The organism is Curtobacterium flaccumfaciens UCD-AKU (assembly GCF_000349565.1).
Classification (GTDB): Bacteria; Actinomycetota; Actinomycetes; order Actinomycetales; family Microbacteriaceae; genus Curtobacterium; species Curtobacterium poinsettiae.
The window spans coordinates 57,672-109,595 of the sequence record NZ_KB714620.1 but is presented as its reverse complement, the minus strand read 5'-3'; the positions used below and the strand labels follow the sequence as shown (position 1 = coordinate 109,595).

The window sequence follows — 51,924 nt, the reverse complement described above, 5'->3', positions numbered from 1 at the left end:
GGCACCGCGCCTCCCGTCCGCAGGGTCGACAGACCCGTGTCAGACCCCTTCGAGCTCCTCGGGAACACTCGCTTCGGTACCCGGGATGCCGAGGTCGGAGGCCCGCTTGTCGGCCATCGCCAGCAGGCGACGGATGCGACCCGCGATGGCGTCCTTGGTCATGGGCGGGTCCGCGTGCTGGCCGAGCTCGTCGAGCGAGGCGTCGCGGTGCTGCAGGCGCAGCGTGCCGGCGTACTGCAGGTGGTCGGGGACGTCCTCGCCGAGGATCTCGAGCGCGCGCTCGACCCGGGCGCAGGCGGCCACGGCGGCCTGCGCGGAACGGCGCAGGTTCGCGTCGTCGAAGTTGACCAGGCGGTTCGCGGTCGCACGGACCTCGCGGCGCTGGCGCATCTCCTCCCAGTCGGCGGTGGTGCGTGCGGCGCCCATGACGGTCAGCATCTGACCGATGGCCTCACCGTCGCGGATGACGACGCGGTGGACCCCGCGGACCTCGCGGCCCTTGGCGGCGACACCGAGACGCGACGCGGCACCGACGAGGGCCATCGCGGCCTCGTTGCCGGGGCAGGTGACCTCGAGCGCAGCGGCCCGACCGGGGTCGGTCAGGGTGCCGGAGGCGAGGAACGCACCACGCCAGATGGCGGCGAGGTCCTCGCGGTTGCCCGTGGTCAGGCGGTTCGGCAGCCCGCGGACGGGTCGACGACGGGCGTCCATCAGGCCGGTCTGGCGAGCGAGGGTCTCCCCCGCCTCGAGCACGCGGACCAGGTAGCGGGTCCCGCGACGGGAGGATGCGGACGACCCCACCGACGCCTCGCTGCGCACGCCGTACAGCTCGGCGAGGTCCTTGCGGACCCGGTGCACGATGATCCGGGTGTCGAGCTCGACCTCGACCGCGATGCGGCCCGAGATGACGTGCAGACCACCGGCGAACCGGAGGATCGTGGCCAGTTCGGCGGCGCGGACCGTGTTGCGGTTCACGGCGACCCTGGCCAGTTCGTCCTTGACCTCGGCAGTCAACGGCACAGCATCATTCCTAACTTCATTCATTGGTTCCCGCAGATCCGGCGGCACGGGCGTGGGAGCGGCCGGAGGGACGGTCACTCCCGGCCGAGATCTCGGTTCTTCACACGCACGGCGACGCCTGGCATCCCGCGGAGGAGGTTCGCCAACTCGGCGACGATGGCGACCGAGCGGTGCTTCCCGCCGGTACAGCCGATGGCGATCGTAGCGTGTCTTTTGTTCTCGCGCTGGTACCCCTCGAAGACCGGCTCGAGCACGGAGGCGTAGCGGTCGACGAACGGACGGGCTCCGGCCTGGCCGAGCACGTAGTCCGATACCGGCTGGTCGAGGCCGGTGTGGGGCCGCAGTTCCGGCACCCAGTAGGGGTTCGGCAGGAACCGGACGTCCGCCACCATGTCGGCGTCGGCGGGCAGTCCGTACTTGAATCCGAAGCTCATCAGCGTGACCTGGAGTCCCACGAAGTGCTCGTCGGCGAACTGTTCGATGACGGTGTTCGCGAGCTGGTGGATGTTGAGGTCGGAGGTGTCGATCACCACGTCGGACGCCTCACGCAGGCCGGCGAGACGCGCGCGTTCGCGGGCGATGCCGTCGAGCAGGGTGTCCTCGCCCTGGAGTGGGTGGGGTCGGCGCACCTGCTCGAACCGTCGGACCAGCACGGCGTCGGTCGCCTCGAGGAACAGCACCCGGACCCGCGCGGACGTGCTCGAGCGGACCTGCTCGACCGCGTGCTCGGGGTCGGTGAAGAACCGCCCGCCCCGGACGTCGACCACCGTGGCGATCTTCGGGATCTTCTCGCCCGCACGGTCGGCGAGCTCGGTCAGCGGGGCCAGCATCTGCGTGGGCAGGTTGTCGACGACGTACCAGCCCAGGTCTTCCAGGGCCTTGCCGACCGTGGACCGCCCGGCCCCGGACATGCCGGTGACGATGAGGATGTCGTGCTGCGACGCGTGTGTGGTCGCGGTGGCGCTGTCGGTCATCTGGGAGTGGGCTCCGTCGTGGCGGCCCGGGCGCGTCGCCCGGGGAGGTCTCGGCTGCCGGACCAGGCTACCGCCCGGTGACGGACGGGAGGCGCGGGGTTCGTCACGACGGTCGCTGCGGACCGTCGCTGGTCACCTCGGGGACCCGCACCGGGCCTCCGGGGTGGGTAACGGTCTGCTGGGTGGCTGCGTCCTCGGTCACGGTGTCCGCGATCGCGTCGGCGTCCGGCTCGGGGGCGCTGGACGCGCTCGTGGCCGGTGCGCTCGTCGGCGTCTGGGCCAGCTTCGAGACGACCGCGGCAGCCGTCGCCGGACCGATCCCGTTCACCTCGCCGATGTCCTCGGCCGTGGCTTCACGCAGCCGGGCGACCGATCCGAAGTGCTTCAGCAGGGCGTTCACGCGACTCGGTCCGAGACCGGGGATCTCGGACAGCCGTGAGCGCACGTCGCGCTTGCGCTTGCTGCGCTGGTGGGTGATCGCGAACCGGTGCGCCTCGTCACGGATCCGCTGGATCAGGAACAGCGCCTCGGAGTTGCGGGGCAGGATCACCGGGAAGTCGTCGTCCGGCAGCCAGAGTTCCTCGAGCCGCTTGGCGATGCCGACCAGGGCGATGTCGTGCACGCCGGCTTCGTCCATCGCGCGCTTCGCGGCCTGCACCTGGGGCTGGCCGCCGTCGACGATCAGCAGCTGCGGACGGTAGGCGAACCGCTTCGTCGGCTTCGACCCCTCGACGACCTCGTCCGTCGTGACGTCGGGGACGTCCGGCAGCTCGGCGTCCTCGTCCAGCCGGGCCAGGCGCCGCGACAGCACCTGGTGCATGCTGTCGGTGTCGTCGGTGGTCTCGGCGATCGAGTACCGGCGGTACTGGTCCTTGCGCGGCAGACCGTCCTCGAACACCACCATCGAGGCGACGACGTTCGTGCCCTGCAGGTGCGAGATGTCGTAGCACTCCATGCGGAGCGGCGCCTCGGCCATGCCGAGGGCGTCCTGGATGTCGGCGAGTGCTGCGGCCCGGGTGGTGTAGTCGGCGGAGCGCTTGGTCTTGTAGAGCATGAGCGCCTGCCCGGCGTTCTGCGCAGCCGTCCGGGCGAGACCCGCACGGTCGCCGCGCTGGGCGGTGCTGAGCTTCGTGCCACGCCCGTTCCGGCGCTTGCTGAGCCACTCCTGGAGCGCGTCGGCGTCCTCTGGCAGCTCGGGGACGACGACTTCGCGCGGGGGCTCGTCCGTGACGTAGACGCCCTGCACGATCTGCTCGACGAGGTCGCCGGTGGCGATGTCGAGCTCCTTGTCGACCACCCAGCCGCGGACACCGCGGATGCGGCCGCCCCGGACCGAGAACAACTGCACAGCGGCGGCGAGCTCGTCTTCCGCGATGCCGAACAGGTCGAGGTCGACCGAGTCACGGAGCACCACGGCGGACTTCTCGAGCACAGCTTCGAGCGCCTCGACCTGGTCGCGGAACTTCGCGGCCTGCTCGTACTGCATCGCGTCGGCGGAGGCGCCCATGCGCTGCCGGAGTTCGGTGATGACCCGACGGTCGTAGGAGTTCATGAAGCGCACGAACTCCTCGACGAGCGCCCGGTGCTCTTCGATCGTGACCTTCTGCGAGCACGGGCCACCGCACTTGCCGATCTGCCCCGGGAAGCACGGGCGGCCGGTCTGCATCGCCTTCTTGTACGAGGAGTCCGAGCACGTCCGGATCGGGAACACCTTGATCATCAGGTCGATGGTGTCGTGCACGGCCCAGATCTTCGGGTACGGACCGAAGTACTTCGCCCCCTTGATCTTGCGGTTGCGCGTCACCATCACCCGCGGCGCTTCGTCACCCAGGGTGACCGCCATGTACGGGTACGACTTGTCGTCGCGGAACTTGACGTTGAAGGGCGGGTCGAACTCCTTGATCCAGGTGTACTCGAGCTGGAGCGCCTCGATCTCGGAACCGACCGTCGTCCACTCGACGCTGCGGGCCGTCAGGACCATCCGCCGGGTGCGCTCGTGCAGCGTCGGGAGCGGGGCGAAGTAGTTGCTCAGCCGGGCGCGGAGGTTCTTCGCCTTGCCGACGTAGAGCACCCGGCCGGCCTCGTCACGCCATCGGTAGACCCCCGGGTCGGTCGGGATCTCCCCCGCCTTCGGACGCCACGGGACGGTGTCCGCCACCTACCGAGCACCCGCCTTCTGCTTGCTCGTCTGCTTGGTCGTGCCCGACTGCTTGCCGCCCTGCTGCGTGCCGCCCTGCTGCTTCTGGGTTGCCTGGCGTGCACCGACGGCCTGCTGCTTGCCGACCCGGGCGTCCTGCGCGTCGAAGATCTCGCGCAGGAAGACACCGGTGTGGCTCTCCGGCACGGTCGCCACGTGCTCCGGGGTGCCCGTCGCCAGGACCGTGCCGCCACCGGAGCCGCCCTCGGGCCCCATGTCGATCAGCCAGTCGGCGGACTTGATGACGTCGAGGTTGTGCTCGATGGTGATGACGGTGTTGCCCTTGTCGACCAGGCTCTGCAGCACGAGGAGGAGCTTGCGGACGTCCTCGAAGTGCAGACCGGTCGTCGGCTCGTCGAGCACGTACACGGTGCGACCGTTCGAGCGACGCTGCAGCTCGGTGGCGAGCTTGACGCGCTGCGCCTCGCCGCCGGAGAGCGTGGTCGCGCTCTGGCCGAGGCGCACGTAGCCGAGGCCCACGTCGACGAGGGTCGCCATGTAGCGGTGGATCGCGGAGATCGGCTCGAAGAACTCGGCCGCCTCGCTGATCGGCATGTCGAGGACCTCGGAGATGTTCTTGCCCTTGTAGTGCACCTGGAGCGTCTCGCGGTTGTAGCGCGCACCACCGCAGACCTCGCACGCGACGTAGACGTCGGGCAGGAAGTTCATCTCGATCTTGATCGTGCCGTCACCGGCGCAGTTCTCGCAGCGACCGCCCTTGACGTTGAAGCTGAATCGACCGGGCTGGTAGCCGCGGGTCTTCGCTTCCTGCGTCTCGGCGAACAGCTGCCGGATGCGGTCGAACACGCCCGTGTAGGTCGCCGGGTTCGACCGCGGCGTGCGGCCGATCGGTGCCTGGTCGACGTGCACGACCTTGTCGAGCTGGTCGAGGCCCTTCACCCGCGTGTGCTTGCCCGCGATGTGCCGCGCACCGTTGAGCTGGTTGGCGAGCACCTTGTACAGGATGTCGTTCACCAGCGTCGACTTGCCGGAACCGCTGACACCCGTGACCGCGGTGAAGACACCGAGGGGGAAGTCCGCGTCGATCGTCTTCAGGTTGTTCGCCCGAGCGCCCTGCACCGTGATGGCGCGCTTGAGGTTGACCTTGCGACGCTCGGCGGGCACCTCGATCGCACGGCGGCCGGCGAGGTAGTCACCCGTGATCGACTCGCGGTTCTCGATGATGCCCTCGTACGAACCGGAGTGCACCACATTGCCGCCGTTGACGCCGGCGCCGGGGCCGATGTCGACGACCCAGTCGGCCGTGCGGATCGTGTCTTCGTCGTGCTCGACGACGATGAGCGTGTTGCCGAGGTCCTTGAGCTTGACCAGGGTGTCGATGAGTCGACGGTTGTCACGCTGGTGCAGGCCGATGCTCGGCTCGTCGAGCACGTAGAGCACGCCCGTCAGGCCGGAGCCGATCTGCGTCGCCAGACGGATGCGCTGTGCCTCGCCACCGGAGAGGCCACCGGCACCACGCGCCAGGGTGAGGTAGTTCAGACCGACCTCGAGCAGGAACTCGAGACGCGCGCGGATCTCACGCAGCACCGCCGCGGCGATGTGCGCTTCGCGGTCGGTCAGCGTCAGCTCGTCCATGAACGAGTACGCGTTGTCGAGCGACATGTCGGTGACGTCCGCGATGCTGCGGTCGTTCACCGTCACCGCGAGCACCTCGGGCTTGAGGCGGGTTCCCTCGCACACCGGGCACGGGACCTCGCGCAGGTAGCCCTGGAAGCGCTGCCGCTGCGAGTCCGACTCGGCCTCGGCGAACTTGCGCTCGATGTAGGGCATGACGCCTTCGAAGCCACTCGTGTACCGCATCTCGCGGCCGAAGCGGTTGCGCCAGGAGACCGAGACCTGGAAGTCCTTGCCGGTCAGGATCGACGCCTGGACCGCGGGGTCGAGCTGGTTCCACGGGGTGTCGAGCGAGAAGCCGAGCTCCTTGCCGAGGCCGCCGAGCAGCTTCTCGAAGTAGGAGTACAGCCCGCTGGTGCCGGTCCAGGGCAGCAGGACGCCGTCACGCAACGATGCCTCGGGGTCGCCGAGCACCAGGTCGGGGTCGACCGACATGCGCGTGCCGAGGCCGGAGCACTCGGGGCAGGCACCGAACGGGGCGTTGAACGAGAACGTCCGCGGCTCGATCTCGGTGAGCGCCAGGGGGTGGTTGTTCGGGCAGGAGAGGTTCTCGGAGTAGGTCCGGACCGCCCCGGGTCCCTCGTGGTCCACCAGGTCGATGCCGACGGTGCCGTCGGTCAGCCGCAGCGCGGTCTCGAGCGAGTCGGTGAGCCGCCCGAGGATGTCGTCGCTCGACACCAGGCGGTCGACGATGACCGAGATGTCGTGCTTGACCTGCTTCTTGAGCTTGGGCGGGTCGCTGAGCTGGATGCGCTCCCCGTCGACGATCGCACGGGCGTAGCCGGACGCTGCGAGCTCCTGGAAGAGGTCGACGAACTCGCCCTTCTTCTTGGAGATGACGGGTGCGAGGACCTGGAACCGGGTACCGGTCTCGAACTGCATGAGCTGGTCGGCGATCTGCTGGACGGTCTGCTTGCTGATCACCTCGCCGCACGTCGGGCAGTGCGGTACCCCGATGCGCGCCCAGAGCAGACGCATGTAGTCGTAGACCTCGGTGATCGTACCGACCGTCGACCGGGGGTTGCGGTTGGTCGACTTCTGGTCGATCGACACCGCCGGCGAGAGCCCCTCGATGAAGTCGACGTCGGGGCGGTCGACCTGGCCGAGGAACTGGCGCGCGTAGGCGGACAGCGACTCGACGTAGCGGCGCTGCCCCTCGGCGAAGATCGTGTCGAAGGCGAGCGAGGACTTGCCCGAGCCGGACAGGCCGGTGAACACGACGAGCGAGTCGCGGGGGATCTCGAGGTCGACGTCACGGAGGTTGTGCACGCGAGCACCGCGCACGCTGAGCGTGGAGGTGCTGTGCGGTGCGTTCCCGCCGGGGAGGTGGAGGTCAGCGGGCTCGCCGAAGGCGTTCCGGCCCGACGTCGAGGTACCGGGGTCAGAGGTGATGGTCATCGTCGTCGAGTCTACGAAGCGGCACCGACATTCGGCCGGGAAGCAGGGTCAGACGAATGCGTCGAGAGCGAACGCGACCCCGGAAGCGCGCGCACTCGCGGTCCAGAGCTGCGCGGCGACCGTGCGGTCGTGCGCCCGGGGTTCCGCCGCGACCACCGTCGATGCACCGCGGAGCTGTCCCCAGCCGGCCGGACCCCAGTACTCCCCCGAGCGCACGTCCGCACCGACCGCGGCGTGCACGAGCGGCTCGGCACCGACGTCCTTGCCCTGGGCGACGAGGCGCGCAGCCGGGCGGATCCACTCGGGTTCCGGGCGGACCGGACTGATGTCCGGTCGGACCGGCGACAGCCGGTCGAGTGACAGACCGGGGTGCGCCACGACGCTCGACACGGGCGACCCCGAATCGGCCAGCCGCTCGGCGAGCTCGAACCCGAACAGCATCACGGCGAGCTTGCTCCGGGCGTACTGGCGATGGTTGGAGTAGCGGCCGACGCCGAGGGGGTCCGTCGGGTCGAGCTGTGCGAACCGGTGCGCGATCGAGCCGAGGTGCACGATCCGGCCGGCGCGTCGTTCGAGCAGGGGCAGCACGAGGCCGGTCCAGGCGAAGTGGCCCAGGTGGTTCGTGCCGATCTGCAGTTCGGTTCCCTGCGCGGTGCTCCGCTGTGTGGACGCGCCGACGACGCCCGCGTTGTTCACGACCGCGTCGACGCCGTCGGGTTCCAGCTGTGCGAGCTCCGCGGCGGCTGCACGCACCGAGTCGAGGTCTGCCAGGTCGAGGTGGACGTGGGCGAGCGACGCACCGTCGACGTGTCGCCGGATGCTGCGCTCGGCGGCCGCAGCCCGACCGCGGTCGCGCGTGGCCAGCACCACCCGGTGTCCGGCCGCGGCCAGTTGTTCGGCGGCGTGGTAGCCGAGGCCGGCACTCGCACCGGTGATGACGACCGTGCGGGCAGCGTCAGCTGACATGCCCGGCCGACTCCATCTGGCGCAGGGCCTTCTTCAGGTCCTGCACCTCGTCGCGCAGTCGGGCTGCGAGCTCGAACTTCAGCTCGGCCGCCGCCTGCAGCATCTGGTCGTTGAGGTCGGCGATGGTGGCCCCGAGCTGCGTTGCGCCCTCGCCCGCGATGCCCCCGCGCTTGAGGTTCGGCGTCGGCGAACGACGGCCGTCCGTACCGGGGCGGCCCTGCAGGAGCGCCTTCGTGTCGTCGTTCTCGCGCTGCAGGACCTCGGTGATGTCGGCGATCTTCTTGCGCAGTGGCTGCGGGTCGATCCCGCGCTCCAGGTTGTACGCCACCTGCTTCTCGCGACGGCGGTCGGTCTCCTCGATCGCGATCTTCATCGAGTCGGTCATCTTGTCGGCGTACATGAGCACCTGGCCCGACACGTTGCGGGCGGCACGACCGATCGTCTGGATGAGCGACGTCGATGAACGGAGGAAGCCTTCCTTGTCGGCGTCGAGGATGGCGACGAGCGACACCTCGGGCAGGTCGAGGCCCTCACGCAGCAGGTTGATGCCGACGAGCACGTCGTACACGCCCTGCCGCAGCTCGGTGAGCAGTTCGACACGCTTCAGGGTGTCGACGTCGGAGTGCAGGTACCGGACCCGCACGCCCGCGTTGCCGAGGAAGTCGGTGAGTTCTTCGGCCATGCGCTTGGTGAGCGTCGTGACGAGGACGCGTTCGTCCTTCTCGACACGCTGCTTGATCTCCTCGAGCAGGTCGTCGATCTGGCCGTCGCTCGGCTTCACCACGATCTCGGGGTCGATGAGGCCGGTCGGGCGGATGATCTGCTCGACCACGCTGTCGGTGACCCCGAGCTCGTAACGGCCGGGGGTGGCCGACAGGTAGACCTTCTGGCCGACGCGCTCCAGGAACTCCTCCCACTTCAGCGGGCGGTTGTCCATCGCGCTCGGCAGACGGAACCCGTGCTCGACGAGGGTGCGCTTGCGCGAGGCGTCGCCTTCGTACATCGCACCGATCTGCGGCACGGTGACGTGCGACTCGTCGATGACGATGAGGAAGTCGTCCGGGAAGTAGTCGATGAGGCAGTGCGGTGCCTCACCCGGGCCGCGGCCGTCCATGTGCCGCGAGTAGTTCTCGATGCCGGAGCAGAACCCGATCTGCTCCATCATCTCGATGTCGAACGTCGTTCGCATGCGGAGCCGCTGGGCCTCGAGCAGCTTGCCCTGGCCCTCGAGCTCGGCGAGCCGTTCCGCGAGTTCTTCCTTGATGGACACGATCGCCCGGTGCATCACGTCGGTGTCGGCGACGTAGTGCGACGCGGGGAAGATCGAGACGGCGGGCAGGTCGTCGATGACGTTGCCCGTCAGCGGGTGCAGCGAGGAGAGCGCTTCGATCTCGTCACCGAACATCTCGATGCGGATGGCGTGCTCTTCGTACATCGGGATGATCTCGATGGTGTCGCCGCGCACCCGGAAGGTCCCGCGCGCGAAGTCGACGTCGTTGCGCTGGTACTGCATGGCGACGAACTTGCGCACGAGCTGGTCACGGGAGATCGTCTGGCCGACGTGGAGTGCGACCGAGGCGTTCATGTACTGCTCGGGGGTGCCGAGGCCGTAGATGCACGAGACGGTGGAGACCACGACGGTGTCGCGCCGGCTGAGCAACGAGTTCGTCGTGGAGTGCCGGAGTCGTTCGACCTCGGCGTTGACCGAGGAGTCCTTCTCGATGAACGTGTCCGTCTGCGGGACGTACGCCTCGGGCTGGTAGTAGTCGTAGTAGGAGACGAAGTACTCGACCGCGTTGTTCGGCATCAGACTGCGGAACTCGTTGGCGAGCTGCGCCGCGAGGGTCTTGTTGTGCGCGAGCACGAGCGTCGGCCGCTGCACCTGCTCGATGAGCCACGCGGTCGTCGCCGACTTGCCCGTACCGGTCGCGCCCAGCAGCACGACGTCGGTCTCACCGGCGTTGATCCGCCCGGCGAGTTCCGCGATGGCCGCGGGCTGGTCGCCACTCGGCGAGTACTCGCTGATGACCTCGAACGGACGCACCGCTCGGGTCGGTTCGATCGCAACACCCATGAGGACAACGCTAGTCGGCACCCCTGACACCGGAGGACGTTGCTCGCCCTCGGCGTACTGTCCCCTCCGACGGCGCAGGACCGGACCGCCCTCCGGGGTGCGCACGGCTCATCCCGTGATCCGGGCCCACACCTCGTCGGCGGAGCGGATCGTCCGCTCGAGGGTCCCGGTCGCGTCGACGACGTGGTCGGCGAGGGCGAGGCGGTCCTCGTCACTCGCCTGGGCTGCGACCCGGCGCTCGGCCTCCTCACGGGGCATCCCGCGGTGTTCGACGAGTCGCTCGATGCGCTGCGCCGCGGGGGCGTCCACCACCACGACCGCCTCGAACCGGAGCGGACGGGACCCCCGAGCCTCGGCCAGGAGCGGCACGTCGTAGACCACCACGGCGTCGGGGTCAGCGGACTCGGCTCCGTCGAACGCCTGCTGCGCGAGCCGCCACACCTCGGGGTGCGTGATGGCTTCGAGGTCCTTCCGCGCCGCGGGGTCCGCGAAGACGATCGATCCGAGTGCGGGCCGGTCGAGCGAGCCGTCGGCGGCGATGACCGACGCGCCGAACCGCTCGGCGACCTGTGCCAGGCCCGGGCTTCCCGGTGCCACCGCGTCCCGCGCCAGGCGATCGGCGTCGACGATGACGGCCCCGTGCTCGGCCCAGCGTCGGGAGACGGTCGACTTGCCCGCGGCGATGCCGCCCGTGAGTCCGATGATGTGCACGGCAACAGGGTAACGACCCGGAAGCCCGGAAACGCCGGAAGCCCGGCACCCTGTCAGGGGTGCCGGGCTTCCGGTCGGGACGAACCGCTCGATCAGTTGTTGGTCGAGCTGAGCTTCTCGCGGAGTGCAGCGAGCGACGCGTCGTCGGCCAGGGGGCTTGCGCCACCCGTCTCGCCGGCGAACGACGAGGACGACGACGACGAGGAAGCCGTCGCCGGGAGGTCGAAGCCACCCTGCGCCTCGTCGGCGATGGTCTTCGCGACCTGCGCCTTGTGGGCTTCCCAACGACCCTGGGCGGCCGCGTACTGGCCCTCCCACTCGGTGCGCTGCGTGTCGTAGCCCTCGAGCCACTCGTTGGTCTCCGGGTCGAAGCCCTCGGGGTACTTGTAGTCACCCTTGTCGTCGTACTCGGTCGGCATGCCGTAGAGCGCCGGGTCGAACTCGTCGCTCTCCGGGTCCACGCCCTCGTTCGCCTGCTTGAGGCTGAGCGAGATGCGGCGACGGTCGAGGTCGATGTCGATGATCTTGACGAAGACCTCGTCGTTGACCGAGACGACCTGCTCGGCGAGCTCGACGTGCTTGTTCGAGAGCTCCGAGATGTGCACGAGGCCCTCGATGCCGTCGGCAACACGGACGAAGGCACCGAACGGGACGAGCTTCGTGACCTTGCCCGGTGCGATCTGGCCGATCGCGTGGGTGCGGGCGAAGACCTGCCACGGGTCCTCCTGCGTCGCCTTGAGCGAGAGCGACACGCGCTCACGGTCCAGGTCGACCTCGAGGATCTCGACGGTGACTTCCTGACCGACCTCGACGACCTCGCTGGCGTGCTCGATGTGCTTCCAGCTGAGCTCGGAGACGTGGACGAGACCGTCGACGCCACCGAGGTCCACGAACGCACCGAAGTTGACGATCGAGGACACGATGCCCTTGCGGACCTGGCCCTTGTGGAGGTTGTTGAGGAACGTGGTCCGGGACTCGGACTGCGTCTGCTCGAGGAGCGCACGGCGCGACAGGACCACGTTGTTGCGGTTCTTGTCGAGCTCGAGGATCTTGGCCTCGATCTCCTGGCCGAGGTACGGCGTGAGGTCGCGGACACGACGGAGCTCGATGAGCGAGGCGGGGAGGAAGCCACGGAGGCCGATGTCGACGATGAGGCCGCCCTTGACGACCTCGATGACCGTCCCGGTCACGACGCCGTCGGACTCCTTGATCTTCTCGACGTCGCCCCACGCACGCTCGTACTGCGCACGCTTCTTCGACAGGATGAGGCGGCCTTCCTTGTCCTCCTTCTGGAGAACCAGGGCCTCGACCTCGTCGCCGACCTCGACGACCTCGTTGGGGTCGACGTCGTGCTTGATCGAGAGCTCGCGCGAGGGGATGACACCCTCGGTCTTGTAACCGACGTCGAGGAGGACCTCGTCGCGGTCGATCTTCACGACGGTGCCGGAGATGAGATCACCGTCGTTGAAGAACTTCAGGGTCTTCTCGACCTCGGCCAGGAAGTCATCAGCCGAACCGATGTCGTTGATGGCGACCTGCTTAGGAGCCTTGGTCGTAGTGGTTGTCATGTAGAGATTGCTCCGAACGGACATGAGTCGGGCCATGGCGTGCGGGGACTCGGCCCCCGTGGTGCACCGCCGTGGCGATTGATTGAGTGGCGCGGATTGCGCCGCACAAGTCTAACCGCACCGGCCGAAGCCTCACAACCGGGCGGGTCGACGGCGCGTCACCCGACCAGGGCGGTGCGCAGGGTGTCGAGACCGATGCTGCCGAGCGAGAGCGCACGGTGGTGGAACGCCTTCAGGTCGAAGTCGGCTCCCTCACGCGCGGCGACCTCGTCGCGGATGGACTCCCACACGCGCTGGCCGACCTTGTAGGACGGTGCCTGCCCCGGCCACCCGAAGTAGCGGGCCACCTCGAACCGGACGAACGCCGGGTCCATGTTGACGTTCTGCCCCATGAAGTCGAGCGCGTACTCCCACGTCCAACCGCCGCCGTCGGGGTTCGTCTTCTGCAGGTGCACGCCGATGTCCAGGACGACGCGGGCGGCACGCATCCGCTGGCCGTCGAGCATGCCGAGTCGGTCGCCGTCGTCGTCGAGGAACCCGAGCTGTTCCATCAGCCGCTCCGCGTAGAGCGCCCAGCCCTCGACGTGCCCCGAGGAGCCCGACAGCTGCCGGCGCCAGGTGTTCAGCTCGCCGCGGTTGTAGACGCCCTGGCTGATCTGCAGGTGGTGGCCCGGGACGCCCTCGTGGTAGACCGTCGTCTTCTCACGCCAGGTGCCGAACTCGGTGACGCCCTCGGGCACGGACCACCACATGCGACCGGCACGGGAGAAGTCGTCGGAGGGACCGCTGTAGTAGATCCCGCCCTCTTGCGTGGGAGCGATCCGGCACTCCAGGCGACGGATCGGGTCCGGGATGTCGAAGTACGTCCCCGCCATCGCGGCGATCGACGCGTCGCTCGTCTTCTGCATCCACCGCTGCAGGGCGTCGGTCCCGTGCAGGATCCGTGACGGGTCGGTGTCGAGCACCTCGATCGCGCGGGCGACGCTCGCACCGGACTCGATGCGGTCGGCGATGCGCTCCTGTTCGTCCCGCATGCGGGCGAGTTCCTCGAGGCCCCACTCGTACGTCTCGTCGAGGTCGACGACCGCACCGAGGAACCGGCGGGAGTGCAGCTCGTAGGCTTCGCGACCGACGGCGTCGACCGGGGTGGCCAGCGGCAGCAGCTCGTGCTCCAGGAACTGTCCGAACGAGCGGTAGGCCGCCGCCGCGACCTCGGCACCGCGGCGCAGGTCGGCTCGGAGCGCCTCCGGCACGGGGACGTCGCCCTCGAACGCGGCGGAGTCGGCCAGCTGACGGAACATCCCGCCGTCGGCGCCGGTGCGCGCCGCCTGCTCGGCGATGAGCGCGACCTGGCGCTTCGCCGGGGTGACGTCTTCACGCGTGCCCTCGAGCAGTGTCTCGCGGATGCCCTCGAGCGCATCCGGCAGCGCCTGCAGCCGACTCGCGATGTCCTGCCAGTCCGACTCGGTCGCGGTCGGCATCAGGTCGATGATCTCGCGCACCGACTGTGCCGGGCTCGCGATGACGTTCAGGTCGCGGAGGTGCAGCTTGCGCTCGTAGGACTCGACGGTGAGGTCCAGCTCGGCACCGAGGTCGGCCTTGGTCACCTGGTCCACGGAGTCGACGGCCGGAGCGGCGTCGAGTGCACGCTTGGTGCCGCGGGCGGCCTCGGCCAGCGCGGCGGCGCCGGCGGGCGAGGTGTCGCCGTACTCCCCCGTGCGCCCCGGCACCCCGATGTACGTGGCGGTCGTCGGGTCGAGATCGACGAGTGTGGTGACCCAGTCCTCGGCGACACGGTCGACGGCGGACGGCTGGCGGACAGGACGGTCATCGGTCATGCCCTCGACCCTACCCAGGTGGACCACGGCGGACGGCCGCTGCGGATCGACGGACAGGAGGCGCGGTGCCAGCTGGCACCGCGCCTCCTGTCCGTCGACCGTCACCACCAGGGCCGGCGGCCCCGCGTCAGTGCGCGGCGTCCTCCCAGTTGCGGCCGACGCCGACGGACACGTCGAGCGGCACCGTCAGCTCGGCGGCGTTGCCCATCCGGGTGCGCAGGATCTCCTCGACGCGCTCCTGCTCGCCCGGAGCGACCTCGAGGATGAGCTCGTCGTGCACCTGGAGCAGCAGGTGGGACTCCAGCTCGTCGTCGCGCAGGTCGTCGGCGACCCCGAGCATCGCGATCTTGATGATGTCGGCGGCGGAACCCTGGATCGGTGCGTTCAGCGCGGCCCGCTCGGCGTTCTCGCGCAGCACCCGGTTCGGGCTCTTCAGGTCGGGGAACGGACGACGGCGACCGAAGATCGTCTCGGTGTAGCCGTCCTCACGCGCCTGCTCGACGACGTTGCGCAGGTAGTCGCGTACGGCGCCGAAGCGGGAGAAGTACTCGGTCATGAGCGTGCGGGCCTCGGACTGCTCGATGCGCAGCTGCTTCGACAACCCGAACGCGCTCAGCCCGTACGCCAGGCCGTAGGACATGGCCTTGACCTTCGTGCGCATCTCGTTGGAGACCTCGGACGGGTCGACACCGAAGACCCGGGCGCCGACGAAGCGGTGCAGGTCCTCGCCCTCGTTGAAGGCCTGGATCAGCCCGGGGTCGCCGGAGAGGTGCGCCATGATCCGCATCTCGATCTGCGAGTAGTCGGCGGTGACGAGCGTCGTGTACGGCTCGGCGACCGCGAACGCCGAGCGGATCCGGCGACCGACGGCGGTCTTCACGGGGATGTTCTGCAGGTTCGGGTCGGTCGACGACACCCGGCCGGTGCTCGTGCCGGTCTGCTCGTACCGGGTGTGGATGCGCCCGTCGACCACGGCGGCGTCGAGGGTGTCGACGATCTGCCGGAGCTTCGTGGCGTCGCGGTGCTGCAGCAGGAGCCCGAGGAACGGGTGCGGGTGCTGTTCCTGCAGGTCGGCCAGGCTCGCGGCGTCGGTCGAGAACCCGGTCTTGGTCTTGCGGGTCTTCGGCATCGCGAGCTCGGTGAACAGGACTTCCTGCAGCTGCTTCGGCGACCCGAGGTTGACCTCGTGCCCGATCTCGGCGAACGCCTGCTGCGCCAGCTCGGCGGCGCGCTCCCCCAGCTCCTTCGACAGGCCCGTGAGCACCGGACGGTCCATGCCGACGCCGATGGTCTCCATGCCCGCGAGCACCGAGACGAGCGGCAGCTCGATGTCGTCGAGCACCTGCAGCGAGGACGCGTCGATCCGGGCACGCAGGGCCGTGGTGACGCGGAGCACGAACCAGGCGTGCACCCCGACGTTGACCGGGTCGGTCTCGGGGACGAGCTGGTTCGGGTCGGCCGTCGGCAGTTCTTCGCCGAGCTCCTGGTAGACGAGGTCGGACAGCGGCTCCCCCTGCTTGCCGGGCTGTGCGAGCCACCCCATGATCCGGGCGTCGCCGGCGACGCCGTTCACCACGAAGCCGGCGGTGCCGAGGGCCTTGATCGCGGCCTTGGCGTCGTGGAAGTGCTTCGGTGCGTCGGACGCGAACCAGGCCGAGAGCTGCTCGTAGTCCTGGGCACCGCTGCCACCCGGCACGAGCACGGCGTCGTCGTGGGTCGCGATGCCGATGGCGCTGAGGCGTCCGTCGATGACCTCGACCGCGACGCCGTAGCCGTTCGCCGCCTCGGTCGCGTTCCGGCGTTCGAGCCAGTAGCCGAGCTCTTCGTCGATCAGGGTCTTGACGGGCGGCGGGGTCGGCGCACCGTCGTCGACGGTGCCCTCGGCCGAGGGTTCTGCGGGCTCGCCCGACCCGGCGACCTTGAACACGCGGTCGAGCAGCGTGCGGAACTGCAGCTTGGCGAAGAGCTCGCGCACCGCGTTCTCGTCGACGGGACGGAGTGCGACGTCGGCCGGACCGACGGGCAGTTCGACGTCGGTCACCAGGCGGTTGAGCCGGCGGTTCCGCACGGCACGGTCCCGCTGCTCACGCAGGTTGTTGCCGACGACGCCCTTGATCTCGTCGGCGTGCTCGAGGACACCGTCGAGCGACCCGTACTGGGTGACCCACTTGACCGCGGTCTTCTCGCCGACCTTGTCGATGCCGATCAGGTTGTCGCTGGTCTCGCCGACGAGGGCCGCGATGTCCGGGTACTGGTGCGGCTCGATGCCGTACCGCTCGTAGACCTTGTCGCGGTCGTAGCGGGTGAGTTCGGAGACACCGCGGACCGACGGGTACAGCAGCGTCACGTCGTCGTTGACGAGCTGGATCGAGTCGCGGTCGCCCGAGACCACGTAGACCTTGTACCCCTGGTCGGAGCCCTGCTTGGAGAGGGTCGCGAGGATGTCGTCGGCCTCGTAGTCCTCTTTCGTGACGGTGGTGATGCCCATCGCCTCGAGCGCCTGCTGCAGCAGCGGGATCTGGCCCTTGAACTCGGCCGGTGTCTCGGAGCGGGTGCCCTTGTACTCGGCGTACTCACGCGTGCGGAACGAGAACCGGGAGATGTCGAACGCCACCGCCAGGTGGGTGGGCTTCTCGCGCTGCAGGAGCATCAGCAGCATCGAGATGAAGCCGTGGATCGCGTTGGTGTGCTGCCCCTCGCGGTTCACGAAGCTGTCGACCGGCAGCGCGTAGAAGGCCCGGAAGGCGAGCGAGTGGCCGTCGATGACCATGAGGGTAGGCTTTGCGGAGTCCGACACCCGGACAGCCTACCGACGCCCGCTGACACGGAAGGTCGACGCAGACCGTGACCGACGACACCACCTCGACCACGATCGACCCCCGCCTCGATGACCGCGGCACGGGCGAGCTGGCCGAGAAGATGGGCATGGTCATCACCGAGCTCTCGGCGGAGCGAGCGGTCGGTTCGATCCCCGTCGAGGGCAACCGCCAGCCGGTCGGCCTGCTGCACGGCGGTGCCTACGTCGTCCTCGCGGAGAGCCTCGGGTCGATGGCCGCGAACGTGCACGCCGGGCCCGGCCGCTACGCCGTCGGCATCGAGCTCAGCGCCTCGCACTCCCGGAGTGCCACGAGCGGCCTGGTCACGGGCACGTGCACCGCCATCCACCTGGGCGGCACGCTCACCACCCACGAGATCGTCCTGACCGACGACCAGGGTCGCCGCTGCTCCACCGTCCGGATCACGAACATGATCCGCGAGCGTCGCTGACCGACGGGCCGACCGGCCGCTCAGTCCTCGGGCGGCCGCTGCAGCAGCAGGCGGGCGTCGCCGAAGCCGAGCCGCCGGTAGAGCCGCTCGCCGTCCACGCTCGAGTGCACCGACGTCCGCTCCGCGCCGAGTTCGTCCGCGACCTCGAGCAGGGCCGTGACGAGCCGTCCGGCGACGCCGGAACCGCGCAGCTCCGGGTGCACGTAGACCGTCTGCAGCTCGGCGGCGAACCGGTCGCCGTCCACGTTCGGCGCCGGCGGCCGCGGGTGCACCGCCAACCACGCCATGCCGAGCACGACGCCGTCCCGCTCGGCGACGACGCACCGGTGCGACTCCCGGTGCCGGGCAGCGAACTCCGTCATCGCCCTGCGGTACTCCTCCGGCGTCTGCGCCGGTGAGCGGCCGCCCTCGTCCACGCTCCACCGCCACCGCAGGTCGGCCACCGCCGGCATGTCGTCAGGCCGGGAGGCCCGGATCACCACGTCGTCCATGCCTCCAGCCTGCCAGGTGGTCGCGCCCCATGCCCCGCCCTCGGACGCAGGAACGCCGCCGACCCCAGGGGGTCCGACGGCGTTCCGTGAGCGACGGTGCTGTGCTGCGGCGTCCGCTACTTCTTGGCGCTGAGCTGCTCGATGATCGCCTTGGCGACGTCGTGCATGGTCAGGCGGCGGTCCATCGAGGCCTTCTGGATCCAGCGGAACGCCTCGGGCTCGGTGAGGCCCATCTTCTCGTTCAGCAGGCCCTTGGCACGGTCGACGAGCTTGCGGGTCTCGAAGCGCTCGACGAGGTCGGCGACCTCGGCTTCGAGCGTGATGATCTGCTGGTACCGCGAGAGGGCGATCTCGATCGCGGGGAGCAGGTCGTTCGGGGTGAAGGGCTTGACCACGTAGGCCAGCGCGCCGGCCTCGGTGGCACGCTCGACCAGGTCCTTCTGGCTGAACGCGGTCAGCAGGACGACGGGAGCGATGTGGTTCTTGGACAGCTTCTCGGCTGCGGAGATGCCGTCGAGCTGGGGCATCTTGACGTCCATCACGACGAGGTCGGGACGCAGGTCGGTCGCGAGCTGGACGGCGGTCTCGCCGTCTCCGGCTTCACCGACGACGTCGAACCCGTTGTCGCGGAGGATCTCCACGATGTCGAGGCGGATGAGCGACTCGTCCTCGGCGACGACGACGCGACGGGGTGCTGGTGCTGTTGCTTCTGTGTCACTCACGGACGAAAGCCTACTAGACGACGGAACTGCCGCATCCCAGACCACGCAGATCGATCAGACGGATGGGCAGCTTGGTACGAGTGGCGGGACGCGGGTCCGAACTGCCCCGCACGCCGTGAGCAATTTCGTACGAGTGGCGGGACTTGAACCCGCACGCCGTGAGGCAGAGCATTTTGAGTGCCCCGTGTCTGCCGATTCCACCACACTCGCGAGGACTCCAGGCTAGCAGGACGCGCGCACCACCCCGGTCGCCGCCGGGAGCGACAACTCGAACACGGCGCCGCCCAGCGTGCCTTCCTCGCCGTACCGCAGCCCGCCGCCGTGCGCCTCGGCGATGCCCCGTGCGATGGGGAGCCCGAGCCCCGCTCCGCCCGAGCGGGCGTCCCGTGCGGCCTCGAGCCGGACCAACCGGTCGAACACCCGCTCACGGTGTTCCAGGGGGATCCCCGGCCCGTCGTCCTCGACCCGTACCACGGGGCCGGGTCCGCGGTCGTCGAGGCTGACGACGACCCGTCCCGTCGCACCGCCCGCACGTGCCGCGTTGTCGACGAGGTTGCCGAGGACCTGGGCGATCCGCTCGGCGTCGACGTCGGCCTCCACCGGGTGCTCGGGCACGACGACGTCGAGCTCGAGGGTGGGCAGCCGGAGCCGGAGCCGGTCTCCCTCGGCCGCCAGGAACGCCCCGAGCTCGACCACCTGCCGGTCGAGTTCGATCCCGCGGTCGAGCCGGGCCATCGTGAGCATGTCCTCGATGAGCCGAGCTGCCCGGTCGGCCTGCCGGACGACGTGCACGGCGAGCACCTCGCGGGTCCGGTCGTCACCGGCGCCACCCCGCACCAGGGTGTCGGCGGCCGCGCGGACCCCTGCGACGGGTGTCCGCAGTTCGTGCGCGGCGTCGGAGAGGAACGACCGGACGCGGGCCTCTGCGGCGACGGCGTCACGCTCGGCGCCCTCGACCGCGTCGAGCATCTCGTCCAGGGCGACGGCCACGCGACCGATCTCGGTGTCGCGGCGCGAGGGTCGGAGTCGCTGACCACGGTCACCGCCGGCGATCGACCGCGCCGTCGTCGCCATCTGGTCGAGCGGTCGCAGGGACCGTCGGACGACCAGGACGACGCCGAGGACGGCGATGCCGAGGAACGCCGCCGAGGCGCCGCCCATCACCCAGCCGAGCTGCACGAGCGTGTCCTGGACGTCACGGGTGCCGGCGGTGAGGGTGATCCGGGTGCCGTCGTCGAGCCGGCTCACCAGGGTGAGGACACCGTCGTCCTCGCGAACCGACGACGACGTGATCGTGGCGCCGTCGTCGGCGGGCGCCGGCGTGGCCGGATCGGTGGGTGTCCGTCCGACGCCCCCGCTGCCTCGCGGGACCGTCACGGGGAGGGAACCGGGGTCGGGCGGACCGGCGCGGAGCTGGTCCGGTGTCGGTCCGGCCTCGACGGCGTCCCCGTCCGGCTGGACGATCCGGACCGCGAGTCCCTGCGCGGAGAGCCGGTCGGCCAGGTCCTCGGCGTCGACGGTGCCGACGAGCGCCGCAGCGGCCGACGCACGGTCGCGCAGGCGGTCCTCGGCCTGGGCGCGGAGCCGGACGCCGAGCAGCCCCTCGACCGCGATCGTCAGCCCGGCGAGCAGGACGGCGAGCAGGACCACGATGGCGACGACGGTCCGCAGCCGCAGCGAGGTGGTCCGCAGGCGCCCGGCCTCAGCCCTCACGCTGCGGTCCGCTCGTCGCTGAGCCGGTACCCGATGCCCCGGACGGTGTGCACGAGGCGTGGTCCGTGCGCCTCCATCTTCCGCCGGAGGGCGCTGAGGTGGACCTCGACGACGTTCGCCGCGACGTCGTCGTACCCCCACACCTGGGTCGTGATCTGTCCCTTGGACACCGTCCGGCCCCGGCTCTCGGCCAGGAAGCGCAGCAGGCGGAACTCCGTCGCGGTGAGGTCGAGCAGCACCCCGGCGCGGCGGGCGGTGGCGGCGTCCGGGTCGAGCACGAGGTCACCCACCTCGACGACCGAGGGGATCCGGCCACGCCGTCGGAGCACCGCGGTCACGCGGGCGACCAGTTCGGCCATCGCGAACGGCTTCACCACGTAGTCGTCGGCCCCCTCGGCGAAACCGCGCAACCGCTCGTCGAGTTCGTCCCGCGCGGTCATCATGACGACGGCGGCGTCCGTGGCGGAACGCACCCGTCCGGCGAGCACGATGCCGCTCGGTCCGGGCAGCATCCAGTCCAGCAGGACGAGGTCGGGGGCGCTGCGTCGCAGGTCGTCGACGAGGTCCCGTCCGTCCCCGGCCTCGGCGACGAGGAAGCCCTCGGCGCGGAGTGTGGTCGCGACCGCGGTGCGGATGGAGTCGTCGTCGTCGACGACCAGGATTCGGGCGGGAGCAGGCACGGCGGACACCGTACGGCGCTCCGACGGCCACCGAGCATGGAGGACGCTGGAGAACCCCTGTGCTTCAGGCATGCTTCAGATTCGGACTCGAGCGTCGTCTGCAGCGGCGGATCACCCGGATCCGCTCGGACAGACGAACGGTGACCACCATGCACGACGAACGAGACGACTCGACCACCACTCCCACCCGACGACGCGGGGCGCTCCTGCGACGGGTCGGCATCGGCGCGGCCGCGGCCGCGGTCCTGGTGCTCGGCGGGTTCGGCATCGCCACGGCGAACGCAGCCACGACCTCCCCGGCGCAGGGCACCCCGACCGGCGCACCGACCGGTGCGACCACGCCGGCCCCGGCTCCGGCCGACGGCGACACCGCGACGGTGCCCGCACCGCCCGAGGGCGGGCCCGCGACGGCGCCCGGCTGCACGGCGCTCCCGGACGCGGGTGCGCACGCGACCGTCCCCGCCCCGCCGAGGGGCGCCGACGGGAAGGCGCCGACCCCGCCGAAGGAGGGTGCGAAGCCCTCGGCGCCGACCCCGCCGGAGGACGGCGCGACGGGGAAGGCCACGGCACCCGCCCCGGCAGCTCCCGACGGGACCACGACCCCTGCGCCGGCCTCCGGTTCCTGATCACCGAGCCGGGGAGCGCGCGCCGTCAGCGATCCCGATCGCGCGGGGCGCGCCTCCCGGCCTGGTCGTCCCGAGCGTCTCCGGAACCCTCGAGCGCCTCGATCGCCGCCACGAGACCGGCCCGTCGCGGCGATCGCCGCGGCAGCACCGCGAGCAGCGCGCGGAGGACGAACGCATCCGTCGCGCCGTCCGGCGTGCGTGCCCACGCGAGCAGGGCGTCGACGCCGCCGTCGGCGACGACGGACTCACGGAACCGCAGCCGCACCAGGTCACGGAGCGCGTCGACGCCGGGTGCCGCCGAGCCCGGCAGGACCGGTCCGGCGTACCGGTCGACGGCCTGGAGGCGCGCCCCGCGTCCGAGCGCGGACAGCACGCCGTCGACGTCGGTCCGGACTCCGACCACCCGGTACGGCCGCGACGTCACCGTCACGCCCGGCGCGTGCTGCGCGAGGACCCGGCGGAGCCGCACCACCTCGGCGCGCAGGGTGACGACCGCGCCCGGGTCGCCGTAGACGGCGGCGGCGAGGTCGGCTGCCGCGAGACCGCCGGGGTGCGCGGCGAGCACGACGAGCAGTTCGGAGTGCCGGGCGGAGAGCTGGAGGCGCCGGTCGGCGATCCGGAGCACGGCTGTGTCGGTCCCGAGCACGGTGAGCTCGGCCGCCGGCACGTGGGGTGTCCGCGCGCGCGGTCGGACCGCGGCCAGGGCGAGCTGGGCCTCGGCGGCGGCGACCGTGGCGGCGAGCAGCGACAGCGTGTGCCGCTCGACGGCGCGGTCGTCGCCCGTCAGGTCGAGCACCCCGACGGTGGCGCCACTCGCGTCGTGCACCGGGACCGCCGTGCACGAGAACGGCTTGACGGCGTTCGCGTAGTGCTCGTCGGACCGGATCTGCACCGGACCGTCCAGGCGCAGGGCCGTGCCGGGAGCGCTGGTGCCGACGCGCTCCTCCGACCAGTCGGCCCCGGGGACGAAGCCCATGTCCTCGGCGGCACGTCGGGTGGACCGGGCGCCGTCGACCCAGACGAGGCGACCCGCGGCGTCCCCGACGGCGACGACGCACCCGGCCGAGCGGGAGTCGTCGAGCAGCAGCCGGCGGACCACTGGCAGCAGGGTCGCGAGGGGGCCGTCCTGCCGTGCGGCGTCGAGTTCGTCGTCCCCCAGGGCGAGCACCGGAGCCGCGTCCGGGTCGACCCGGGCGGACCGCTGCCACGACTCGGCGACGAGCGGGCGGAGCCGACCGGGTGCGCGCATGCGTCCTCCGATCGACCCCACCCGCCGCTCCGTCGCGACGCGTGCGGTCAGCCTACGTCCGGGCCACCCTCGGGACCAGGCCGAGATCGGCGAGCTCGGCGTCGTCGAACATCCGCGACCGGGTGAGGAACCGCTTGCCCTCGGGGACCTCGACCGAGAACCCGCCGCCGCGACCGTCCACCACGTCGATCGTCAGGTGCGTGTACTTCCAGTACTCGACGGACCTTGTTGCCCGGTGGTGCCTGTGGTTGTGAAGCCCGGCCTGATGCGGATCCGGTGGTGGTGGTGCGTTGTGCGGAGAAGTCCGCTTGTGCGCCTCTTGCGGACTCGCTGCGGACTAGGAACGCATCTGCCTGAGCTGAGACGGGCCTTCACCGTCTCGGTTGCGCTTGCGGCCCAGGGAACGGGGCGACTGCTTCCACGGATCCCGTGGCTGCTGAGTCCAGGCTTTGACCTCGGAGGGCCAGAAGCGGTGCTGGTTGCCGTTGCGGAAGGACGGGAACATGGGATCCTTCCCCAGTTCCCGCGCCTTCCACTCGGAGATCTGCAGCCATGCAGCGAGTTCCGTGACCTTCAGCGCTTGTTCGTCCATGGGGCAACCGTAGGAACCCGAATGCACTCGGCTGTCGATGCCCAGGAGCGCGGGCATGTCCTTGACGCTTACACCTCGCGATCGCCGCGGGGCGGTAGGACGGTCACCCCCTCCAGCGCAGCTTCGAGTTCCTTCCGCAGCTTGAGGACCAACGTCTTATGCCGCGGCTCCAAGTCCTCAAGAGCTCGTTCAGCGACTACGGTGACCCGGCCGAGGCGATCGAGCAGCATCCGCTGTCCTTCAATCTCAGCAGCGCGGTCGACGCCGATCCATTCACGGAGGCGGTCAAGCTCGGGCAACCTTCGCTCAACGAAGCGCCGACGAGCCTCGTCTGGGGCGATGTAGTAGTCCTGCCCATCAACGATGCTCGTGAAGTTGTCACCGTGCAGGGCATGTTCCTGGGCCGTCCGCTCCTGCTCTTCGATGTAGTCGATGATGTCCGCCGGGTACAGCGCGGCGGCAGTGCAACCGATCAGCTCAGTTGTGGGCCAGGCTGCGTGAAGATCGGGTCCGTCGTAATAGGCGGGCGGCGACTCGAGGTCCTGTTGGTCCACGCGCAGGTACTGCGCCAGCGCAGGGACATCGTGGACAGTGATGGATCCGGCACTGTCGCGATTGAACTCCGCGAGCTCAAACGGGACCGACTTCCACAGCACTAGCTCCGCGGTCCGCCATTGCTCCACCGACGGATCAAACGCGGCTACAGCTCGCCGCTTCTGATCAAGTTCGATGTAGGCGCGCCGGTCCTCCCACCGCACCTCGAGCCGAGCAGGCGAAACCCAGCGGCGCTCGCCCTGCCACTCGTTCGCGACGAACTCGACGCGAACCCGCGGCGGACGCTTGTCTCCGACCGCGAGCACCAAGGCTTCATGAAATGTCGCGGAGTTCTTGGATGTCCTGTACGCCCATCGCTCGCCTACTTTCATGAGCACAGCATAAGAAGCAAGGTGCTTGGCTCCGTACGGCCCGCAGGGCCGCACCTGCCGCCTTCCCTCGATGTCCGGTCGGTGTCTGCGAGTTAACTCAAGAGATGCGCGAAGATGGGTCACGTGCTGCACGCGTACATCGATGAGACCGGGGACAGAGGCCTCCTGTCCAAGCCCGGCTCTAGCCCCGTCTTCGGGATGGCGGCCATCTTGCTGACGGATGAATCGGCACTCGCGGTGCGGTCGGCAGTCGAGCAGTTGCGACGCGAGTTTGGTGTACCCGATGGCAAAGTCATGTCTTGGAAGGATCACCTCAAGACGCACTCTCGTCGCACCCACGCCGCCCAGGTTCTCGGAGCGATTCGCGATGTCAAGCTGATCTACGTCTACTGCCAAAAGGACCAGGTCGAAGGCGAGTACACGCAACATCGAGAGCTGTTCTACAACTACGTAGCCCTTAAGATGTACAAGAACATTCTGTGGGCCGCGCGGAACTGGAAGGGCGTCACGGAAGGCATCCAGACACGGTTCGGCCACGTCCGTGGGCACGACCACACAACCACTGATGCGTACTTCCGGTACCAGCTGCAGTTCGAGCCGAAGGTTCCCTTTGGTATGGAGCGTGGCCTGCGCTGGGTATCTGCCGACCGATACCTCGAGAGTCAGGCCGCCGATCTTTACGGAGGGTTCTTGCGATCGGCAGTATGGCCTGATGAGTTCGGTAACGTCGAACCTGGGTACATCCTGCGGGTGTGGCACCAGGTGAGACTTGGGCCTGGCGGATGTCCCGCGCCGCTTGGGTTCATGTCGATGCCTCGGAACGACATCGCCACGTCTCTCCCGTGGTGGCCTTGCTCACACTGCAACGCAAAACGCCCGAACTCTTGAAGCCTCCAGGGGCCGATCCACTTAAGGAGTGCGGTGGCAGCACCGCGGGCTTTCCCTGGCAGGCATCAAGCGCTCGGGCTTGTGCTTGATCACACGTTAACACGTTCCCCTGACAGATGCACGGCCGCCGAAGCCCCATCCAAACGTGCCTGTCGGTGGACGCCCGCAGGATTGACACCATGCCCGAGCACAAGTGGGCTCCCCCGGAGCATCCCGACGTCACGCTGCACCAGCCCGTCACGCTCGACGCAGGGACCGCTGGTCAGCTGCGGACACTGGATCCGGTCGCTCCCGTCCGGGCTGACATCGAGTTCGTGAACGTAGGGATGCTGCACCTCAAGTGCTTCGCTGCTGCGGAGTCAGATAGCGCGGTGCTCGTGCAGACCGCGCGGCAAGGCCGGCTGCAGCAGGTGCTGGTGTCGCGCGACAGGGTGACAAGGCGTGCGCTCGGCCCGCGGACGCGCTGATGGCCCGTAGACGACGCGATAGGTGGTCACTCGAACCGGCGTACACGCTTCCCGAGATCGCGCGCGGAGGCCCTGATTACGACGTCTCACCGCCCGACCCTGTTCTCGCGTGGGTGCAGTTTCCAGACCGCATCCTCGAAGTGGAAGCACGTGCCATCGCACACACCGAGAGGGCGGTGCTCGTCGAGTGGGGATTCGGGCAAGCCGCAGATTGCGCGTGGGTCTGGCGCGATGCGGCCAGATCCCCCGAATAGGCGCGTGCGACCGGCGTCACCTCGGCCATAGAGTGATGCTCACTATGAAGACCATCACCCGAGCGGCCACAACGGCCGTTGTCCTCGCGGGCGCGATTGCCCTCGCGGGATGTTCGTCCGAATCCGGACCCGTCGCTGGCACTGCTGCCCCAACGAAGACCACGGCGAGCACACCCACCCCGACCCCCGAAGCGAAGATCGGCACTCGTGCGAACCCGTTCCCGGTAGGCGCACCGGGCAAGCACTCGGAAGACTCCGTGTGGACGTTCACGTGGGACGCCACGAACGCTGATGCCTGGGCGGAGATCCAGAAGGCGAACGAGTACAACGAAGCGCCGGCACCGGGACAGTCATTCGTGCTCTCTTCGGCCACCGTCGCTGCTGGGGACGGAATCGGCGCAGAAGGCGGTGACCCCGTTGCCAGCTTCACCATCAGCTACGTTGGCTCCGACGGCAACACATACCCGGCGATCACCGACTGCGGGACGCTCCCCGGCAAGGCTGTCTACGAAATCGGCCGCATGTACGCAAATGCCTCTCAGAAGGGCTATGTCTGCTCCGCTGTGCCCACCGACGCAGTGGCGGGCGGCACCTGGAACGTGCAAGCGCTCGTTGGCTCAGGGACGGCGTTCTTCGCCGGCGCGTAGCGAGCCGCTGGTCACATGAGCGATATATGGAGCTGGTCTGGCTGGGCCGGGGTGCAGGGCTTAGCGTCTGTTGTGGGTGTGGGAGCAGTGGCCACAGCTGTTGTCGACTTCGTCTCGTCGAGAGACCTCCGCGTCGGCGAAGTGGTCAATCTGGGGTTCGAGACGCACCGCGAGCGAGGCAACTGGGACTACCAACACGTGAAAGTGAGGGTGTACGTTACCGGACCACAATCGGTCTACGGAGCAGCTTGGCGCGTCTGGGGTACCAATCTGAACCTGCCCAAGCTACCAAGGGTGATCGACGCGGCGACAAACGAGCAGACGATAGAATTTTCAATTCATCGGGACAAACTGGCCTCCACTCGCATCGGGGTCGTTTGGCTGGTGCCCCGAAGATTCTTGCCCTTCGCCCGGGGACTGAGGCGGTCGCTTGACCTCGAGTCTCCGAGGGAGGTTTACAAGCGACGACGATGGCCGTGGTGGCCGTTCAAGCGCGCAGGGCACTGGGTGAAGCCACGACGACGATGGCGATATCAGCGCAGGTTCCTCTTCGTGCCCGAGGACTGACTAAGGCCTGCTCGGGTGCTTAGGCACGGTCTTGTTGTTCCAATGTCCCGGCTTCCACTCGCCAGTCAGCTCGAAGTGGACTCGGGTCTTGTAGTGGTCATTGAGGGCGCTCAGCACTGCCGCTTGCACGACCCAGTAGGTGACGAAGATGCCGAGGATGAAGAGGACGATTCCCATACGGGGAGTTTGCCCAGCATGAGGCAGCCGTGCGCCTCCCAGTTCGGGAGGGTCGCGATGGTGCGCTCGGCACCCGCTGACGGTGGTTCCCGCCACAATCGTCCCAAGGGCGAGCGCTGCCGCGGCGTGGGCAGGGGCAGACCGCAGCTCGCGCGTCACCGAGCAGTTCAAACGCGAGCGATGTTCGCTAAGGTGATCGAACTCCGAACCCTTAGTCGACGTCCACCAGGAGGACTTCGTGCCCAAACCCGACCTATCCGCCTGGGACTACGTCGATGCAGGAGGTCCTACCAGCCCCGCTGTCCGCGACATCAAGAAGGCAAAGCTCTCCGCAGCCGCAGCAGGCCGGCTTGAGGAAGGCATGGGTCGCCTCGCGGCCGGGACTCCACTGGGCAAGGAGACCGATCCAGTCAGAGACGGAGTGCATGAACTCCGTGTGGACGTCGACAAGCACTGGTATCGCCTGCTGTACGGGCATCACAAGGGTCGGTACATAGCTCTCGTCTTCGTGGTCAAAAAGCGCAACAAGCTCGACAAGGCTTGGATCGACTCAGCCGTGAAGCGCCTCAAGGGACACAAGAAGCTCCACCCGTAGCAGAACCGGGCAGATTCGACTACCATCGGTTACTACCGATACTGGAGGAACAAGTGGCAATCAACCTCTTCCGCGATCTGGGCTTCGACGAAGACTCGGCCGAGGTTCGCCGAGCCCGTGAGGAAGCCGCCATCTATGCGGAGTCCGTCTCGAAGCTCGCCGTCGCACGCAAGGATGCAGGTCTCTCGCAGGCTCAGGTGGCCGAGCGGATGAACACGACGCAGTCGGCGATCTCGGAGATCGAAGCCGGTCGCAAGGACGTGCGCCTCACGACGCTCATCCGCTACGCCCAGGCCGTGCAGCGCTCGCTCGAGGTGATCATGACAAGGCGCAACGCTGCCGCGGAGCCGCTGTGGGAGGAAGTCGCCGAGGTGCGACCAATCCGCAGCGTTCGCTCGCAGATGGTTCGGGTGAGCCCGGGCGCTGAGGCGTTGGCGACCCTGGATGAGAGCCCCCGTATCTTCACCGTGATGAACAGCAAGCAGTATGAATTCGAGAAAGTCGCATGACGGATATCTCGACGGCGAAAGATCTGCTCGATGTTGGAGAATTGAGCGGGGTCCGGGTCCACGCCTTTTCAGCAGAGAGGGTAGCCGGCGCTACTGCTCCCAACGACTCCGAAGAAGCCGAGCAGTCTATACAAGTCCAGATTGGGCAAAACCCAGGCCTCGTCGAAGTTCGAGTGCAGTTAGAACTGAAGACAGCTGCGGCGAATTACCGAGCAGAGGCGGCAAGCCAATACCGTTTCCCGTCAGAGTACGAGGTCTCCGAGCGCGTGGCACGCGAGTTCGCAGAGGCGGTGGGAGTAATGGCTGTGTACCCTTACTTACGCGAGCTAGTTCAGTCCTCGAGCGCGCGGCTTTCGCTCCCGCCCGTCACGTTGCCACTCCTGCGCCAAGGAGCTATTAATTTGACGCCTGACAACGAGCCTTGAAGCCCGATCGCCTCGGCGCAAGCTTCGCAGGTGTTCGACGCGCAGCGCAGCGATAACGAGAGCGCTAAGTAGTCGGCGTGGTGGGCCAGGTTGGAAACTGCCTGGCCCACCCGCGTTTCCTGCTGCAGGTGGAGAGAGTTAGCGCCCGCCGCGGATCTTGGTCTTGTACATGAACATGGCTTCGTCCATGTCCTTCTGCTGATTCCCGGACGACGGGAACGAGAACGCCACCGATGACGGGCCGTCATAGCCCGCCGCCTGCATGGGCATCGAGAAGTACGGAGCCGCCGGCTGCGTGGTCGGGATGTTGAACCCGCCCGACGCGAACGCCTGCAGCCGCTTCCCCGTCTCTTCCCACACCGCCAACGAACGAGCACGCTTCGACGGCGCAAGCGGGATGTACGCCTCACCGCCTGTTTCCGGCTCGGCCCACACCCGCCAAGCACCAGCCGGCGCGATCTCCGCAAGGTGGTTCTCGCGCATGCCGCCATCGGCGTAGTAATCGACCAGGCCACCGTCGGCCTTCGTCACACCACCAGTCCACGACGACGCCGGACTGTCATTCGCGGCCTGCACCGAAATGCGAACAACGCGCCCATTGTTCAATGTGATGAGGTTATTGATTTTGTTCTGCGCATCAGACGTTTCCGCCAGGATCTTGATGTCCTTCGACGACGGCAAAGCAAACACCTGATCAGCGAGCTTCTTTACCTCAGCCTTGTTGAACCCCGCCGCAGTGGCGGACTCGATGAACTTCGCACGCTGATCACGCAGCGTCGCAATGTACTTGTCGGCAGCGTCCTTCGACGACATCGTGGACGAATCCACCTGGAACTGCGCCTTCGCCGCCTCCTGCGCCTTACCGGCCACATCAGACAGCATCGACGCGTTCGCGGAACCCGACTCTGTGTTCTGATCGAGTGACAACTTGAAGCCGTCGAGGGTCTTGTGCGACTCTTCGTACGCTTCCTTCTGCCGCTCAACCTCTTCGGAAATACCGGCAAGACCAGCCTGATAGTCAGCGTTCGACGAAACCGCATCCTGGTTCGCACCGTTGACCTGGTTGAACGACTCAAGCAGCTCATTCAGCTGATCAGTGAGCTGCTCAACCTTGTCCTGCTCTTCCAGGTACGCATCGCCGGTTTCCTTGGCGACCGTCGCGGAGTCTTCCTGGGCCAGCTTGAGCAGGTTGTGCATGCTGTCCGACTCGCCGAGAGCTGTCGCCTGCTCGGTCAGAGCCTTCTTGTAGGCAGGCATCGCGTTCAGCAGGGTCTCGAGCTGACCCTTGGAGCCGTCCGTCTCCGCAGCGAGCAGCGAGAACGCATGCTGTGCAGTCGGGAGGTCCGTAGCCGCCAGCACGCCAAGCTGCTCACCGACGTCCTTGATCGCGTCAGTGGCACCGAAGTAGTCCGAGTTGAAGCGGGCCATGACGTTCTTATTGCGCTCGTCGATGTTGTCGAGAACCGCCGGCAGATCCTTCAGCTGCCCAGCAACATCAGCCGTCCAATACTTGAAGCCCTTGCCCTGCGCAGCCGTCTCAAAGACGTCCGATGCGTCCTTGGCCGTGACGAGACTGTTGGTGAGCTCGTCCGAGCTGGCCTGCAGCGACTCGATGTACTTGCTCAGCAGGTCCACCCCGACCGTCGCTGCGGCCAGAGCAACACCCCACGGGCCGGTCAGGAACGTGGCCACTGCCTTCATGGCGGCACCCGAGCGAGTAACGGCCCCACGGACGGACTCGACACCCTTCGACACCGCAGGGATCGATGAGCCCTGCAACGTGTCGAGCGCCAACTTGAACTCAGCGACCTTCGGGACCACCAGTAGGAACCCGCCAGCAGCAAGCGCAGCAGCGCCCGCGATCGCCGTCAGAGTCAGGGCCGTGGACTGAACGATCGGTGGGGCGTCTGAGAACGCATCCACCATGCTCGTAACCAACTGCACCAGAGGACGCAGCGTGCCATCAGCAGCGGCACCGGCCTTGATGGCAGCGGTATCGAAAGCACCGCCCAGCTTCTCGAGGTCGCCAGCCAGGTTGTCCTGCATGATCGCAGCAGTCTCGGCGGCATACCCGGAGTCGTTGACCTTATCGATCCAGCCCTGCACACCCGACTGGCCCTGCTCGAACAGGACCGACGCAGCCCGCACAGCATCAGAGCCGAATATCGTCTTAAGGGCAGCGTTCTGCTGTTCAACAGACATGCCCTTCAGCGCGTCCTGCAGCACACCCGCGTACTGCGCAAGCCCAATGAAGTTGCCCTGCGAGTCATACGCACTGATGCCGAGCTGATCCATCAGATCAGCGGCCTGCTTCGAGTTCGGAGTCAACGCCTGCAGCATCGACTTGAACGACGTACCCGCGTCGGAACCAGTCAGACCAGCAGACGCGAACGCCGCCAGCCCACCAGTGGTTTCCTCGATCGACAGGCCCGTCTGGTTCGCGACCAGGCCAGCCTGGTTCAGCGCCTCACCGAGATCATGGACGGAACCCTGCGCCTTACCTGCACCAGCCGCGAGAAGGTCGGCCACATGCGGCACCTCGCCGCCCTTAAGGCCGAACTGCGTCATCGCCGTAGCGGCAGTTTCAGCAGCCTCACCGACGCCGAGAGCGCCGGCAGCAGCAAGATCCAGCGAGCCCTTCAGCCCACCGCCGAGGACATCAGTCGTCGTGACACCGGCCTTCGCCAGTTCCTCGATAGCCTCGCCAGCCTCAGTTGCAGAGAACGCAGTCGCGCCACCCGCGTCGATAGCCGCATCACGCAGCAGGTTCATGTTCGCGGCGGTCTCATGCGTCGCCGCCTGCACCGCCGACATCTGCTTGTCGAACTCGGTGTACTTCGCCACAGCGATACCCACCGCAGCCAGTGCAACGGCGCTGAAGGCCGTCAGACCGCGGCCAACCTGCTCCATCGCCTGGTTCTGCTGCTCAAAGCGCTGCTTCGCATCCTCCGCGGACTTCGAGACCTTGCGGTTCGCAGCCTCCGCTTGCGCGAACCCCTGCACGTAACCAGCGACCTGAGCCGTCAGCGTTACGCTTGTGATCCTTTCGACCATTCCTTCATCTCCAACCGGAGAATCAAGGCGCACAAAAGAAACCCGCCGGGGACCCGAGCGCGCCGAGACTTCTCATCTCGTTCACGCCCGGGTGTTTTCCGGCGGGCTTACTTACGGGTTAATTCTATCGCAGAACAGCACCAGAAGGACATACTTCTCGATGCAAAGTCACAATAATGGCATAGCCGGAAGGTTGCAACTCCAAGGCCGATAACGCGCACAACAAACACGAAAAAGGCGCGGACTTAAAGTGCCGTCATTTCGGCGCGGTACTCTCGTCCGCGTCTCTATCATTTCGCTTAGCGACGAATAGCTTATCTATCTCGAGATCGGCACGAACCGCCAACGTGAAGGCATCGAATAAGTCGTCGTAGTGAGCGCGGAATGACATGTGATCACGAGCAACAAAGACGCTCGCATTCGCTTCCGATTCCATGTAGGCCTCAACACCCTCGATCATCTCGCGGATGGCCTGGCTCACTCCAAAGCTCCCTACCGCCTCGACGAGCGTCGCCAACCGATCCAGGTTGCGATACTCGTCAGCAAGAGAATCTACTGCGGCCGCTGCCAGCTCATCGCGCTCCACCATTTCCGCCGCCTCTTCAGGAGTGGCTGCCATTGCCGGGTCGATACGACCGGAGTTGTGAGCACCATATTGCCTCACAGCCACGCGCAGATTATCCGCAGCTTCTATCGCGGCGAAGTATTGCTCGCGTCGCACCTCGAGCAGCTTCGCTCGCCTCTCACGATTGTGCTGAATCCAGTTCGCAACTTGGATTGATGCGGCACCAATCAGTGCGACAATCAACGCGCCGGCGAGTGGACCGACAACCGTCCAGGGGTTCACTGGCGGGTACGCAGGGACGGATGCCGGTGTCGAACAAGCGGCCAGAACGGTCCAGAGCATGCCTGATCTTTCCACGGCTAACCGCCGTCGGCCGGCCGCAGATGTGGAAAAACCGCCACGGACAGAAGCCGCCTAGCCCCGGAGGGATTCCTGGCGGCGCTGAGGGGGCCTCCGCCCACCCTGAGCGCTCCCTGTGGGAGTCGCGTTGGGAGCGCTCAGGGGATCGTCGGCGGAGCTCAGACCATGTACGCCATCGTGCGGCTAAACGACTCGTTGAGATGCTGCGCGAGAATCTGGATCTCCTTCGCGGTCGTCGCAGCGTCAGGATGCTCGGCGGTGAACTGCTGGGCCACGCCGTTCCACCCCTTGTCGATGGACTTGCGGAAGAGTGCGTGGGCGAGGGTTCGGTCGTTGCTCCGAATGGCGAGGCCCATGAGCCGTGCAGCATCGTCTGAGTCATCCAGTCGGTCGGCTCGCTCCTGGGCATCCCGGAAGGCGATCATGTCGGTTGGGCCGGAGCCGATCTTGGCGTCGAGCTGCGTCTCGAGGCTGCGGAGGTGGTTCTTCACCAGCTGAACTTCCTTATCGCGGAGGGCGTTCGCACGGGTACGAGCGCCGGCCACGACCTCTTCCGTCTGGTGCCGCTTCCCTTCCTCGGAGAGCGTGACGTTCGCGGCAATGTCCTTCTTCTCCTGCTGCGTGTACTTCTGGAGGTGCGAGGCCTGCTCGCGCAGGTCGCCGAGCTGTGCATCGAGTGCGTCGAGGCTCATGGGGTTCCCTTTCGTGCTTTGAAGTGAGCTAGTTGTTCACGGTTGATTCGGTAGGCGCGACCAACGGTGTTCGCTTGGAGGCGCTTCTCGCGGATGGCCTTTCGTATCGCTCGGTCCGTCATCGCGAGGGCATCAGCTGCTTGTTTCGTACTGAGCCATTCTGAGTCTGCTGGAAGTTCCGGTTTCGCTGCATTCTTGGTTCCGGTGGCGGAATCTCTCCAGATGAATGCAGCCGTCTTCAGCGCGATCAGGGATTGATCTATCTCAGCATCTTCGCCTCGGTGATCCAGGTGGTAACGGTCTAGTTCTGCGTATCGCAGGAGCCAGGCACAGGCTCTTGCACTCAGGAGAACTACAGGGCCGTCTACACCGGTCAGTAGTTCTGAGGCTTGCTTTACTCTTCGCAAGGTTCCCCTTTGCAACAGAAAGGACCCGCACCTGTTCAGGTGCGGGTCCTCGATGGTCGGGAATTAGACTTGTGTGATTTCTTTCATCGCTGATACGGCACGATCACGGTACTCCGTCAATCGGGCGTAGTGATTATCGATGCTCTCGTTGTGCTCCCGTAGATACGCGCCGAGAACATCGCGTATGTGACCAGCGATCCAGCGGCACTCTTGCGCTGGCGAGTCCTTCTCGATGTCGCCTATCGCGTAGCGGGCGGAGACACCTTCGATTCCGGTAATGCCGTAGTAGACGCCGTGGCGTACACGCTGATCAGAGATGATCGCAGCGCGCGTGCTTATGCGGCGGAGGGTCGATTCATGCAGGTCATCGAATCGACCCTGATCGTCCGGGGTCTCGGTATGCCAGGTGTCGAGCAGTTCTAGCGTGCTCTCGAGGGCTTTTTCCGCTGCAAGCATGCCCCGATCGCGCAGTTCGTCTTCGAGTTCGTGGGCACGGCTGGTTTTCGCGTTCTTCGCCTCGCGGCGGTTCGTCACCAGCTGATTGATAAGCGCACCGGCGATGGCGGCCCCGGCTCCGATACCGCCGTTGAGCAAGGACGCCCAGGGGAACGTGTCAGTCATGGTGCGACGGTACTGACTCTTCATCGTCTTTGGTGCCCCCAGTTAGCGTCCCCCACCACGCACGAGCGGCGGACCGCATGTCGAAGTCGCTCGCGTCCGTGATCTTGTACGCGGGCTCGAGGTACAGCACAGCGAGATGCAGCGTCACCCCGAAGAGGACGTCTGGCCACGCGTCTGGGCCGAGAGTGTGGTCTACGTGCCATTTGTGCTTGGACACGATGGCGCTGAGCTCGGGTGGATTGTCCGACGTAGCGGCGAGCTCGGTAGCGAGGGTGAACGCTGCGAGGCCGATGGAGCCCATGCCGGCGACGCTGCTGGGGTTGCCGTCCTTGTCTTCGTAGAGCTGACCGGCGAGGGCTCTGTTGCCCGCGGTCTCGAGTTCGCTGAGGTAGGCGTCAACCCAGCTCTTGCTGTCGTTGGTCACGGTTCGTCCTAACGGTCGTGGTGCAGCCCGAAGGCTGGGTGGTTGAGTCGCGGGCACGTCTCGTCGTGCTCGAGGACGGCATGGGTGATGCCGGGGCCGGAGATGTCGATGACTGCAGCGGCGGAGCAGTCGGGGCAGGCGACGGTGATTGGGTTCATGCCACGCCCTCGAACAGGTCGCTCTCGTAGGGGGTGTTAGAAGCGTTAGGAGTGTTAGAACCGTCTTCGGAACTAACAGATCTAACGGAACTAACAGCAGGGCCATAGAGGCCCCGTGATGGCTTCGAGATGCGCTTCGCGTCGACCGCGCGCTTGAGATACACGTCGAGCTGAGCAACCGGGATCGTCGGCAGCAGGTGCTGAATCTCCTGACGAGAGACGGGAGCTTCGGCCTGGTAGACGACGCCGATGATGTCGGCCATCCGATCCCCCACGCCTGCTGACACCTTGATCGCGTCAGCGGCAGCGCGGGCAGCTTCCAACCCTCCGCCGTTGAGTGCCCAGGCACCCGCGTCGGACAGCAGCAGTGCGTACTCGCCCTCTTTCGCATCGCGAGAGGTGACATGCAGCGTCGCACTCTGCTCCTGGCGCTCACGGCGCAGCACGAGCACGGTGTCGGCAGCTCCTGCGATGCCCTGGGTGCCGCTCACAGCGTCCAGGAAGTCCTCTCCCCCGCTCTTCCGGGTGTGGTGAACGATGATGAGGGACGAACCCGGCTCCGCGTCCGTGGTGGCCTTGAGCGCGCCAAGGAACTCATAGTCCGCGGCGTACTGCGACTTCGTTGCTGCGGTACTCGGAAGTACCTTCCCGAGGGTGTCGAGGATGACGACGGGGTTCTGGTCGATGTTCCGGGAGATGAACTCCTTGATCGCGGGGATTACTTGACCGCCTTCGAGCGCTGTGACGAACTCGAGCCGCGGGGTAACCACCTCTGGGTTGAGTGTGCGAATGCGCTGCTGCAGCCGGCGGGGGCCGTCTTCGAGCGCGAGGTACAAAACGGGTCGGGGCGCGCCTGTAGGTACACCGCCAAGTGCTTTCTCGCCAACGTGCAGCGAGAGTGCCAGCCCGAGCACTAGCCAGCTCTTGCCGATCTTCGGGGCTGCGACGAGCAGGGTCATGCCTTCGGGGATGATGCCGGGGACGACGTACTGAGTGGGCGGGAAGTCCTGCGCCATCAGCCATCGGGCATCGAAAGTGGTGGGAGGTCGGGTCATTGGGTCTCCTGTCCGGAGTAGATCTGGGTGCGGATCTCGGCCGCTCGTTTGGCTGCGGCTTCAGTACCGCGATGCTTCTGCGCCTCGAGGAAGGCGTTAGTTGTCTCGTGGTCACGCGATGGCTGGCGTCGGCACACTTCGGCGTAGAGCCGGTCTGCGTCGTGGTTCGCGCGGTCGACTTCGGGTTGCCGTGACGCGCTGCCCTGCTCGAACGCGAAGATGTAGAACTGCCGAAGCGAGGGCGGCAGCTGCCTGAGCTCGACGACGCCAGCGGTGAGGTCGATCGCCAGCTGGTGCATGTACCGCTCCGCGGCCGGAGAGAGCTCGATGTCGTCCGGGTACGAGAAAGCCCCCTCGTCCTCGTTCTGTCGAGAATCTGGGGGCTTCCTGGTGCCGGACTGGCCTACGGCCACTCAGGCGGCTCCGGACGTTCGGCGTCTTGCGCAGCTTCGAGCAGGCAGATAGCGAGGCGTCGTGCCTGGTCTCCGGCTAGCTCCGTCAGGGGGCGTTCGGCACGCAGTCCCACGACGCCGTTGATGGCGAGCACCGCGAATCCGTCGACCGTCGTCTTGCCCGCCGGCATCAGGTAGCCACCTGCAGGGACGGGACCAGCATGGGGACGGCGAGCGGCTGCGTCCGCGAATCCGAGACGCGAGCAACGATGGCGTGAGCCAATCGCAGCGCTTCGGAAGGCGTCAGGATGAGCGAGTAGCCGTCGCTGAACTGGCTCGGCTGAGTGTCGATGATCACTTCGGCGAGTCCAGTCAAAGTCGTCTCGACGTCGACGAGCTTGATCACGTCGTCCATCAGGCGTCCCTCTCGACTCGCTCGAAGTTCCCGGTGATGATCCCTTCCCCCGGGTCGAAGGAGTAGCCGACGAGCTTGTACAAACCGACGTACGTCATGACGAACTCGTTCGGGCGGCTGGCCACCTCATCTTCCGGGTAGTCACCCCACTGGTACCCCGCAGTCGTGTGCAGCTGGTACTCGACTGGCGTCAGGTGACCCCATGTCGTTGCGTCGGGCATGGCGCTGATCTCTTCGCGGTTGGCCTCGTACCGGCGGTGCGTGGTGATGACCCTGTAGAGACCGTTGGGGTCAGGCTGCTTCCACTGCTTGTGGTGCCAGCCCTTCAGTTCGAGCGTCGCGGTGCCGACCCGCGCAGCTACAGCGTCCCCCGAAGGGGCGCTTGCGTAGATGTCAGTGGGGCGTGAGATGATCATGTTGTTGAGAGACAATGTCTTTTGTCCTTCGGTTTCGTGATGGTTACTGGTTGGACTTGGCCCCGGGTGTTGGCGCACCTGGGGCCTTCTTTTTGAGACGAGCACGGACGTTCCGTCCCCGTCTGGTCTCCTTCATCTCGGCTTGGCGTCCGAGGAAGTTCAGGAGCTCTAGGGCGAGACGCGAGTCGAGCAGCACCGTAATGGGCTGCTTGTCGTCACGCCACGGGCCGACTATCTTCCAGTCGGCGTGCGGCGACCAGTCGGCTCCGGTCAGGATGTTCCTGACGGCTTGTTCGCCGGTGGGATCGCCGTAGGCGGGGGGCGCGAGGCTTTCGTCGATCGCGCGGTCTGGCAGGTTCAGGATGCTTCCGTGAACTGCTCGTCGAGCCATGCCGCGACGCCGTCGGCGTCGAACATGATTCGTCCGCCGACCTTGGCGTGGGGCGGCGCGGAGTTCTGCGCGATCATCCAACGCAGCTGCGACTCCTTCTTACGAAGGGCCGCGGCTGTCTCAGCCAGGGTCATCAAGCTCCGGATCCGACGTGTCGGGAGATCAGGGGCAGTGGTACTCATGCTCGCTCCTTATGGTGTGAGAGTGTCGTCGCTGACTTGATCTCACTGTACCACGTGATTTGCGAATACGTGATGATGGGATCCAAATCGTGTTGTCGGTTACGGTGTCTTGCTGTACCGTCGAGCACATGGCAGCCAGCGACAAGCAAATCGGGCAGAACCTCCAGCAACTCCGCGGAGCGCGCTCCCAGAAGGACATTGCGGAGGCGATGACTGAACTCGGCTGGAAGTGGTCACAGACCACCGTCTGGTCCATTGAGCAGGGCAAGCGTCCCCTGCGCCTCGCCGAAGCAGAGGATCTAGTGAGGGTGCTCGACCTTCAGAGCATCGTGAGCATCACAGCGCCTGCGGGTGAGTTCGAGTACCTGGTCACTCAGACTCAGCTGCAGCAAGCCCAGCGCGAACTCGTACTGCAAGCCGAGAAGGTTCTCCGACTGCAGCGCCAGATGGTTGAAGAGCTGAACCAGATGCCCACGTCCACTCTGGACGAAGGGGCGGTGCGCGGGCTCGAATGGGATCTCCGGGAGACTCCAGTGGAGTTGGTCTACGACCTTGCCAAGGAACACTTGCCGATGGTTCGATCACTGGCCGACCAAGGCGGCCCGTTCGGTACGGCACTGCTCGAGGGGATCGAGAAGACAGAGCTGACGCGTGCCAACGACGTGCAGTTCACGTTCGGAGAGGCATCTGATGGCGAGCATCCGACAGCGCGCTAACGGATCGTGGCGAGCCCGCTACCGAGACGACGAGGGCAAGGAGCACGCAAGGCACTTCCCCCGGAAGCGCGATGCGCAGGACTGGCTCGATGAGGTCACCACCTCTGTGCGAACTGGCTCGTACGTCGATCCCAAAGCCTCCCGATCCACTCTCGCGTCGTTCTATGCCGAGTGGTCACCCCGCCAGGTTTGGACAGAAGGCACAGTCAGGGCGGCGGACCGTGCGGTCGCGTCGTGCACGTTCCGAGACGTTCCGTTTGGGAAGCTGAAGCGCTCGCATGCGGAGTCATGGATCAAGATGCTCGAACAGGAGCTTGCAGCCTCAACTGTTCGCACCCGAGTGAAGTACGTCCGCGGTGCGCTGCGCGGCGCGGTTCTCGACGGCTACCTCGGCAAAGACCCGACTCTCGGGCTTCGGCTTCCCGCAGTCCGCAAGCTCGAGCACACGATGCGGATCCCGACGCCGGCTGAGGTGGGTGCGATTCGAGAGCTCGCGGAGCCTTTTTTGCTGCCACTTCTCGACCTGATGGCCTTCGCCGGCATGCGCATCGGTGAAGCTTCCGCAGTTCAGGTGGGCGACGTCGACTTCATGCGCAGGACTGTCCACGTCGCGCGACAGATTCAAAACCGTACCGGCCGGCGCGAGATCTGCGCGCCCAAGCATGGGAGTGAGCGCAGCATTCCGGCCCCCGATGCGCTCATGAACCGGCTCGGCGTGCACCTGAGCGAGCACGGCGTCTACGAGGGTGGTTGGTTCCTGCCGGGCGGCCCGCCCTCTCCTGCTGCGCTTCGAGCGTGGTTCAACAAGGCCTGTGCGGCAGCAGGAGTGGTTGGCCTCACCCCGCACGACTACCGGCACTTCTACGCGTCAGGCCTCATCCGCGCTGGACTCGATGCGGTGTCTGTCGCACGAGCGATGGGGCATGCGTCTCCGACGATCACTCTCAGCACGTACGCCCATCTGTTCCCTGACGCGGCCGACCGAACCAGGTCCGCAGCCGCGGACCTGGTCGGGTCGACCGAGCATTCTGCGGACGATCTGCGGACTATCGCCGCTGAGGCGTGAGCCCGAGGGCTTCCAGTTCGGGCTCCGTGAGCATGCGTGAGCGCGTCAGGAAGCGCTTCCCATCAGGACTTTCGACCGAGAACCCGCCGCCCCGACCGTCGACCACGTCGATCGTCAGGTGCGTGTACTTCCAGTACTCGAACTGCGACACCGACATGGAGACCTCGACCGGGTCGAGGCCGTCCACCTGCAGTGCGCCGAGCAGGACGTCCCCCGGGCCGGTCCGGAACATGCCGACGGGGTAGCACATCGGGCTCGAGCCGTCGCAGCAGCCGCCGGACTGGTGGAACATCAGCGGGCCGTGCCGGGCGGTGAGGGTGCGGAGGAGCTCCCCCGCCGCCGGCGTGATCGCGACCCGTGCGGTGTCGGGCATCAGAAGAAGCCCATCGGTCCGTCGGCGTAGGAGACGAGCAGGTTCTTCGTCTGCTGGTAGTGGTCGAGCATCATCTTGTGGTTCTCGCGCCCGATGCCGGACTGCTTGTAGCCGCCGAACGCCGCGCCCGCCGGGTACTGGTGGTAGGTGTTCGACCAGACGCGTCCGGCCTGGATGTCGCGTCCGGCGCGGTACAGGGTCGTGACGTCGCGGCTCCACACGCCGGCGCCGAGCCCGTAGAGGGTGTCGTTGGCCGTGGCGATCGCGTCGTCGTAGCCGCTGAAGGACGTCAGGGCGAGCACCGGGCCGAAGATCTCCTCCTGGAAGATCCGCATCGAGTTGTCGCCCTCGAACACCGTCGGGGTGACGTAGTAGCCGCCGGAGAGCTCGCCGCCCAGGTCGGCCCGTTCGCCGCCGGTCAGGAGCTTCGCGCCCTCCTGCTTGCCGATGTCGATGTAGCTCAGGATCTTCTCGAGCTGGTCGTTCGACGCCTGGGCGCCGATCATCGTCGACAGGTCGAGCGGGTGTCCCTGCTTGACGGCTCGGACGCGGTCCAGGCCGTCGGCGACGAAGCCGTCGTAGATCTCCTTCGCCACGAGCGCCCGGGACGGACACGTGCAGACCTCGCCCTGGTTCAGGTTGAAGAACGTGAAGCCCTCGAGCGCCTTGTCGTAGAAGGAGTCCTTCTCCGCGGCGACGTCGGGGAAGAACACGTTCGGGCTCTTGCCGCCGAGTTCGAGCGTCACCGGGATGAGGCTCTGCGAGGCGTACTGCATGATCAGCCGACCGGTGGTGGTTTCTCCCGTGAAGGCGATCTTGCGGATGTCCGGGTGCTGGGCGAGCGGTGCGCCGACCTCGATGCCGAAGCCGTTGACGACGTTGAGCACGCCCGCGGGCAGCAGGTCGCGGATGAGCTCGACGAGCACGTGGATGGACGCCGGGGTCTGCTCGGCGGGCTTCAGGACGACGCAGTTGCCGGCGGCGAGGGCCGGTGCGAGCTTCCACACCGCCATCAGGATCGGGAAGTTCCAGGGGATGATCTGCCCCACGACGCCGAGCGGTTCGTGGAAGTGGTACGCCACGGTGTCGTGGTCGATCTCGCCGGCGGATCCCTCCTGCGCCCGGATGGCCCCGGCGAAGTACCGGAAGTGGTCGATCGCGAGCGGGATGTCCGCGCCGAGGGTCTCGCGGATGGGCTTGCCGTTCTCCCACGTCTCCGCGACGGCGAGCATCTCGAGGTGCTCCTCCATGCGGTCGGCGATCTTGTTCAGGACGACGGCCCGTTCGGCTGCGCTCGTGCGGCCCCACGACGGGAACGCCTTCCAGCCCGCGGCGACGGCACGGTCGACGTCGGTGGAGTCACCGCGGGCGACCTCGGTGAACACCTTGCCGGTGACGGGGGTGGGGTTCTCGAAGTACTGCCCGCTCGACGACGGGACGTACTCGCCGCCGATGAAGTGGTCGTACCGGGACCGGTACTCGACCAGGGAGCCGGGTTCGCCTGGTGCGGCGTAACTGGTGGGCGAAGGTGCGATGGTCATGGTGGTGCCCTTTCGACGACGCTGTCGGGGCGCACGGGTCGTGTGCCTGCTCCGCACGGTACGGCCGCGGGGGTTGCAGGTGGTTGCACGAGGCCACGGCGCGACGGGTAGCGTGCTGGACACCAGCGCTGGCGATCAGGGAGGAGCGCTCGTGGATTCTCGTGCCGTCAGGACGTTCCGGGTGTTCGTCGTCGTCACGGCCGTGGTCGCCATCGCCCTGGGCATCGTGGCGATCGTCTGGCCCCGTCCGTCGCTCGTGCTCGTGGCACTGCTGTTCGGTGTGTACCTCGTCGTGGCCGGTGCGCTGCGGGTCTTCGCCGCGGTGCGGGGGCACGGCACCCGCCCGGCGTGGCGGTGGACGTCCGGCATCGTCGGTGGCCTGGTCGCGGTCGCGGGGCTGGTGACCCTGCTCGACCCGGCGATCCCGCTCGTGGTCTACGCCGTGCTCGCCGGGGTGGGGTTCCTGATCGAGGGCGTCGCCGCGATCGTCGGTGGGTTCGTCGGCCATCCCGGATCGTCACGGGTGCCGACGGTCGTCAGCGGGGTGCTGTCGATCATCGGCGGGATCGTCGTGCTGATCGTCCCCGGGCTCGCACTGACCGTCTTCATGGTGTTCGCGGGCATCGCGCTCGTCATCGTCGGCGCCGCGGCCCTGCTGCTCCTGCCGCCGCGCGCCGCGCTCCGCCGCTGACCGGCACCGCGGTCGCAGCCGCCGCGTCGGTCGAGGCGACGTGCGGCGTGCCGGGGACCGCTCGACGGCCGAACAGCTCGCCGAGCAGCGCGCGCTGGTGGCTGTTCATGAACGGGCGTTCGACCAGCACCGCGAACACGACGCACACCGCGACGACCGCCGGAGCGACCACGAAGAGCATCAGACCGAACTGCACCGGTGTCGGGAGCCCGAGCGGCAGCAGGAGCAGGTTGCCGAGCGCGAGCAGCGGGCTGTGCACCAGGAACACGCTGTAGGAGACCAGCCCCGACTGCACCAGACGGCGTCCGCCCAGGAACCGCCGGACCCGGTGGGTACCGACACGTCCGGTCCGCTGCCCGTCGGCGAGCACCATGAGGAGCAGCGTGATCCCCAGGCCGGCGACGGTGCCCGTGACGGCGCTGTGGACGATGCCCGGAGCGGCGGCGACCTGCACGAAGGCCGCCGTCAGGACGACGAGGGCGACGAGGAGCACGGAGCGCTGGTGTCGGAACATCCGCTGCAGGGATCGGGGTCGCCGGCGGCGGAGGTCGTCCTCGGACCCGATCACGAGGTGGGCACCGTACATGCCGACACCGAAGATCCCGAGGAAGTGCGGCGCGGACCAGGCACCGACGCCGGTGGCGATCGACAGCACGGCGAGGGCGAACGACAGGACGATGACGACGACGGGGTGGGTCCGCCGCCAGAGCAGCAGGAGCACGGGCATCAGCAGGGTGAGTTGCATCTCGATCGGCAGGCTCCACAGCGTCCCGTTGATCGACGTGATCCACTCCGGCGACAGGTTGTGCAGCAGGAACACGTGGGTCACGATGCCCTGCAACGTCACCGGGAGCTTGTCGTCCCAGACCGTGCCGTGCGGCTCGTTCATCACCGGGACGAAGGCGATGAGCGCCAGCGCCAGCACGAGCGCCGTCAGGTACGGCGGGACGAGCCGACGGATCCGGCGCTTCGCGTAGGCCCCGTAGGTGGTGCCGAGGCGCAGGTCGTGGCGCCCCGAGACGGCGATCATCATCGTGAAGCCCGAGATCGCGATGAACGCGGGCACGCGCAGGTCACCGGCACTGAGCACCCGGTAGACGACGGGCATCGACGCCGCCACGGACCCGGCGACGCCGGTGAACTGCACCGTGTGGGCGACCACGACGAACGCGGCGAGGATCCCGCGCATCCCGTCGATGTGGGCGAGGTCCAGACGGGGCGCGCGAGCAGTTGACATGCAAACAGAATGTCACATATCGGATATGACCGCTAGGCCGAGCCGGTGCCGAACAGCAGGCCGAGCGCGTAGGTGACGATCGCCGCACCGAACCCGATGGCGAGTTGCCGGAACGCCCGCTTGCCGGGCGAGGCACCGCTCAGCACGCCGACCACGGCACCGGTGCCGAGCAGGGCGATCCCCACCAGCCCGCCGGCGACCGCGATCGCAGCCCAGCCCTGCATGCCGAACAGGAACGGCAGCACCGGGATGACCGCGCCCGAGGCGAAGAAGCAGAAGCTCGACACGGCGGCGCTCAGCCCGGTGCCGACGGCCTCGTGGTCGTCCGCGACCGGGGTCGGACCGGTCGCCGGGCGCCGCTCCCCGATGCCGGACAGCACCTGCGCCGCGTGCTGGGTCGCCTCGGCCTCGGACATCCCGCGCGCGCGGTAGACCAGGGCGAGCTCGTTCGCGTCGACGTCGAGGTCCGACACCGCCCTGCCGGCTTCGGGGTGCGGCGCGGACGCCTCGAGCAGTTCCCGCTGCGACCGGACGGAGACGTACTCCCCCGCACCCATCGACAACGCGCCCGCGAGCAGGCCAGCGATGCCACTCAGCAGCACGAAGTGCCGGTCGGCCCCGGAGGCGCTGATGCCGATGATGAGCGCCAGGTTGGACACCAGGCCGTCGTTCGCGCCGAACACCGCCGCGCGGAACGTGCCGGACAGCCGCATCCGGCCGCGGTTCGCGAGCCCGCGCACGACCTCGCCGTGGATGCGTTCGTCGGCGGCCATCCGCGCGGTCGCGTCGGAGTCGTCGGCGTACGGCGAGCGGTCCTCGGCGCGCTGCATGAGCGCGAGGACGAAGACCGACCCGAACCGCTTGGCCAGCGCGGCGAGCACCCGGGTCCGGAGGCTGCCCCGCTGCGGCCGGCCGACGTCGTCGCCGAGCAGGTCGAGCCAGTGGTCGGCGTGCCGCCCCTCGGCCTCGGCCAGCGCGGCCAGGATCTCGCGCTCCTCGCCGGAACGGCGCGCGGCGAGGTTGCGGTACACAGCCGCCTCGGCACGTTCGTCGGCCAGGTAACGACGCCAGCGGCGGACGTCGGCGCGCGGCGCCGGGGTGTCGGATCGGAGGCTCACAGCGACCATCCTGCCGCCTGCGGCCGACGTCCGGTCACCACCAGGGCCGTGGAGACGCGGCAGGGCGCGGACCGGGAGCGGTCGGTGCTGCGCGCACCGTGCCTCCCGTCCGCGCCCTGGTGGCGACGGATCCGTCGGATCAGTCCCGGACGTACGCCGGGGCGGCCTCGGCGTGGGCGTCGCCCACCCGGTGCACGCGGAGGTCGTTCGTCGAGCCCTCGATGCCGGGAGGGGACCCGGCCGTCACGATGACGCGGTCGCCGGGGGCGGCCAGGCCGTTCTCGAGGAGGACGTCGTCCACCTGCGAGAAGAGCTCGTCGGTGTGGGTCTTGCGCTCCACCAGGAACGAACGGACGCCCCAGGTGAGTGCCATCCGGCGGCGCGTGGCCTCGTTCGGGGTGAAGGCGATGATCGGCAGGCCGTGGCGCAGGCGCGACATGCGTCGGGCCGAGTCGCCGGACTCGGTGAAGACGCAGAGGTACGACGCCTCGGTGAACTCGGCGATCTCGACGGCGGCGAGGGTGATCGCACCGCCGAGGGTGCGCGGCTTGGTGCCGAGCGGCGCGATGCGCTCGAGGCCGTGGTCCTCGGTGGACTCCACGATGCGGGCCATGGTGCGGACGGTCTGCACCGGGTACTCACCGACGCTCGTCTCACCGGACAGCATGACCGCGTCGGCACCGTCGAGCACGGCGTTCGCGACGTCGGAGGTCTCGGCGCGCGTGGGGATCGGCGACGAGATCATCGACTCGAGCATCTGCGTCGCGACGATGACCGGCTTCGCCATGCGGCGGGACAGCTCGACGGCGCGCTTCTGCACGATCGGGACGGCCTCGAGCGGGAGCTCGACGCCGAGGTCACCGCGGGCGACCATGATGCTGTCGAAGGCGTCGATGATCTCCTCGAGCGCGTCGACGGCCTGGGGCTTCTCGACCTTGGCGATGACCGGCAGGCGCTTGCCCTCTTCGTCCATGATCTCGTGCGCACGCACGACGTCGCTCGCGTTGCGGACGAACGACAGCGCGATGAGGTCGGCACCCTGGCGGATCGCCCAGCGGAGGTCGGCCTCGTCCTTCTCGCTCAGCGCGGGGACGTTGACGGCGACACCGGGCAGGTTGATGCCCTTGTTGTTGGACACCGTGCCGGGGACGACGACCTCGGTGCGGACCCGGACGCCGTCGGTGTCGAGGACACGCAGGCGGACGCGGCCGTCGTCGATGAGCAGCGGGTCGCCGGGCTTGACGTCCTGCGGCAGGCCCTTGAACGTCGTGCCGCAGATCTCCTTCGAGCCGGGGACGTCCTCGGTCGTGATGGTGAAGATGTCACCGACCGCCAGGTCGTGCGGGCCGTCGGCGAAGCGGGCCAGACGGATCTTCGGACCCTGCAGGTCGACGAGGATCGCGACGGGCTTGCCGAGCTCTTCGGCGGCACGACGGACGTTGACGTAGTTGGCCTCGTGGACGCTGTAGTCACCGTGGCTGAGGTTGAGGCGGGCGACGTCGACGCCCGCTTCGATGATCTCCTTGACGGTCTCGTAGTCCGACGTTGCCGGTCCGAGCGTCGAAACGATCTTTGCGCGTCTCAATGGATTCCTTCGTGGTGGTGGATGGAGCTTGGGTTTCCGCGCTGTGGGGCCGCGCGGAACGAAGCGAGGCCACCAGCACCCTACCGAGTGCTGGTGGCCTCACGCTCACGGGAGCGTGAGCATCTGGTGGAGACGGTCCGTCTTCTGGCGGCGATCCGTCGTCCGGTGGCGGTCCGACATCTGGTGGCCGTCCGACATCTGGTGGCGGTCCGACATCTCGTGATCGTCCGGCATCAGACGGAGATCGCCCGGTCGGTCGCCTTGACCGGAGCCGGCAGGATGGTGGAGCCCTCGAGGTACTCGTCCACCTGTGCGGCCGCGGCACGGCCCTCGGCGATCGCCCACACGATGAGCGACTGCCCCCGACCCGCGTCGCCCGCGACGAACACGCCGGCCTCGTTGGTCGCGTAGTCGGCACGGCGGTCGAGCGACCCGGAGCCCGTGGTCGGCAGGCCGAGCTGCGGCTCGATCGTGTCCGACTCGGGGCCCGTGAAGCCCATCGCGATGAGGACGAGGTCCGCCGGGATCTCCCGCTCGGTGCCCGCCTTCGGCACCCGTCGGCCGTCGAGGTACTCGGTCTCGGCGACCCGGAGCGCACGGACCTCACCCGCGTCGTTCGACAGGAACTCGACGGTGGAGGCGAGGAAGTGCCGCTCGCCGCCCTCTTCGTGGGCACTCGTGATCTCGAACACGGTCGGGAACATCGGCCACGGCTGGTCGGACGGACGCTCGAGCGGCGGCTGCTTGCCGATCGCCAGGTTCGTCACGCTCAGCGCGCCCTGACGGTGTGCGGTGCCGATGCAGTCCGCACCGGTGTCGCCGCCGCCGATGACGACGACGTGCTTGCCCTCGGCCGTGATCTGGTTGTCGACCGTCGTGCCCGCGTTCGCCTTGTTCTGCTGGACCAGGTAGTCCATCGCGAAGTGCACGCCCTCGAGGTCGCGCCCCGGGATCGGCAGGTCACGGGGCACGGTGGCACCGGTGGCGACCACGACCGCGTCGTAGCGGGACTTCAGGTCGTCCCAGGTGATGTCCTTGCCGATCTCGACACCGGCACGGAACCGGGTGCCCTCGGCCTGCATCTGGGCGAGGCGCGCGTCGATCTGGCGCTTCTCCATCTTGAAGTCCGGGATGCCGTAGCGGAGCAGTCCGCCGATGCGGTCGTCCCGCTCGTAGACGGCGACCGTGTGCCCGGCACGCGTGAGCTGCTGCGCGGCCGCGAGCCCGGCGGGGCCGGAGCCCACCACGGCGACGGTCTTGCCGGTCAGGCGCTCCGGCGGGTGCGGCGTGACCCACCCGTTCTGGAACGCCTGGTCGATGATCGAGACCTCGACCTGCTTGATGGTCACCGGCGGCTGGTTGATGCCGAGCACGCAGGACGACTCGCACGGGGCCGGGCAGAGCCGCCCCGTGAACTCCGGGAAGTTGTTCGTCTCGTGCAGGCGTTCGATCGCCTGACGGCCCTCACCGCGCCAGGTCAGGTCGTTCCACTCCGGGATGAGGTTGCCGAGCGGGCAGCCCTGGTGGCAGAACGGCACGCCGCAGTCCATGCACCGGCCGGCCTGGCGCTTCAGGACACCGGACTCCTGCTGCTCGTAGACCTCTTTCCAGTCCATGAGCCGCACGGGCACGGGGCGCCGGGGCGGGAGTTCGCGTTCCTGGACCTTCAGGAATCCCTTGGGGTCAGCCACCGGTCACCTCCAGGGTTGTGATGGGCTCTGTCGATTCCGGACGTGCGTGACGCTCAGCCACCGGTCACCTCCATGATCCGATTCCAAACGATGTCACCGTCGGGGTCGAGCCCCTCGTCGACGGCCTGTCTGCGCGTCTCGAGCACCGCCGCGTAGTCGCGCGGCAGCACCTTGACGAAGTCGCTCAGGTCCCCGGACGCCAGCAGGTCGGACGCGAGCGTCGACCCCGTCTCGTCGGCGTGCCGGGTGAGCAGGTCGGTGACGATCTCGACGTCGGCACTGTCGAGCGCCTCGAGCCGGAGCTCGCCGGTCGCCAGGGCGTCGGTGTTCACGTGCTCCCGGCGCAGGCCCCGGACGTACGCCGTGCCACCCGACATACCGGCACCGAGGTTCCGGCCGGTCTCGCCGATGATGAGCGCGAGTCCACCCGTCATGTACTCGAGCGCGTGGTCGCCCACACCCTCGACGACCGCCGTGGCACCGGAGTTGCGCACCAGGAACCGCTCGCCCACGATGCCGCGGATGAACATGCTGCCCTGGGTGGCGCCGTACCCGATGACGTTGCCGGCGATGACGTTCTCGGCCGGGTCGAAGCCCGAACCGGCGTCGGGGCGGACGACGATCTGGCCGCCGGACAGGCCCTTGCCGACGTAGTCGTTGCTGTCGCCGATCAGGCGCAGCGTGATGCCCGCCGGCAGGAACGCGCCGAGCGACTGCCCGGCCGAACCGCGCAGCGTGACGTCGATCGAACCGTTGGGCAGCCCGTGTTCCCCGTGTCGCAGGGTCACCTGGTGGCCGAGCATGGTGCCGACGGCGCGCTCGGTGTTCCGGATGGGCAGGTCGAGCGCGATCGACCCGCCGTGGTCGAGCACGTCAGCGGTCTGCTGGATGAGGTGCACGTCGAAGTGCTGGTCCAGCTCGTGGTCCTGCTCGCGGTGGTGGCGGCGCGGCTCCGCGTCGTCGAAGTGCGGTCCCTTGAGCACCGGCGCGAGGTCGAGGCCCGACGCCTTCCAGTGCTCCACGGCGCGGTCCACGTCGAGCGCGTCGGTCTGCCCGATCGCCTCGTCGAGGCTGCGGAAGCCGAGCTCGGCGAGGAGCTCGCGGACCTCTTGTGCGATGAACTCGAAGAAGTTGACGACGAACTCCGGCTTGCCGGAGAAGCGCTTGCGGAGCTCCGGGTTCTGCGTGGCGACGCCCACAGGGCAGGTGTCCAGGTGGCAGACGCGCATCAGGATGCACCCCTCGACCACGAGCGGAGCGGTCGCGAAGCCGTACTCCTCTGCTCCGAGCAACGCGGCCACGACGACGTCGCGCCCCGTCTTCATCTGCCCGTCCACCTGCACGACGACCCGGTCGCGCATGCCGTTCAGCATGAGCGTCTGCTGGGTCTCGGCCAGGCCGATCTCCCACGGGGTGCCGGCGTGCTTGAGCGAGTTCAGCGGGCTGGCGCCGGTGCCGCCGTCGTGGCCGGACACGAGCACGACGTCGGCCAGGGCCTTCGTCACACCGGCCGCGACGGCACCGATGCCGGACTGGCTGACGAGCTTCACGTGGACGCGGGCGGCCGGGTTGGCCCGCTTCACGTCGAAGATCAGCTGCTTGAGGTCCTCGATGGAGTAGATGTCGTGGTGCGGCGGCGGCGAGATCAGGCCGACGCCCGCGGTGGCGTGCCGGGTCCGTGCCACCCACGGGTAGACCTTGGCCGGGGGCAGCTGACCACCCTCGCCGGGCTTCGCACCCTGCGCCATCTTGAGCTGGATGTCGGTGGCGTGCGTCAGGTACATGCTCGTCACGCCGAAGCGTCCGGAGGCGACCTGCTTGATGGCGCTGCGGCGCTCGGGGTCGAGCAAGCGGTCGACGTCCTCGCCGCCCTCGCCCGTGTTCGAGCGGCCGCCGAGACGGTTCATCGCGATGGCGAGGGTCTCGTGGGCTTCCTTCGAGATGGACCCGTAGGACATCGCGCCCGTGTTGAAGCGCTTGACGATCGACTCGATCGACTCGACCTCGTCGAGCGCGATGGGCTTGCGCGCACCCTGCTTGAAGCGGAACAGCCCGCGGAGCGTCATCAGCTGCTCGGACTGGTCGTCCACGGCGCTCGAGTACTCGCGGAAGATGTCGTACCGGCGGGCACGGGTCGCGTGCTGCAGGCGGAACACCGTGTCCGGGTTGAACAGGTGCGGCGGACCCTGACGGCGCCACTGGTACTCGCCCCCGATCTGCAGCCGCTCGTGCGACAGCACCGCGCCGTCCTGCGGGTACGCCTGGGCGTGCCGCTCGGCGTTCTCCTTGGCGATGACGTCGATGTCGACGCCGCCCAGGATCGACGAGGTGCCCGTGAAGTACTTGTCGACGAACTCCTGGCTGAGCCCGACGGCCTCGAAGGCCTGCGCACCGGCGTAGCTGGACACCGTGGAGATGCCCATCTTCGACATGATCTTCAGCACGCCCTTGCCGAGCGCCTTGATGACGTTCTTGACCGCCTGCTCGGGGGTGATGCCAGGGATCATGCCCGCGCGGACCAGGTTCTCGCAGGTCTCCATCGCCAGGTACGGGTTGATCGCCGACGCGCCGTACCCGATCAGGGTCGCCACGTGGTGGACCTCGCGGACGTCACCGGCCTCGACGATGAGCCCGACCTTCATGCGCTGCTCGGTGCGGATCAGGTGGTGGTGGACGGCGGCGAGGAGCAACAGGCTCGGCACCGGCGCCTGCTCGGCGTTGCCGTCGCGGTCGGACAGCACGATGAACTGCTTGCCGGACTCGATCGCGGCGTCGACCTCGTCGCACACGGCGGCGATGCGCTTCTGCATCGCCTTCTTGCCGGCGTCGACGCGGTACAGCCCCTTGATCGTGACGGTCAGGTGGCGACCCGACTCGGTCTCGAAGTGCTGGACCTTGGCGAGCTGGTCGTTGTCGATCACGGGGAAGTCGAGCGTGATCTGCTTCGCGTGCTCCGGACCGGCGGAGAGCAGGTTGCGCTCCGGACCGAGACCCATCCCCATCGAGGTGATGACCTGCTCGCGGATCGAGTCGAGCGGCGGGTTGGTCACCTGGGCGAACTGCTGCGTGAAGTAGTCGAAGAGCAGTCGCGGACGCTCCGACAGCACCGCGATCGGGGTGTCCGACCCCATCGCACCGAGCGGTTCGGCACCCGCTGCGGCCATCGGACGGAGCAGGATGCGGACTTCTTCTTCGGTGTAGCCGAACGCCCGCTGACGGCGGGTGACCGAGGCCGGGGTGTGCACGATGTGCTCGCGCTCCGGCAGGTCGTTCAGGTTGATGCGGCCGGCTTCGAGCCAGTCGGCCCACGGACCCGAGGCGGCGAGCTCGCGCTTGACCTCGTCGTCCTCGATGATGCGGCCGGCCTCGGTGTCCACCAGGAACATCCGGCCCGGGCGCAGGCGGCCCTTGCGCACGACCTTGGCGGCCGGCACGTCGATGACCCCGGTCTCGGAGCCCATCACGATGAGCCCGTCGTCGGTGACGAGGAACCGGCCGGGGCGCAGGCCGTTGCGGTCGAGGGTGGCGCCGACGAGCGACCCGTCGGTGAAGGTGATCGCGGCGGGGCCGTCCCACGGCTCCATGAGCATCGAGTGGT

The 51,924-nt window shown here is 67.8% G+C and carries 49 protein-coding genes, 1 tRNA gene and 1 pseudogene (1 of these 51 cut by a window edge); 12 read left to right on the top strand and 39 right to left on the bottom strand.

The annotated features are described in order from the left end of the window. Positions 1–39: 39 nt before the first annotated feature. From whiA to polA, 10 genes are all read right to left on the bottom strand, one after another. The gene (gene whiA / locus H489_RS28825; protein WP_017887252.1) at positions 40–1,020 is read right to left on the bottom strand and encodes a DNA-binding protein WhiA; all 981 of its coding nucleotides are present in this window, start codon (positions 1,018–1,020) and stop codon (positions 40–42) included. Between the two features lie 74 nt (positions 1,021–1,094). Next, the gene (gene rapZ, locus H489_RS28820) at positions 1,095–1,994 is read right to left on the bottom strand and encodes an RNase adapter RapZ (protein ID WP_017887251.1); all 900 of its coding nucleotides are present in this window, start codon (positions 1,992–1,994) and stop codon (positions 1,095–1,097) included. A 103-nt stretch (positions 1,995–2,097) separates the two neighbouring features. Beyond that, positions 2,098–4,152 carry an excinuclease ABC subunit UvrC gene (uvrC, locus tag H489_RS28815; protein WP_017887250.1) on the bottom strand — a complete coding sequence of 685 codons (2,055 nt, stop codon included), beginning with the start codon at positions 4,150–4,152 and terminating at the stop codon, positions 2,098–2,100. Beyond that, positions 4,153–7,224 carry an excinuclease ABC subunit UvrA gene (gene uvrA / locus H489_RS28810; protein WP_017887249.1) on the bottom strand — a complete coding sequence of 1,024 codons (3,072 nt, stop codon included), beginning with the start codon at positions 7,222–7,224 and terminating at the stop codon, positions 4,153–4,155. 48 nt (positions 7,225–7,272) lie between these two features. Then, a complete protein-coding gene (locus H489_RS28805; RefSeq protein WP_017887248.1) occupies positions 7,273–8,190 on the bottom strand; it encodes an SDR family NAD(P)-dependent oxidoreductase in 918 nt (305 codons plus the stop codon). Next, entirely contained in the window at positions 8,180–10,252 is a 2,073-nt protein-coding gene (gene uvrB, locus H489_RS28800; protein ID WP_031259778.1) for an excinuclease ABC subunit UvrB, read from the bottom strand. Before uvrB ends, H489_RS28805 begins: the two co-directional genes overlap by 11 nt. Before the next feature lie 120 nt (positions 10,253–10,372). Then, positions 10,373–10,975, bottom strand: coding sequence for a dephospho-CoA kinase (gene coaE, locus H489_RS28795; RefSeq protein ID WP_017887246.1), 603 nt, complete (start codon positions 10,973–10,975; stop codon positions 10,373–10,375). A 92-nt stretch (positions 10,976–11,067) separates the two neighbouring features. Further along, complete coding sequence (gene rpsA / locus H489_RS28790; protein WP_017887245.1) at positions 11,068–12,543, bottom strand: 30S ribosomal protein S1; 1,476 nt, start codon at positions 12,541–12,543, stop codon at positions 11,068–11,070. Between the two features lie 158 nt (positions 12,544–12,701). Continuing rightward, positions 12,702–14,381 carry a DUF885 domain-containing protein gene (locus tag H489_RS28785; protein WP_031259777.1) on the bottom strand — a complete coding sequence of 560 codons (1,680 nt, stop codon included), beginning with the start codon at positions 14,379–14,381 and terminating at the stop codon, positions 12,702–12,704. A 127-nt stretch (positions 14,382–14,508) separates the two neighbouring features. Beyond that, positions 14,509–17,151 (bottom strand): DNA polymerase I, encoded by a 2,643-nt coding sequence (gene polA, locus H489_RS28780; protein ID WP_017887243.1) that lies wholly within the window; start codon positions 17,149–17,151, stop codon positions 14,509–14,511. 74 nt (positions 17,152–17,225) lie between these two features. Between polA and H489_RS28775 the strand changes: the two genes are divergently transcribed. Then, positions 17,226–17,648: a PaaI family thioesterase gene (locus H489_RS28775; protein WP_017887242.1), complete on the top strand. Its 423-nt coding sequence runs from the start codon at positions 17,226–17,228 to the stop codon at positions 17,646–17,648. Between the two features lie 20 nt (positions 17,649–17,668). Here the strand turns inward: H489_RS28775 and H489_RS28770 are convergent, their stop codons facing one another. The 5 genes from H489_RS28770 to H489_RS28750 all read right to left on the bottom strand — a co-directional run bounded on the left by H489_RS28770 (position 17,669) and on the right by H489_RS28750 (position 21,254). Then, positions 17,669–18,139: a GNAT family N-acetyltransferase gene (locus H489_RS28770; protein WP_017887241.1), complete on the bottom strand. Its 471-nt coding sequence runs from the start codon at positions 18,137–18,139 to the stop codon at positions 17,669–17,671. Positions 18,140–18,255: 116 nt separating this feature from the next. After that, entirely contained in the window at positions 18,256–18,861 is a 606-nt protein-coding gene (locus tag H489_RS28765) for an ANTAR domain-containing response regulator (protein WP_017887240.1), read from the bottom strand. 128 nt (positions 18,862–18,989) lie between these two features. Further along, positions 18,990–19,071, bottom strand: a tRNA-Leu gene (locus H489_RS28760). A gap of 12 nt (positions 19,072–19,083) precedes the next feature. Next, positions 19,084–20,574 carry a sensor histidine kinase gene (locus H489_RS28755; protein WP_017887239.1) on the bottom strand — a complete coding sequence of 497 codons (1,491 nt, stop codon included), beginning with the start codon at positions 20,572–20,574 and terminating at the stop codon, positions 19,084–19,086. Then, positions 20,571–21,254, bottom strand: coding sequence for a response regulator (locus H489_RS28750; RefSeq protein ID WP_197068668.1), 684 nt, complete (start codon positions 21,252–21,254; stop codon positions 20,571–20,573). Before H489_RS28750 ends, H489_RS28755 begins: the two co-directional genes overlap by 4 nt. Positions 21,255–21,403: 149 nt before the next feature. Here H489_RS28750 and H489_RS36875 point away from each other — a divergent pair, with 149 nt between their 5' ends. Continuing rightward, the gene (locus tag H489_RS36875) at positions 21,404–21,880 is read left to right on the top strand and encodes a hypothetical protein (protein ID WP_152427264.1); all 477 of its coding nucleotides are present in this window, start codon (positions 21,404–21,406) and stop codon (positions 21,878–21,880) included. 25 nt (positions 21,881–21,905) lie between these two features. On the opposite strand, the gene H489_RS28745 is transcribed toward H489_RS36875, so the two are convergent. From H489_RS28745 to H489_RS28730, 4 genes and pseudogenes are all read right to left on the bottom strand, one after another. Continuing rightward, positions 21,906–23,129 (bottom strand): GAF domain-containing protein, encoded by a 1,224-nt coding sequence (locus H489_RS28745; protein ID WP_017887236.1) that lies wholly within the window; start codon positions 23,127–23,129, stop codon positions 21,906–21,908. Positions 23,130–23,181: 52 nt separating this feature from the next. Then, positions 23,182–23,352: pseudogene (locus H489_RS28740) on the bottom strand (DUF779 domain-containing protein); the annotation flags it as partial. 114 nt (positions 23,353–23,466) lie between these two features. Beyond that, positions 23,467–23,721: a hypothetical protein gene (locus H489_RS28735; protein ID WP_017887234.1), complete on the bottom strand. Its 255-nt coding sequence runs from the start codon at positions 23,719–23,721 to the stop codon at positions 23,467–23,469. Positions 23,722–23,789: 68 nt separating this feature from the next. Continuing rightward, positions 23,790–24,647, bottom strand: a complete 858-nt coding sequence (locus H489_RS28730) for a hypothetical protein (protein WP_152427263.1) — start codon at positions 24,645–24,647, stop codon at positions 23,790–23,792. A gap of 114 nt (positions 24,648–24,761) precedes the next feature. On the opposite strand from H489_RS28730, the gene H489_RS28725 reads away from it, so the two are divergent. From H489_RS28725 to H489_RS37735, 4 genes are all read left to right on the top strand, one after another. Further along, positions 24,762–25,535, top strand: a complete 774-nt coding sequence (locus tag H489_RS28725; RefSeq protein WP_017887232.1) for a DUF3800 domain-containing protein — start codon at positions 24,762–24,764, stop codon at positions 25,533–25,535. A 179-nt stretch (positions 25,536–25,714) separates the two neighbouring features. Beyond that, on the top strand, positions 25,715–26,002 hold the full coding sequence (locus tag H489_RS28720) for a hypothetical protein (RefSeq protein ID WP_152427262.1): 288 nt from the start codon (positions 25,715–25,717) through the stop codon (positions 26,000–26,002). A 298-nt stretch (positions 26,003–26,300) separates the two neighbouring features. Then, a complete protein-coding gene (locus tag H489_RS37740) occupies positions 26,301–26,903 on the top strand; it encodes a hypothetical protein (protein ID WP_152427261.1) in 603 nt (200 codons plus the stop codon). A gap of 15 nt (positions 26,904–26,918) precedes the next feature. Then, on the top strand, positions 26,919–27,470 hold the full coding sequence (locus H489_RS37735) for a hypothetical protein (RefSeq protein ID WP_152427260.1): 552 nt from the start codon (positions 26,919–26,921) through the stop codon (positions 27,468–27,470). Here H489_RS37735 and H489_RS38220 read toward each other — a convergent pair whose 3' ends face one another. Continuing rightward, on the bottom strand, positions 27,471–27,647 hold the full coding sequence (locus tag H489_RS38220; RefSeq protein WP_167578308.1) for a hypothetical protein: 177 nt from the start codon (positions 27,645–27,647) through the stop codon (positions 27,471–27,473). Between the two features lie 238 nt (positions 27,648–27,885). Between H489_RS38220 and H489_RS37385 the strand changes: the two genes are divergently transcribed. From H489_RS37385 to H489_RS38215, 3 genes are read left to right on the top strand one after another with little or no spacing between them, the layout of a single operon-like run. Beyond that, a complete protein-coding gene (locus H489_RS37385; RefSeq protein WP_152427259.1) occupies positions 27,886–28,242 on the top strand; it encodes a type II toxin-antitoxin system RelE/ParE family toxin in 357 nt (118 codons plus the stop codon). A gap of 53 nt (positions 28,243–28,295) precedes the next feature. Continuing rightward, positions 28,296–28,751, top strand: coding sequence for a helix-turn-helix transcriptional regulator (locus tag H489_RS36870; protein WP_017887228.1), 456 nt, complete (start codon positions 28,296–28,298; stop codon positions 28,749–28,751). Then, entirely contained in the window at positions 28,748–29,176 is a 429-nt protein-coding gene (locus H489_RS38215) for a hypothetical protein (protein WP_167578307.1), read from the top strand. The genes H489_RS36870 and H489_RS38215 overlap by 4 nt, the downstream gene beginning before the upstream one ends. A 138-nt stretch (positions 29,177–29,314) precedes the next feature. On the opposite strand, the gene H489_RS36865 is transcribed toward H489_RS38215, so the two are convergent. The 12 genes from H489_RS36865 to H489_RS37375 form a co-directional block, all read right to left on the bottom strand. Then, positions 29,315–32,230 carry a phage tail tape measure protein gene (locus tag H489_RS36865; protein WP_017887227.1) on the bottom strand — a complete coding sequence of 972 codons (2,916 nt, stop codon included), beginning with the start codon at positions 32,228–32,230 and terminating at the stop codon, positions 29,315–29,317. 256 nt (positions 32,231–32,486) lie between these two features. Beyond that, a complete protein-coding gene (locus H489_RS37730; protein WP_152427257.1) occupies positions 32,487–33,137 on the bottom strand; it encodes a hypothetical protein in 651 nt (216 codons plus the stop codon). A gap of 176 nt (positions 33,138–33,313) precedes the next feature. Next, positions 33,314–33,847 (bottom strand): hypothetical protein, encoded by a 534-nt coding sequence (locus tag H489_RS28705; RefSeq protein WP_017887225.1) that lies wholly within the window; start codon positions 33,845–33,847, stop codon positions 33,314–33,316. Further along, positions 33,844–34,254 (bottom strand): excisionase family DNA-binding protein, encoded by a 411-nt coding sequence (locus tag H489_RS38830; RefSeq protein WP_152427256.1) that lies wholly within the window; start codon positions 34,252–34,254, stop codon positions 33,844–33,846. The genes H489_RS28705 and H489_RS38830 overlap by 4 nt, the downstream gene beginning before the upstream one ends. Positions 34,255–34,317: 63 nt before the next feature. Continuing rightward, positions 34,318–34,875 carry a hypothetical protein gene (locus H489_RS28700; protein WP_017887224.1) on the bottom strand — a complete coding sequence of 186 codons (558 nt, stop codon included), beginning with the start codon at positions 34,873–34,875 and terminating at the stop codon, positions 34,318–34,320. Beyond that, positions 34,868–35,299, bottom strand: coding sequence for a hypothetical protein (locus H489_RS28695; protein ID WP_017887223.1), 432 nt, complete (start codon positions 35,297–35,299; stop codon positions 34,868–34,870). Before H489_RS28695 ends, H489_RS28700 begins: the two co-directional genes overlap by 8 nt. 8 nt (positions 35,300–35,307) lie before the next feature. Continuing rightward, a complete protein-coding gene (locus H489_RS38210) occupies positions 35,308–35,457 on the bottom strand; it encodes a hypothetical protein (RefSeq protein ID WP_017887222.1) in 150 nt (49 codons plus the stop codon). Next, the gene (locus H489_RS28690) at positions 35,454–36,512 is read right to left on the bottom strand and encodes an AAA family ATPase (protein ID WP_081612289.1); all 1,059 of its coding nucleotides are present in this window, start codon (positions 36,510–36,512) and stop codon (positions 35,454–35,456) included. Before H489_RS28690 ends, H489_RS38210 begins: the two co-directional genes overlap by 4 nt. Continuing rightward, a complete protein-coding gene (locus H489_RS28685) occupies positions 36,509–36,811 on the bottom strand; it encodes a hypothetical protein (protein ID WP_152427255.1) in 303 nt (100 codons plus the stop codon). The genes H489_RS28690 and H489_RS28685 overlap by 4 nt, the downstream gene beginning before the upstream one ends. A gap of 283 nt (positions 36,812–37,094) precedes the next feature. After that, the gene (locus H489_RS28675) at positions 37,095–37,319 is read right to left on the bottom strand and encodes a hypothetical protein (protein ID WP_017887218.1); all 225 of its coding nucleotides are present in this window, start codon (positions 37,317–37,319) and stop codon (positions 37,095–37,097) included. Then, positions 37,319–37,750 carry a hypothetical protein gene (locus H489_RS28670; RefSeq protein ID WP_152427254.1) on the bottom strand — a complete coding sequence of 144 codons (432 nt, stop codon included), beginning with the start codon at positions 37,748–37,750 and terminating at the stop codon, positions 37,319–37,321. Before H489_RS28670 ends, H489_RS28675 begins: the two co-directional genes overlap by 1 nt. A gap of 342 nt (positions 37,751–38,092) precedes the next feature. Next, positions 38,093–38,308 carry a helix-turn-helix domain-containing protein gene (locus H489_RS37375; RefSeq protein WP_056068762.1) on the bottom strand — a complete coding sequence of 72 codons (216 nt, stop codon included), beginning with the start codon at positions 38,306–38,308 and terminating at the stop codon, positions 38,093–38,095. A gap of 128 nt (positions 38,309–38,436) precedes the next feature. On the opposite strand from H489_RS37375, the gene H489_RS28665 reads away from it, so the two are divergent. Both H489_RS28665 and H489_RS28660 read left to right on the top strand, forming a co-directional pair. After that, the gene (locus H489_RS28665; protein WP_017887215.1) at positions 38,437–39,024 is read left to right on the top strand and encodes a helix-turn-helix domain-containing protein; all 588 of its coding nucleotides are present in this window, start codon (positions 38,437–38,439) and stop codon (positions 39,022–39,024) included. A 298-nt stretch (positions 39,025–39,322) separates the two neighbouring features. Continuing rightward, positions 39,323–40,090 (top strand): tyrosine-type recombinase/integrase, encoded by a 768-nt coding sequence (locus H489_RS28660; RefSeq protein WP_235045679.1) that lies wholly within the window; start codon positions 39,323–39,325, stop codon positions 40,088–40,090. On the opposite strand, the gene H489_RS28655 is transcribed toward H489_RS28660, so the two are convergent. Both H489_RS28655 and H489_RS28650 read right to left on the bottom strand, forming a co-directional pair. After that, a complete protein-coding gene (locus H489_RS28655) occupies positions 40,071–40,463 on the bottom strand; it encodes a DUF779 domain-containing protein (protein ID WP_017887213.1) in 393 nt (130 codons plus the stop codon). The genes H489_RS28660 and H489_RS28655 overlap by 20 nt on opposite strands. Continuing rightward, the gene (locus H489_RS28650) at positions 40,463–42,004 is read right to left on the bottom strand and encodes an aldehyde dehydrogenase family protein (protein ID WP_017887212.1); all 1,542 of its coding nucleotides are present in this window, start codon (positions 42,002–42,004) and stop codon (positions 40,463–40,465) included. Before H489_RS28650 ends, H489_RS28655 begins: the two co-directional genes overlap by 1 nt. Before the next feature lie 151 nt (positions 42,005–42,155). On the opposite strand from H489_RS28650, the gene H489_RS28645 reads away from it, so the two are divergent. Next, positions 42,156–42,695, top strand: coding sequence for an HdeD family acid-resistance protein (locus tag H489_RS28645; protein WP_159558035.1), 540 nt, complete (start codon positions 42,156–42,158; stop codon positions 42,693–42,695). On the opposite strand, the gene H489_RS28640 is transcribed toward H489_RS28645, so the two are convergent. The 5 genes from H489_RS28640 to gltB form a co-directional block, all read right to left on the bottom strand. Next, positions 42,637–43,932, bottom strand: coding sequence for an acyltransferase family protein (locus H489_RS28640; RefSeq protein ID WP_081612288.1), 1,296 nt, complete (start codon positions 43,930–43,932; stop codon positions 42,637–42,639). The genes H489_RS28645 and H489_RS28640 overlap by 59 nt on opposite strands. 32 nt (positions 43,933–43,964) lie before the next feature. Next, positions 43,965–45,059, bottom strand: a complete 1,095-nt coding sequence (locus tag H489_RS28635; RefSeq protein WP_031259759.1) for a VIT1/CCC1 transporter family protein — start codon at positions 45,057–45,059, stop codon at positions 43,965–43,967. Between the two features lie 130 nt (positions 45,060–45,189). Then, positions 45,190–46,635 carry a pyruvate kinase gene (gene pyk, locus H489_RS28630; protein WP_017887208.1) on the bottom strand — a complete coding sequence of 482 codons (1,446 nt, stop codon included), beginning with the start codon at positions 46,633–46,635 and terminating at the stop codon, positions 45,190–45,192. 233 nt (positions 46,636–46,868) lie between these two features. Further along, on the bottom strand, positions 46,869–48,326 hold the full coding sequence (locus tag H489_RS28625; RefSeq protein WP_017887206.1) for a glutamate synthase subunit beta: 1,458 nt from the start codon (positions 48,324–48,326) through the stop codon (positions 46,869–46,871). A gap of 53 nt (positions 48,327–48,379) precedes the next feature. After that, on the bottom strand, positions 48,380–51,924 hold the 3' portion of the coding sequence (gene gltB / locus H489_RS28620; RefSeq protein WP_017887205.1) for a glutamate synthase large subunit. It continues 1,060 nt past the right edge of the window; 3,545 of the gene's 4,605 nt are visible here — the last part of the coding sequence; its start codon lies beyond the right edge, outside the window — the gene reads right to left on this strand; it ends in the stop codon at positions 48,380–48,382.

Coding starts and splice junctions, on each gene's coding strand:
- rapZ (WP_017887251.1), bottom strand. CDS start 1,994: ATGACCGACAGCGCCACCGCGACCACACACGCGTCGCAGCACGACATC.
- uvrA (WP_017887249.1), bottom strand. CDS start 7,224: ATGACCATCACCTCTGACCCCGGTACCTCGACGTCGGGCCGGAACGCC.
- H489_RS28805 (WP_017887248.1), bottom strand. CDS start 8,190: ATGTCAGCTGACGCTGCCCGCACGGTCGTCATCACCGGTGCGAGTGCC.
- rpsA (WP_017887245.1), bottom strand. CDS start 12,543: ATGACAACCACTACGACCAAGGCTCCTAAGCAGGTCGCCATCAACGAC.
- H489_RS28785 (WP_031259777.1), bottom strand. CDS start 14,381: ATGACCGATGACCGTCCTGTCCGCCAGCCGTCCGCCGTCGACCGTGTC.
- polA (WP_017887243.1), bottom strand. CDS start 17,151: ATGGTCATCGACGGCCACTCGCTCGCCTTCCGGGCCTTCTACGCGCTG.
- H489_RS28770 (WP_017887241.1), bottom strand. CDS start 18,139: ATGGACGACGTGGTGATCCGGGCCTCCCGGCCTGACGACATGCCGGCG.
- H489_RS36875 (WP_152427264.1), top strand. CDS start 21,404: ATGCACGACGAACGAGACGACTCGACCACCACTCCCACCCGACGACGC.
- H489_RS28745 (WP_017887236.1), bottom strand. CDS start 23,129: ATGCGCGCACCCGGTCGGCTCCGCCCGCTCGTCGCCGAGTCGTGGCAG.
- H489_RS28735 (WP_017887234.1), bottom strand. CDS start 23,721: ATGGACGAACAAGCGCTGAAGGTCACGGAACTCGCTGCATGGCTGCAG.
- H489_RS28730 (WP_152427263.1), bottom strand. CDS start 24,647: ATGAAAGTAGGCGAGCGATGGGCGTACAGGACATCCAAGAACTCCGCG.
- H489_RS28725 (WP_017887232.1), top strand. CDS start 24,762: ATGGGTCACGTGCTGCACGCGTACATCGATGAGACCGGGGACAGAGGC.
- H489_RS28720 (WP_152427262.1), top strand. CDS start 25,715: ATGCCCGAGCACAAGTGGGCTCCCCCGGAGCATCCCGACGTCACGCTG.
- H489_RS37740 (WP_152427261.1), top strand. CDS start 26,301: ATGAAGACCATCACCCGAGCGGCCACAACGGCCGTTGTCCTCGCGGGC.
- H489_RS37735 (WP_152427260.1), top strand. CDS start 26,919: ATGAGCGATATATGGAGCTGGTCTGGCTGGGCCGGGGTGCAGGGCTTA.
- H489_RS38220 (WP_167578308.1), bottom strand. CDS start 27,647: ATGGGAATCGTCCTCTTCATCCTCGGCATCTTCGTCACCTACTGGGTC.
- H489_RS38215 (WP_167578307.1), top strand. CDS start 28,748: ATGACGGATATCTCGACGGCGAAAGATCTGCTCGATGTTGGAGAATTG.
- H489_RS36865 (WP_017887227.1), bottom strand. CDS start 32,230: ATGGTCGAAAGGATCACAAGCGTAACGCTGACGGCTCAGGTCGCTGGT.
- H489_RS37730 (WP_152427257.1), bottom strand. CDS start 33,137: ATGCTCTGGACCGTTCTGGCCGCTTGTTCGACACCGGCATCCGTCCCT.
- H489_RS28705 (WP_017887225.1), bottom strand. CDS start 33,847: ATGAGCCTCGACGCACTCGATGCACAGCTCGGCGACCTGCGCGAGCAG.
- H489_RS28700 (WP_017887224.1), bottom strand. CDS start 34,875: ATGACTGACACGTTCCCCTGGGCGTCCTTGCTCAACGGCGGTATCGGA.
- H489_RS38210 (WP_017887222.1), bottom strand. CDS start 35,457: ATGAACCCAATCACCGTCGCCTGCCCCGACTGCTCCGCCGCTGCAGTC.
- H489_RS28690 (WP_081612289.1), bottom strand. CDS start 36,512: ATGACCCGACCTCCCACCACTTTCGATGCCCGATGGCTGATGGCGCAG.
- H489_RS28685 (WP_152427255.1), bottom strand. CDS start 36,811: ATGCACCAGCTGGCGATCGACCTCACCGCTGGCGTCGTCGAGCTCAGG.
- H489_RS28675 (WP_017887218.1), bottom strand. CDS start 37,319: ATGGACGACGTGATCAAGCTCGTCGACGTCGAGACGACTTTGACTGGA.
- H489_RS37375 (WP_056068762.1), bottom strand. CDS start 38,308: ATGAGTACCACTGCCCCTGATCTCCCGACACGTCGGATCCGGAGCTTG.
- H489_RS28665 (WP_017887215.1), top strand. CDS start 38,437: ATGGCAGCCAGCGACAAGCAAATCGGGCAGAACCTCCAGCAACTCCGC.
- H489_RS28660 (WP_235045679.1), top strand. CDS start 39,323: ATGCTCGAACAGGAGCTTGCAGCCTCAACTGTTCGCACCCGAGTGAAG.
- H489_RS28655 (WP_017887213.1), bottom strand. CDS start 40,463: ATGCCCGACACCGCACGGGTCGCGATCACGCCGGCGGCGGGGGAGCTC.
- H489_RS28650 (WP_017887212.1), bottom strand. CDS start 42,004: ATGACCATCGCACCTTCGCCCACCAGTTACGCCGCACCAGGCGAACCC.
- H489_RS28640 (WP_081612288.1), bottom strand. CDS start 43,932: ATGTCAACTGCTCGCGCGCCCCGTCTGGACCTCGCCCACATCGACGGG.
- H489_RS28635 (WP_031259759.1), bottom strand. CDS start 45,059: ATGGTCGCTGTGAGCCTCCGATCCGACACCCCGGCGCCGCGCGCCGAC.